The 46,564-nt window shown below is 46.0% G+C and carries 43 protein-coding genes, 1 other RNA gene and 3 other annotated features (1 of these 47 cut by a window edge); of the genes, 6 read left to right on the top strand and 38 right to left on the bottom strand.

Annotated elements, in window-relative coordinates; translation table 11 throughout:
• Positions 1-194: 194 nt before the first annotated feature.
• The 3 genes from pepF to cls all read right to left on the bottom strand — a co-directional run bounded on the left by pepF (position 195) and on the right by cls (position 4,542).
• Positions 195-1,997 (bottom strand): oligoendopeptidase F, encoded by a 1,803-nt coding sequence (gene pepF / locus Q9R23_RS06690; protein WP_035406619.1) that lies wholly within the window; start codon positions 1,995-1,997, stop codon positions 195-197.
• Positions 1,998-2,061: 64 nt separating this feature from the next.
• Positions 2,062-3,012 (bottom strand): competence protein CoiA family protein, encoded by a 951-nt coding sequence (locus Q9R23_RS06685; RefSeq protein WP_290754914.1) that lies wholly within the window; start codon positions 3,010-3,012, stop codon positions 2,062-2,064.
• Positions 3,013-3,030: 18 nt separating this feature from the next.
• Positions 3,031-4,542 carry a cardiolipin synthase gene (gene cls, locus Q9R23_RS06680; protein WP_214853158.1) on the bottom strand — a complete coding sequence of 504 codons (1,512 nt, stop codon included), beginning with the start codon at positions 4,540-4,542 and terminating at the stop codon, positions 3,031-3,033.
• Between the two features lie 70 nt (positions 4,543-4,612).
• On the opposite strand from cls, the gene Q9R23_RS06675 reads away from it, so the two are divergent.
• Positions 4,613-5,335 carry an SDR family NAD(P)-dependent oxidoreductase gene (locus Q9R23_RS06675; protein WP_290754915.1) on the top strand — a complete coding sequence of 241 codons (723 nt, stop codon included), beginning with the start codon at positions 4,613-4,615 and terminating at the stop codon, positions 5,333-5,335.
• A 62-nt stretch (positions 5,336-5,397) separates the two neighbouring features.
• On the opposite strand, the gene mecA is transcribed toward Q9R23_RS06675, so the two are convergent.
• The 3 genes from mecA to Q9R23_RS06660 all read right to left on the bottom strand — a co-directional run bounded on the left by mecA (position 5,398) and on the right by Q9R23_RS06660 (position 6,904).
• Positions 5,398-6,024: an adaptor protein MecA gene (mecA, locus tag Q9R23_RS06670; protein ID WP_214853154.1), complete on the bottom strand. Its 627-nt coding sequence runs from the start codon at positions 6,022-6,024 to the stop codon at positions 5,398-5,400.
• 171 nt (positions 6,025-6,195) lie between these two features.
• The gene (gene spxA, locus Q9R23_RS06665; RefSeq protein WP_012370920.1) at positions 6,196-6,594 is read right to left on the bottom strand and encodes a transcriptional regulator SpxA; all 399 of its coding nucleotides are present in this window, start codon (positions 6,592-6,594) and stop codon (positions 6,196-6,198) included.
• A gap of 172 nt (positions 6,595-6,766) precedes the next feature.
• Entirely contained in the window at positions 6,767-6,904 is a 138-nt protein-coding gene (locus tag Q9R23_RS06660; RefSeq protein ID WP_023468890.1) for a hypothetical protein, read from the bottom strand.
• A gap of 222 nt (positions 6,905-7,126) precedes the next feature.
• Between Q9R23_RS06660 and Q9R23_RS06655 the strand changes: the two genes are divergently transcribed.
• Positions 7,127-7,660: an HD domain-containing protein gene (locus Q9R23_RS06655; protein WP_035406605.1), complete on the top strand. Its 534-nt coding sequence runs from the start codon at positions 7,127-7,129 to the stop codon at positions 7,658-7,660.
• A 46-nt stretch (positions 7,661-7,706) separates the two neighbouring features.
• On the opposite strand, the gene Q9R23_RS06650 is transcribed toward Q9R23_RS06655, so the two are convergent.
• The 5 genes from Q9R23_RS06650 to Q9R23_RS06630 all read right to left on the bottom strand — a co-directional run bounded on the left by Q9R23_RS06650 (position 7,707) and on the right by Q9R23_RS06630 (position 13,668).
• Positions 7,707-8,660 carry an ABC transporter ATP-binding protein gene (locus Q9R23_RS06650; protein ID WP_035406602.1) on the bottom strand — a complete coding sequence of 318 codons (954 nt, stop codon included), beginning with the start codon at positions 8,658-8,660 and terminating at the stop codon, positions 7,707-7,709.
• The gene (locus tag Q9R23_RS06645) at positions 8,660-9,733 is read right to left on the bottom strand and encodes an ABC transporter ATP-binding protein (protein WP_035406599.1); all 1,074 of its coding nucleotides are present in this window, start codon (positions 9,731-9,733) and stop codon (positions 8,660-8,662) included. The genes Q9R23_RS06650 and Q9R23_RS06645 overlap by 1 nt, the downstream gene beginning before the upstream one ends.
• Positions 9,734-9,765: 32 nt before the next feature.
• Complete coding sequence (opp3C, locus tag Q9R23_RS06640; protein WP_035406596.1) at positions 9,766-10,797, bottom strand: oligopeptide ABC transporter permease; 1,032 nt, start codon at positions 10,795-10,797, stop codon at positions 9,766-9,768.
• Positions 10,797-11,723 carry an oligopeptide ABC transporter permease gene (gene opp3b / locus Q9R23_RS06635; protein ID WP_035406592.1) on the bottom strand — a complete coding sequence of 309 codons (927 nt, stop codon included), beginning with the start codon at positions 11,721-11,723 and terminating at the stop codon, positions 10,797-10,799. Before opp3b ends, opp3C begins: the two co-directional genes overlap by 1 nt.
• Before the next feature lie 331 nt (positions 11,724-12,054).
• A complete protein-coding gene (locus Q9R23_RS06630) occupies positions 12,055-13,668 on the bottom strand; it encodes a peptide ABC transporter substrate-binding protein (protein ID WP_214853139.1) in 1,614 nt (537 codons plus the stop codon).
• Positions 13,669-13,940: 272 nt separating this feature from the next.
• On the opposite strand from Q9R23_RS06630, the gene Q9R23_RS06625 reads away from it, so the two are divergent.
• Both Q9R23_RS06625 and trpS read left to right on the top strand, forming a co-directional pair.
• Positions 13,941-14,321 carry a DUF3899 domain-containing protein gene (locus Q9R23_RS06625; RefSeq protein ID WP_311246641.1) on the top strand — a complete coding sequence of 127 codons (381 nt, stop codon included), beginning with the start codon at positions 13,941-13,943 and terminating at the stop codon, positions 14,319-14,321.
• 56 nt (positions 14,322-14,377) lie between these two features.
• Positions 14,378-14,583, top strand: a binding site (T-box leader).
• A 51-nt stretch (positions 14,584-14,634) separates the two neighbouring features.
• On the top strand, positions 14,635-15,636 hold the full coding sequence (gene trpS / locus Q9R23_RS06620) for a tryptophan--tRNA ligase (RefSeq protein ID WP_056062436.1): 1,002 nt from the start codon (positions 14,635-14,637) through the stop codon (positions 15,634-15,636).
• 97 nt (positions 15,637-15,733) lie between these two features.
• Here trpS and Q9R23_RS06615 read toward each other — a convergent pair whose 3' ends face one another.
• The 15 genes from Q9R23_RS06615 to recD2 all read right to left on the bottom strand — a co-directional run bounded on the left by Q9R23_RS06615 (position 15,734) and on the right by recD2 (position 31,895).
• The gene (locus Q9R23_RS06615) at positions 15,734-17,377 is read right to left on the bottom strand and encodes a peptide ABC transporter substrate-binding protein (protein WP_214746461.1); all 1,644 of its coding nucleotides are present in this window, start codon (positions 17,375-17,377) and stop codon (positions 15,734-15,736) included.
• 206 nt (positions 17,378-17,583) lie between these two features.
• A complete protein-coding gene (locus Q9R23_RS06610; protein ID WP_214853130.1) occupies positions 17,584-19,011 on the bottom strand; it encodes a peptide ABC transporter substrate-binding protein in 1,428 nt (475 codons plus the stop codon).
• 226 nt (positions 19,012-19,237) lie between these two features.
• Complete coding sequence (gene fabF, locus Q9R23_RS06605; RefSeq protein ID WP_214853128.1) at positions 19,238-20,476, bottom strand: beta-ketoacyl-ACP synthase II; 1,239 nt, start codon at positions 20,474-20,476, stop codon at positions 19,238-19,240.
• Between the two features lies 1 nt (position 20,477).
• Complete coding sequence (locus tag Q9R23_RS06600) at positions 20,478-21,422, bottom strand: beta-ketoacyl-ACP synthase III (RefSeq protein ID WP_214853126.1); 945 nt, start codon at positions 21,420-21,422, stop codon at positions 20,478-20,480.
• A gap of 107 nt (positions 21,423-21,529) precedes the next feature.
• Positions 21,530-22,228 carry a 5'-methylthioadenosine/S-adenosylhomocysteine nucleosidase gene (gene mtnN, locus Q9R23_RS06595; RefSeq protein ID WP_035406568.1) on the bottom strand — a complete coding sequence of 233 codons (699 nt, stop codon included), beginning with the start codon at positions 22,226-22,228 and terminating at the stop codon, positions 21,530-21,532.
• 52 nt (positions 22,229-22,280) lie between these two features.
• Entirely contained in the window at positions 22,281-22,754 is a 474-nt protein-coding gene (gene greA / locus Q9R23_RS06590) for a transcription elongation factor GreA (protein ID WP_029342224.1), read from the bottom strand.
• Between the two features lie 56 nt (positions 22,755-22,810).
• Positions 22,811-23,458, bottom strand: coding sequence for a uridine kinase (udk, locus tag Q9R23_RS06585; protein ID WP_214853116.1), 648 nt, complete (start codon positions 23,456-23,458; stop codon positions 22,811-22,813).
• A 16-nt stretch (positions 23,459-23,474) separates the two neighbouring features.
• Entirely contained in the window at positions 23,475-24,113 is a 639-nt protein-coding gene (locus tag Q9R23_RS06580; RefSeq protein WP_081780346.1) for an O-methyltransferase, read from the bottom strand.
• Positions 24,114-24,184: 71 nt separating this feature from the next.
• Positions 24,185-25,333 carry an endolytic transglycosylase MltG gene (mltG, locus tag Q9R23_RS06575; protein WP_311246640.1) on the bottom strand — a complete coding sequence of 383 codons (1,149 nt, stop codon included), beginning with the start codon at positions 25,331-25,333 and terminating at the stop codon, positions 24,185-24,187.
• A 78-nt stretch (positions 25,334-25,411) separates the two neighbouring features.
• Positions 25,412-25,705 (bottom strand): DUF1292 domain-containing protein, encoded by a 294-nt coding sequence (locus Q9R23_RS06570; RefSeq protein ID WP_023468908.1) that lies wholly within the window; start codon positions 25,703-25,705, stop codon positions 25,412-25,414.
• The gene (locus Q9R23_RS06565) at positions 25,692-25,979 is read right to left on the bottom strand and encodes a DUF1292 domain-containing protein (RefSeq protein WP_023468909.1); all 288 of its coding nucleotides are present in this window, start codon (positions 25,977-25,979) and stop codon (positions 25,692-25,694) included. Before Q9R23_RS06565 ends, Q9R23_RS06570 begins: the two co-directional genes overlap by 14 nt.
• A 14-nt stretch (positions 25,980-25,993) precedes the next feature.
• On the bottom strand, positions 25,994-26,416 hold the full coding sequence (gene ruvX / locus Q9R23_RS06560) for a Holliday junction resolvase RuvX (protein ID WP_056062458.1): 423 nt from the start codon (positions 26,414-26,416) through the stop codon (positions 25,994-25,996).
• A complete protein-coding gene (locus tag Q9R23_RS06555) occupies positions 26,413-26,682 on the bottom strand; it encodes an IreB family regulatory phosphoprotein (RefSeq protein ID WP_029342229.1) in 270 nt (89 codons plus the stop codon). The genes ruvX and Q9R23_RS06555 overlap by 4 nt, the downstream gene beginning before the upstream one ends.
• Before the next feature lie 34 nt (positions 26,683-26,716).
• Complete coding sequence (alaS, locus tag Q9R23_RS06550) at positions 26,717-29,359, bottom strand: alanine--tRNA ligase (protein WP_311246639.1); 2,643 nt, start codon at positions 29,357-29,359, stop codon at positions 26,717-26,719.
• A 57-nt stretch (positions 29,360-29,416) separates the two neighbouring features.
• Positions 29,417-29,627 (bottom strand) — a binding site (T-box leader).
• Positions 29,628-29,669: 42 nt separating this feature from the next.
• The gene (gene recD2 / locus Q9R23_RS06545; protein ID WP_311246638.1) at positions 29,670-31,895 is read right to left on the bottom strand and encodes an SF1B family DNA helicase RecD2; all 2,226 of its coding nucleotides are present in this window, start codon (positions 31,893-31,895) and stop codon (positions 29,670-29,672) included.
• 116 nt (positions 31,896-32,011) lie between these two features.
• On the opposite strand from recD2, the gene Q9R23_RS06540 reads away from it, so the two are divergent.
• A complete protein-coding gene (locus tag Q9R23_RS06540) occupies positions 32,012-32,560 on the top strand; it encodes a VOC family protein (RefSeq protein WP_214859649.1) in 549 nt (182 codons plus the stop codon).
• 44 nt (positions 32,561-32,604) lie between these two features.
• Here the strand turns inward: Q9R23_RS06540 and Q9R23_RS06535 are convergent, their stop codons facing one another.
• From Q9R23_RS06535 to cymR, 4 genes are read right to left on the bottom strand one after another with little or no spacing between them, the layout of a single operon-like run.
• Complete coding sequence (locus Q9R23_RS06535) at positions 32,605-33,270, bottom strand: tetratricopeptide repeat protein (protein ID WP_058703823.1); 666 nt, start codon at positions 33,268-33,270, stop codon at positions 32,605-32,607.
• Between the two features lie 13 nt (positions 33,271-33,283).
• On the bottom strand, positions 33,284-34,405 hold the full coding sequence (gene mnmA, locus Q9R23_RS06530; RefSeq protein ID WP_029342234.1) for a tRNA 2-thiouridine(34) synthase MnmA: 1,122 nt from the start codon (positions 34,403-34,405) through the stop codon (positions 33,284-33,286).
• Between the two features lie 16 nt (positions 34,406-34,421).
• Entirely contained in the window at positions 34,422-35,549 is a 1,128-nt protein-coding gene (locus Q9R23_RS06525) for a cysteine desulfurase family protein (RefSeq protein ID WP_396136358.1), read from the bottom strand.
• 13 nt (positions 35,550-35,562) lie between these two features.
• On the bottom strand, positions 35,563-35,970 hold the full coding sequence (gene cymR, locus Q9R23_RS06520; protein WP_290783413.1) for a cysteine metabolism transcriptional regulator CymR: 408 nt from the start codon (positions 35,968-35,970) through the stop codon (positions 35,563-35,565).
• A 60-nt stretch (positions 35,971-36,030) separates the two neighbouring features.
• Here cymR and Q9R23_RS06515 point away from each other — a divergent pair, with 60 nt between their 5' ends.
• On the top strand, positions 36,031-37,368 hold the full coding sequence (locus tag Q9R23_RS06515; RefSeq protein ID WP_290754944.1) for a replication-associated recombination protein A: 1,338 nt from the start codon (positions 36,031-36,033) through the stop codon (positions 37,366-37,368).
• A gap of 10 nt (positions 37,369-37,378) precedes the next feature.
• Here the strand turns inward: Q9R23_RS06515 and Q9R23_RS06510 are convergent, their stop codons facing one another.
• The 8 genes from Q9R23_RS06510 to Q9R23_RS06475 all read right to left on the bottom strand — a co-directional run.
• Entirely contained in the window at positions 37,379-38,143 is a 765-nt protein-coding gene (locus Q9R23_RS06510; RefSeq protein ID WP_290783110.1) for a tRNA threonylcarbamoyladenosine dehydratase, read from the bottom strand.
• A gap of 93 nt (positions 38,144-38,236) precedes the next feature.
• Positions 38,237-38,426, bottom strand: a non-coding RNA gene (ssrS, locus tag Q9R23_RS06505) — 6S RNA.
• A 73-nt stretch (positions 38,427-38,499) separates the two neighbouring features.
• Entirely contained in the window at positions 38,500-39,684 is a 1,185-nt protein-coding gene (locus Q9R23_RS06500; protein ID WP_290783112.1) for a DASH family cryptochrome, read from the bottom strand.
• Positions 39,685-39,973: 289 nt separating this feature from the next.
• On the bottom strand, positions 39,974-40,558 hold the full coding sequence (locus Q9R23_RS06495) for a DNA-3-methyladenine glycosylase (RefSeq protein ID WP_290783114.1): 585 nt from the start codon (positions 40,556-40,558) through the stop codon (positions 39,974-39,976).
• A 62-nt stretch (positions 40,559-40,620) separates the two neighbouring features.
• Positions 40,621-42,387, bottom strand: a complete 1,767-nt coding sequence (aspS, locus tag Q9R23_RS06490; RefSeq protein WP_290783116.1) for an aspartate--tRNA ligase — start codon at positions 42,385-42,387, stop codon at positions 40,621-40,623.
• Positions 42,384-43,664, bottom strand: coding sequence for a histidine--tRNA ligase (gene hisS / locus Q9R23_RS06485; RefSeq protein WP_311246637.1), 1,281 nt, complete (start codon positions 43,662-43,664; stop codon positions 42,384-42,386). Before hisS ends, aspS begins: the two co-directional genes overlap by 4 nt.
• Before the next feature lie 42 nt (positions 43,665-43,706).
• Positions 43,707-43,928, bottom strand: a binding site (T-box leader).
• A 45-nt stretch (positions 43,929-43,973) separates the two neighbouring features.
• On the bottom strand, positions 43,974-44,423 hold the full coding sequence (gene dtd, locus Q9R23_RS06480) for a D-aminoacyl-tRNA deacylase (protein WP_214853089.1): 450 nt from the start codon (positions 44,421-44,423) through the stop codon (positions 43,974-43,976).
• Positions 44,424-44,437: 14 nt separating this feature from the next.
• A protein-coding gene (locus Q9R23_RS06475; RefSeq protein ID WP_311246636.1) for a RelA/SpoT family protein crosses the window boundary here: on the bottom strand, positions 44,438-46,564 show its 3' portion. The gene runs 72 nt beyond the window's last position; 2,127 of the gene's 2,199 nt are visible here — the last part of the coding sequence; its start codon lies off the right edge, out of view; its stop codon occupies positions 44,438-44,440.

Genomic DNA, 46,564 nt, shown 5'->3' with positions numbered 1-46,564 from the left:
GAAGCTGAACTGTCCTTTTTTTGGTGTTCACTCATAGAAAAAGAAGAAGTCCTTCATGACGAGAAGGACTTCTTCTTTTGACCATTGGATGGGGGAAAAAGAGAATCGACTGGGGAATGTGACCCTCTTCACAATATAAGTATACCGTGAGTCTTTTTTCTTTTCCACACTTTGTTCATTTTGTCACAAAGATGTCACTCTGCTAATAACGCTTCGAATTCATCTAAGACACGTTCAAATTGACGAAGTGCGGCTTCAACTGGTGCTTTTGTTGTCATATCAACACCAGCAGCTTTTAGTACTTCGATTGGATAATCGCTTGATCCCGCTTTTAAGAAATTATTGATGTAACGTTCTACAGCCGGTTGTCCTTCTTCTAGGATCTGATCCGTCAAGGCAGCCGCCGCCGAAATGCCTGTTGCATACTGATAGACATAGTAATTGTAATAGAAGTGTGGAATCCGAGCCCACTCCAAACCAATCTCTTCATCTAATACAATCTCTTCTCCGAAGTATTTTTGATTCAAGGCATAATACGTTGACGTCAAGAATTCTGGTGTCAACGATTGTCCAAGACGCGCCGCATCATGAATTGCATGTTCAAACTCAGCGAACATCGTTTGTCGGAACAATGTTCCACGGAATGTTTCAAGTTGATTGTTCAACAGATAGAGTTTTTCTTTACGATCCGTCACTTTTTTCAATAAATAATCATTCAATAGCGCTTCATTCGTTGTTGAAGCGACTTCTGCGACGAAGATCGAATAATCGCCATATGGATATGGTTGAGATTTCCGCGTGTAGTAGCTATGAACCGAATGTCCGAATTCATGTGCGAGCGTAAAGAGATTATTGATGTTATCTTGCCAGTTCATCAAAATGAATGGTTGTGTATCGTAAGCACCAGAAGAGTATGCCCCACTCCGTTTACCACGTGTTTCCCGGACATCAACCCAGCGCTCAGACAACCCTTCTTCGAGAATATGTTTATATTCTGCTCCAAGCGGCGCGAGCCCTTCGACCATCAATTGTTTCGCTTCTTCATAAGATACCTTCATCTCGACCTCAGAAACGAGGGGGGTATACATATCGTACATGTGTAACTCATCAAGACCGAGGACCCGTTTACGTAAGGCAACATAGCGATGAAGCAATGGTAAGTGCTCATGCACCGCTTCAACCAACCCATCATAAACGGATTCAGGGATTGCATTACCATGTAAGGCTGCCGCGCGTGCAGAAGGAAACTTCCGAACATCTGCATAGAAGTTGTCTTTCTTAACTGACCCAGCAAGAGTTGAAGCGAGTGTATTCGTGTATTTCGCATACGTTCCGTACATCGCTTTAAATGCGGCTTCCCGAACAGAACGATCAGATGATTCAAGGAATGTGATGAAACGACCATGTGTCAATTCTGTCTCTTCCCCGTCTTCTCCCTTGATTTTTGGGAATGTCAAATCTGCATTATTCAGCATACCGAATGTCGTACCGGATTGACCGAGAACTTCTCCCGCCTTCGCAAGAATCGCTTCTTCCGCTTCCGTCAACACATGCTCGCGTTCTTGGTTCAACTCATCAAATGCATGACGGTACATCGCAAGGTCTGCATTTTCATTTAGATATGCTTCTATTGTTGTTTCAGGTACAGCTAACAGTTCTGGTGTCATGAAAGCAAGTGTGGCTCCAATTTGTGACGCAAGCGTCCGAGCACGGTCGTTCATAGCTTGATAGAAACTATCCGCTGTATTTTCGTCGTAACGCATGTGCGCGTATGTATAGAGCTTATAAAGACGTCTTGAGACTTCGTCTCGTAACTGTAACCCTTCATAGAGTGTATCCGCACTCTGTCCAAGACGACCCTTATACTCGACGAGTAATGGAAGCATCGCTTTTACCGATTCAAATTCTTCTTCCCACGCTTCGTTTGATGCATAAATCGATTCTAGATTCCAAGTTTCTGAAACGTCAACATCTTGACGTGTTAATACTTCTGCCATTTCCCTCACTCCTTTAATTCAGTTATACCTGTTTTCTTTTCGACAAACAATCGAAGTGCTCCTGCTAAAACAGCCGATTCGCCTCCTCGATCCGCTCTAACCATTCCGTGATAAGTAAATCGATCATCGGTCGTTCAAACGGGATATCCAATCGATGAAGTAAATGAAAGACGGCTTGTTCTAAAGCAGTAGAGGAATAAACCCCTTTTAACCGCAAAAAGACTGCCATTTGAAACTCAAAAGGATGAACGGGATACGATAATAAGTGACCGATCGGAAGAAAGACCGATGACGGCAGATTCAGAAGATGAAAGCCTGCCTCATATAATGGAAGTTTAAGCATTCGTGGAGGTAACGAAGGATAAAAAGGACGCTGTCGATAGCGCAAGACGATTCCTTGCCATCGAGCCATTGAAAATTTCCGAGGAAATGATGGAAGTTCCGTCGAAAGGAAGTCGGATAATGAAAGGGATTGAACGGTACAATAGACATAATGTTTCGCAAAAGGAACCGGATGTCGAAACCGTCGGATTTGATTGTCAACGATCAAGTCCAAATACTCATTTTCTAAGAAGGCTTGACGCATCCATCCTTGTAAACGAAATGTGACACCATGTGACGGATGAAACCCAATCCAACGAACCGTTTGTCCTTGTTTCGCATCAAGTCTTGCTCGTCTAATCCATTCATCTGCCGACATCGGAGAACGCTGAATTTCAATCCCAATCTCTTTTTCCGGAATCCACAGGTCGAAGCGTCGCTGTCCAATCGTCCATTCGGTCTCGACGCGAACGCCTGCATTCCTCAACGAATCTGCAATTCGTCGTTTCCAAGATACATGTAAGCTACTTTCTCCTGAACATGCTGAGATATGTGCAAAATGTGGTCGTCGTCCCTGCCTGACGCGCAATGGCTTCAGACAATACGGACAACGTAAGGACATCGCTTTTAATTCATGGACAGAAAACCTATGAATCAGAATGCGTTTACCTGACCCATCAATAGCTTCAAACATCAGCATCGTCCCCTTTTGCTAGAGTAGCGGTGAGAATAAGCGTGAAATTGATTCAACTAAACGGCGGCGTAATGGACGACGATGAAACAAATCAGCATCAACTTGTGTAGACTGGCTAAAATCCTCATAAAAATCACGTGTTAATTGATGAACCGAATTTGTTCCGTATAAAAAAGCGTTTACCTCGAAATTCAAATGAAAACTCCGTAAATCCATATTTGCTGTTCCAATCGTTGCGATGGCGTCATCCACGACGATGACTTTCGAATGCATGAATCCTTTGTTATACTCATAGATTTTCACACCAGCCTGGAGTAAATCATCAAAGTAAGAGCGACTCGCATAAAATACGATTTTATGATCCGGAAAGCTTGGCAGAAGAATACGAACATCAATTCCAGACATAGCGGCTGTCTTTAGTGCTGTCATCAAATCTTCATCTGGTATTAAATATGGAGATGCAATGTAAACAGATTCACGCGCTTCTGTGATGAGTCCGAAGTAAAGTGACTTCATTGCCTCATGTGGCTCATCAGGTCCACTGGCAATGATTTGAACGCCTCCCGTTGCTTCATCGACATATTCCAGTGGTTCCATATAAAACGGTGTAAACAGGCGTTCCCCCGTCATATAGTACCAGTCTTGGAGAAAAATTAATTGAAGTTCAGAAACAGCTTCTCCGCGTACAAGAAGATGCGTATCACGCCAAAATCCAAAATGCTGATCGCGACCGATATACTCGTCCCCAACGTTAATTCCACCCGTAAAAGCAACTGTTCCATCAATGACAACGATCTTCCGATGATTTCGGTAGTTGGACTTACTCGAAATGAACGGTAATACGACAGGGAAGAATGCCCGAACTTCAACACCTGCCTCCTGCATCTTCTTGAAATAATGCTTATCTGTCGAAAAACACCCGACGGCATCATAAAGAAAACGGACTTCAATTCCTTGTTGTGCCTTTTCAATCAATACTTCCTGTAACTGCAATGCGAGCTCGTCATCCCGTACGATATAGTACTCCAAATGGATATGATGTTGTGCTTGACGAATTTCTTCTAAAAGAATCGGAAATTTCTCCTGACCATTCGTCAAAATTCTTGTATGTGTATTATACGAAATCGGAAGTCGACTGATCGAATCGATAAGTGTGACAACTTTTCCATAATGTCCTTCTTGGAACACTGATTGGTGTACTGCTGTTTTAAACTGGGTACGGTATTTAATATAAGACTCTTCATCAAGCATTGCTTTCAATCGAAACATTCGTTTCCGGCGGTAGTTCTGACCAAACGTAAAATAAACAAACACGCCGACAACAGGTAGTGCCATCATGACAAGTGCCCAGACGAGTGTGCGTTCTGGGTTACGATTTTCAAGCAAAATGATGATGAACACGCTCATGACGACCAAAATGATGACGATGGACAGCCAGCCTACCATATAGACGCTCCAATAGTAGGATAAAAAGGCGATTAAACCGATGGTCAAGATGAGGGTCATGAGAAGTTGTACACGTCGTAGCATGAATCCCCCTCCTTTTATGTATGTTGTAAAAATTGTAGTTAAGAACTCATGACAGAAAGGAAGCGTTTAAATGGGTACGTATATCATTACTGGTGCAACAAGTGGAATCGGAGAAGCAACTGCCCTCCAACTGATTCGAGAAGGTCATACCGTTCTTGCCATTGGTCGTAATCAAGACAAAGGAGCTTCTCTTGAATCTAGCGGAGAAGGACGTTTATATTTCTTCCCTGTCGACTTGACTGATTCCTCTGCCATCGACAGGTTCTTTGAAGAAACACTCGAAGATTTTCCAGAAATCGACGGGATTTTTAATAATGCAGGGACATTTGGAAAACCCGTCGCACCCGAGAGAATCACCGATCAACAAAAAGAAGTGTTCCAAGTGAATTATCATGCCCCTGAACGAATCATCCAGCTCGCGACGAAACGTTTCTCAAAAGGTGCCTCTATCGTCAATAATAGCGCCATTGTCGGTCACGTCAAGTTTCCCGCCATGCTCTTACCCTATGCATCGTCTAAGAGCGCTTTATTGACACTGACAAAGACATACGCTGCCCGCTTCCATGGCAAGTATCGTTTTAATGCCATTTGTCCGGGACCGGTCGACACATCACTGAGCCACGCATTATATGGCGGGAAAGATAAGTTTGATCTTGCGATGAAGCATCATCTTCGTGGCGAACCTGCACAACCTTCTGAAATCGCAGAAGTCGTTTGTTTCTTACTCTCGAATAAAGCGAGTTACATCAATGGGCAAGCCCTTATCGTAGACGGTGGATATACCCTCACTTAATGTCAGAATAAAAGGAGGTATCACGATTCGTGATCCTCCTTTTACTCGCGCTTTTAGTTCCTTTAGTTCGGAAAGTGTTTCCGAATAAAGGCAAAGACATCTGAAGCAATGATTTGTTTTCCATATTCAGCGACAGGATGAATCGTTTGTTCGCTGAAGTGAAGATATTCAGCAATTAAACTCATGACATTTTCTTGTGCTTCTACATCCACATCATCTTCGAAATGAACATGTAGTAGATAAAGTCCATCCTTTTGGTAAAGCGCTGTTTCAAGTTCTGCGAAGACAGGAGCATTCGCATATTGACTAAGCGCAATGATATGCTCGAAATCATGCGTTTCGAATAAGACATCCTGGCTTAATTCTGTATCTTTATCTTCTGTCTCAGACATCGCTGATCGTAAAAGTGAATCGAGTTCGTCTTCATCGACTTGTTCACCATCGACTGCATTTTTTGCGATCGTTACAGTGACTTCAAGACCTTTTTCAAAAGCTTGCACTTGTATCCATAGTGGACCTTCGAAGGAGATGGACTCTTTTTCATTCGCTTCGTCCATCATCTGCCAGAATAACTGTTCTCCCCGTTCCCGATTATACCAAATCTCATCTCGGGCAAAACCACGGCGTTCGATGTCAGTATAAGTGATGAAGAACTTGACCGTATTGTCATTGACGCGTTCGATTTTCAATCTGTCCACTCCTTTCTTCTCGTTCCTTATTTAGAATACGAACGAGGACATGACTTGGATTCACACTTTCGAATCCGAAGGATATATTTCTATTCCTTTGTTATCTTTATTTTAACCTTTTTTATCGGTAACAAAAAGCACACTGCTCACGAGGCAGCGTGCTTTTTAAAATTACTCGTTTACAAGACGCTGTGCTTCCAAAAGTTGGAATGTACGCACCTTGCGTGGTAAGAATCGACGGATTTCATCCTCGTTATATCCTACTTGAAGACGTTTTTCGTCAATCAAAATCGGACGACGCAATAATCCAGGATATTCTTGAATTAAATCGTATAGGTGCTGCAACGATAAGTTTTCAACGGAAACATCGAGTTTCGAGAAGACTTTTGAACGCGTTGAGATAATCTCGTCCGTTCCATCTTCCGTCATTCGAAGAATCTGTTTGATTTCATCGAGCGATAATGGTTCTGAAAAAATATTACGTTCTACGAACGGGATTTCATGTTCTTCAAGCCACGCGCGTGCTTTCCGACAAGAAGTACAACTTGGTGAAGTATAGAGTGTTACCATTGAAAAACATCCTCCCCCTGATTTAACATCATTCAACACCTAAGTGAATACATAGATATCGATGATGGTTCTATTACTTGACAGTTTACATCTAATAAAGCAGAAAACCTAGCTTTTTTATAAAGATGAAAGAACTTTTCGTAAAAAAGCTTGTTAAAGCCACCACGTGGCTTTAACAAGCTGGCGTGTGATCAAATGGCTGAGAAATCGTCTCTTTTGCTTTAGGAAGTTTCATTTCTTTTAGTTTTTTCTCTAAAATATCCCGCAAAAGGCGCTTCTTCAGCTTTTTCTTTTTGTCACGTTCTTTCATATTCCGACACCCCAATCGGTCCGAAACAGAACTAACAACCTACGAAAGCAAAATAATCATCTTCTACATAGTAAGTATACCACGTATATCAATAATCTATTCCTACTTTAAGCAATTAAATATGTGAGATTGTCGATTGAGTAATGAAAAACAGTTGCAATTTCTTTCAATTTTCTGTAGAGTGTATAGAAATATCAACGCTCAGGAAGGAGTTTTTCATTCATGTCATTAACACTCGTCACTATTCTCGATCATCCGATCGCTCAAAAATATTTATCCCGTTCTGGCTTGAATCATGCGATTTCAGTAGCTGAACGCGCTCTGACGCTCGCTACGAAGCGAGGTTTAGATGCGGATACAGCTACGAAAGCTGCACTCCTCCATGACATCGGGCATTACGAATGGTATACCGATGGCACTTGGAACTATGATCTCTATCGTCAAAATGATATTCATGCCATTAAAGGGGCTGAACGCGCCCATAAACTTTTGATTCGCCTTGGTGAAGAACCAGCACGCGCCAAAGAAATCGCACTTGCCGTTCTCTTGCATACGGATTCGTATCTTCCACCTGGTGCAATCAATCGGACACCACTTCAACAACTTGTGCATGATGCGGATACGCTAGAAGAACAACCAGGCGGACTACATCACTATGAAAAAATCGATTTTGATGAAGCCATGCGCCGTCTTGATGCGATTGATTCTGTCGTTCATCGCTTCGCGCATCTTCCACGAATTGCATCAGAAAATTAAAAGGCGTTTCCACGATCAACGTGGAAATGCCTTTTGTTTTAAACAATTATACGAGTTGCGCTTGATATGCTTCCAGTTCTGCATCCGTCATCGAAACAAAATGACCTGGTTCGATTTCACGAAGTGGTGGAATGCTTGAATCTTCATCTGATTTACCAACAGGTCCACTCGTCGGACGATCATAAACGATCCGCTTACGCGTACGCTCGTGCTCTGGATCCGGAAGAGGAATCGCAGACAAGAGCGATTTCGTATAAGCATGGACCGGATTCTCATATAAGCGATCCGCACTACATAGTTCAACGAGGTGACCTTGGTACATAACGCCGATACGATCCGAGATATATTTTACCATCGATAAGTCGTGGGCGATGAACAAGTAAGTCAAACTACGGTCACGTTGCAGTTTTTTCATCAAGTTGACGACCTGCGCTTGAATCGATACGTCAAGTGCCGAGATTGGCTCATCCGCGATGATGAAGTCCGGTTCTACAGCAAGCGCACGCGCGATTCCAATCCGTTGACGCTGACCACCTGAGAACTCGTGTGGGTAACGGCTCGCATGTTCTTTCGTCAAACCAACTGTTTCGAGTAAATCGTACACACGGTTATTCCGCTCGTCTTTCGACTTTGCTAGACCATGAATATCAATTCCCTCAGCGATGATATCACCGACTGTCATCCGTGGGTTAAGTGACGCATAAGGGTCTTGGAAAATCATTTGCATAGCACGGTTGAACTTCAGTTTATCTTTACGCGACTTTTTACCATGAACGTTTTCACCTTTGAACATGACTTCGCCGTCTGTCGCCTCATACAATCCGATGATTGAGCGACCAGTCGTTGATTTACCACAACCTGATTCACCTACAAGACCAAGTACTTCGCCTTCATAGATATCGAATGATAAACCATCAACCGCTTTAACGACACGTCCGCGTCCAATGTTGAAGTGTTGCTTCAAGTTTTTTACTTCAAGTAATTTATTACGGTTTTCCATTATTTCAGACCGCCTTTCAGAAGCGATTTCGCGAATACGCTATCTGGGCGGTATTTCAACGCCAGATCCCGAATTGCAAGTGGTGGCTCAACATACGGTGCTTGTGGATGGAGCAACCATGTCGCCGCTTCGTGAGTATCTGTAATTTTGAAGAAAGGAGGTTCTTTTTCAAAATCAATCTTCATTGCATATTTATTTCGTGGTGCAAACGCGTCACCGACTGGTGGATGAAGTAAGTTAGGTGGTGTTCCTGGAATCGCCGGTAAATCTTGTGAACGGTCATCCGATGGACGTGGCATTGAACCAAGGAGTCCCCAAGTATATGGATGACGTGGCTCGTAGAAAATCTCATCGACTGTACCCTTCTCAATTAATTTACCTGCATACATGACCGCTACACGATCGGCCATGTTCGCTACGACGCCTAAATCGTGCGTGATGAAGATGATCGCTGTACCCGTTTTTTGTTGAATGTCTTTCAATAACTCAAGGATTTGCGCTTGAATCGTAACATCGAGTGCTGTCGTCGGCTCATCGGCAATCAAGACTTTCGGATTACAAGCAAGTGCGATTGCGATGACGATCCGTTGACGCATCCCACCAGACAATTGGTGTGGATATTGTTTCAGACGTGCTTCTGGGTTTGGAATCCCTACAAGCGTCAGTAATTCAAGCGTACGTTTTTTAGCAGCATCACCTGTCAATCCTTGGTGACGTTTTAAACCTTCGGCAATCTGTTTGTAGATCGTCATTGTCGGATTAAGTGATGTCATTGGATCTTGGAAGATCATTGCGATATCACGACCGCGTACTTTTTGCATTTCTTTATCAGAAAGCTTAACCAAATCGCGACCTTCGAATAAGATCTCACCTTTTGTGATTTCACCTGGCGGATTTGGAATCAGACGCATGATGGCTTTTGAAGTAACCGATTTACCAGAACCGGACTCACCAACGATTGCGAGTGTTTCACCTTTTTTTAAATCGAACGATACTCCGCGGACGGCTTGTACCGTCCCGGCGTACGTATGGAAAGCGACGTTCAGGTCGCGGACTGACAAGATTGTTTCCATTTTGGATGAGCTCCTCTCTAATCTAATATTTGTTAGCGACGTAGACGTGGATCGAACGCATCACGTAATCCATCTGCCAACATGTTGAAGCTGATCATGAGGAGTACGAGCACTGTCGATGGAACGACGAGCAAGAAAGGAAACGTCTTAAGTTCTTTGTACCCTTCATTGATCAGTGTACCAAGCGACGGTTGCGGTGGTGCAAGCCCAAGACCGATGAAGCTTAGGAAAGCTTCGAAGAAGATTGCCCCAGGAATCGTGAACATGAGCGAGATGATGATTGTACCCAAGGTATTTGGAATCAAATGTTTGAAGACTAAACGTGCGCTAGAAGCACCAAGTGTACGTGCTGCGAGAACGAATTCTTGGTTCTTTAGTTTCAGGATCTGACCACGAACGAGTCGACTCATCCCGATCCAACCAGTAATCGTCATCGCGAGGATGATCGTCGTGATTCCTGGTTCAAGAATCAAGATGAAGAGGATGATCAAGATTAAGTTCGGTACCCCTGTCAGGATTTCCGCGATCCGTTGCATGATATTATCGACACGACCGCCGTAATAAGCTGAAATACCACCGTATGTGACACCGACGAGAACGTCAATGAGCGCTGCCATCAAACCGATGAAGAGTGAAATTTTCGTCCCTTCCCAGACACGTGACCAAAGATCACGACCAAGGTGGTCCGTACCAAACCAATAATTTTCTTTTACTTGTTTTTGTTTATAAAAATCGATTGGTGTCTCACCAAGTGTTGCCATACCATCAAAGCCAGCCCACTCTAATCCTGTTACTTTAGGTGGAAGTTTAGCTTGAGTGATTGTTTGGGTATAAGCATCTTTACCAGAGATTGCAGGACCCGCTAATGACATGATGGCAATCACGATGATCAAGACAAGAGAAATGATCGCTGCTTTGTTTTTACGCAAGCGCATCCAAGCATCCTGCCAAAAGTTTAAGCTTTTACCGGCAATTCGTTCACCGGCTTGTTCATTGAACTCGACTTGTTGAAATAACGATGAATCGAACTGTTCCGCTTTTGCATTTGAATTTTGTTCAGCCATTATTTACTACCCCCCAAACGAATCCGTGGATCAACGACACCGTATAGCAAGTCGACGATCAAAATCATGAGAATGAAGATTGCCGAGAAGAACAGCGTCGTACCCATGATAACTGTATAGTCATTTTGTGTGATTGACGATACGAACAACTCACCAAGTCCAGGTACAGCAAAGATTTTTTCGATGACAAATGTACCTGTGATCAATGCAGCAGTCATAGGTCCAAGAATCGTAATAGCAGGAATCAATGCATTCCGAACCATGTGTTTCCAAGTGATTGATTGACCATCTAGGCCTTTTGCTTTAGCTAACGTGACGTAATCCTGACCTGTAACCTCAAGCATTTCCGTCCTTACGAATCGGGCAATCGAGGCGGTGACCCCAAGAGACAACGAAATCGTTGGTAGAATCGTATGCGCCGGACTTTCCCAGAACGCTACTGGCAAAGCGCCCCATTTCACGCCGACATAATACTGAAGGAGTGAGGCAAATACGAAAGATGGTACTGAAATCCCGAGAACCGAGATGAACATTGCTCCGTAGTCGACAACTGTGTTGTGACGAAGTGCAGCAACTACCCCAAGTACGAGACCTAAGAGTACACCAAGTACGAGTGCTTGAACTCCAAGTTGAGCCGATGGTCCAATTCGTTCAGAAATTAAATCCGTAACTGGACGGCTGTCATATTTGAACGATACACCAAGGTCTCCTTGGAATAAGTTAACCATGTACGCTGCATAGCGTTGTGGTAGTGGATCATTCAAATTGTACTTATCCCGAAGGATATTCAACTGTTCAGGAGAAAGTTTCTCCTGGTTCTGGAATGGTGAACCTGGTAGCAGATCCATCAGGAAGAAAGTGAACGAAGCGATGAGTAAAAACGTCAATACGCCGTAAACCAGGCGTTGAGCTAAATAACGGCCCATAAGATGGCACCCCCTATAAAGATTTTCTGTTTTTTCGAAACATCAATAAAATCAGTATGACCCACAATTGTCGGAACATTCAAGAATTTTGTTATAAAAATTTAAAATTCTTTTTAATTGTGCTTTGATTCGATGTTCGATCAGACGCTTTTTTAATGTCGTCCAATAGTCAGAATTTTTCGTTTGGTTCCATTATACTTTGCTAACAAAGTAATTAGAACCACTTTTTTACGAAAATTTCACATTTCCGCTAAAAATGAGTTTCCGTTCATTCAAAGTAGTATAAAACAGGAGCGCACCCGAACTGACTTAGGGACGCTCCCGTTCTCGATTACTTCACATCAACATATTTGTATTGGAAATCTGCTCCGAACAATTGACGGTTAAAATCTTTAACCGATGGACGGCTCAAGTATGCAGAACCAGCTTGATAGATTGGTGCGATGGCTTGATCTTTTTCAATCAATTGTGCCTCAGCTTGTTTGAACAAATCTAAACGCTTCGTCAAATCTGACTCGTCGTTTGCCGCGTTTAATAATTTATCATACGCAGCTGATTTGTACTTCACGTCATTTTGACTGTTCGTTGATTCGAAGATGGACAGGTTAGACATTGGATCTTGGTAATCCGGACCCCAAAGTGAGTAAGAGATTTGGTAATCTCCTTTTGCTTCAAGATCGAGTTTGTTCTTGAACGGCTGTTGCTTAATTGAGACAGTGACGTTCGGAAGATTCTTCTCGATTTGACCTTTCATGTACTCACCGATTTTCTTCGCATCTTCACTATCGAACGAAAGCAATTCAATCGTCGTTTTCTTATCGCCATTTGCTTTTTTCCAAAGATCTGCTGCTTCTTTCGCATCACGATCGAACCAGTTGATGTCGCTCGTGTAGTCTTTACCTGATGCATCCTTGACAAAGTCTTTTGGAATGAAGCTTGTTGTTGGAATTGAACCATTCGCAAGAAGCGTATCCGTGATACCTTTTGGATCGATCGCACGAGCGATTGCTTTACGTGCATTGACATCTTTCATCGTTGCATCTTCGTTATTGAACTTCAGATAAGCGATTGAAGAACGAAGCGCTGTCTTGAATTCAGGCTTCGATTTGTAAGCTTCAACTTGCTCTGAAGTCAGACCTGCGTAATCAATTTCATTTGAATCATACAAGTTTGCGACTGTTGACGTATCTTTAACGACACTGATCGTGACTTCGTCGAGTTTGACAGCATCTTTATCCCAGTAGTTGTCGTTTTTCTTCAGGACACGTTTTGAATCCGTTTTCCAAGATTCCCAAACGAAAGGCCCGTTATAAAGCAATTTATCTGGTTTGAGCGAGAAGTCTTTTTCGTTTTTCTTGTAGAAGTCTTCACTGATCGGTGTATACGTACCGAACGATGTCAGTGAGAGGAAATACGGAGCTGGACGCTCGAGTTTTACTTCTAACGTTTTATCATCGATTGCTTTAACACCTAGTTCATCAACAGGCTTTTTACCTTGTGTAACATCAGCGCCGTTTTTTAACGTGTCAAAGATGTATGAGTAACTAGAACCTGTTTTTGGATCAGCAGCACGTTTCCACGCGAATTCAAAATCTTGTGCTTTGACGGGTGAACCGTCTGACCATTTCGAATCACGAAGCGTGAACGTATACGTCAAATTGTCGCTTGAGATATCCGTTTTTTCTGCAAGTGCTGGAATCGCTTTTCCGTCCTTGTCTAAACGATAAAGACCTTCCATCGTGTTTCCGATCATGTTGAAAGCGACGGAATCCGTAGCTTTCGCTGGGTCCACTGTCGTAATATCCGAAGTGTCCGTTAAACGTAGATTTTTCTTGCCGTCTGTCGAACCTGAATCTTTGTCTCCGCCACCTGTCGAACATCCAGCAAGCACAGCGCTTCCTGCAAGCATGACTGATAAAGCGAGACCGACTGTTTTTTTCTTCATCGGTAAGTCATCTCCTTTTCAATTTCCAAGTTCCCATAATGCCTATGACATCAATAACGTCCCGTCGAAACTGCAATGTATTCCCCAAAATGCATTGACCTAGTTTCAAAAACTTAAACGAAGTGATAAATTGATTTTATGTGAGAATAGCATTAACGTCAAGTGAATAGTCACACTATTTGCTATTTTGCATCATTCGTTTGTTACCGATTCGTAACAGCGTTAAAAGTTTCGTATACTAAGAATATCTATGTACGTAAAGGGGGATTTTCATGCGATCGACGTATTTCCGACCGGTCATCGTTGCGGTCATTCTTGTTCTGCTTTATACGATTTGGGCAACCATGACGGATTCGACACACGGTATCCTGTATCATCTGTCTGGTGGTTTATTCATAGCAGGATTCTTGTTAATTGCAGTAGGATTCTTCTCGAACATGTCTGCTAACGGCTTCTTCCGCGGCATGACAGCTGGATTCAAAAAGCAGCGGGAAGCAAAGTTGCGAGAGATTGATGGCGATTATTACGAAGATGAAGACGAGGAGGAAGAAGTGCTTCGCAAAAAGCAACGCCGTGCTTCAGCACGGACGAAACCCTACGTCTCAAGCGGTGTCATCTTCATCGTCGTCTCGCTGATCATCTCCTATTTTTAAACGAAATCAACGTGACGCTCTATCTCAGGTATGGTAAACTCAAACTAATCAAACAAGAAAACACGACGACAAAGAGTAGTAACTTAGATCCATTCCTCTCAGAGAGTCCATGGTGCTGAAAATGGACAGGTGATGCCTAAGTGAATGGACTTTCGAGTGGCTGATTCGAATCAAGTAGAGTCAGATGGGTTTGCCCATTACAGCAAATTGAGCGGCTATGTAAATAGCAACTTGGGTGGCAACGCGATGACTCGTCCCTTGATTTTCAAGGGGCGTTTTTTATTTTGATCTTATTATTTGGAGGGATTTCATTATGAAAACGATTTTCTCAGGTATCAAACCAACCGGAACGGTCACACTCGGAAATTACTTAGGTGCCATGAAACACTTCGTGAACTTACAGGACGGTCATGATGCATATTACTGCGTCGTCGATCTGCACTCCATCACGGTCGATATCGATCGTGTCGAACTGATGAACAATACACGCGCCCTTGCTGCTCTTTATATCGCAAGTGGTCTGAACCCAGAAAAATCAACGATTTTCGTTCAATCAGAAGTCAAAGCGCACGCGCAACTCGGCTGGATGTTGACATGTCTTTCCGGTATGGGTGAACTAGAACGTATGACGCAATATAAAGATAAATCACAAGGAAAAGAGCGGATTGGTGCAGGGTTGTTCGTCTACCCGACGCTCATGGCAGCTGATATCCTTCTCTACGACGCGGAACTCGTTCCGGTCGGTGACGATCAAAAACAACACATTGAGTTAACGCGCGATTTAGCCCAACGATTTAATAGCCGCTATTATGAGACGTTCACATTACCAGAACCGATCATTGCTGAATCAGGTGCCCGGATCATGAGTTTGACGACGCCAGATAAAAAGATGTCAAAATCTGATCAAAATCCGAAAGGCTTCATCTCGATGCTTGACGCACCAGATGTCATTCGTAAAAAAGTGAAATCAGCTGTCACAGACTCAGAAGGCATCGTAAAATTCGATCGTGAAAACAAACCAGGTGTGTCGAATTTACTTGAGATCTATTCCCTACTCGCTGGTATCTCGATTCCAGCTCTTGAAGCAAAATACGAGGGCTCGAATTATGGAACATTCAAAGCAGATGTCGCAGAAGCGATCATTGCGGAACTCGAACCGATTCAACAGCGCTATTATGAATTGATTGACTCTGAAGAACTCGATCAAATTCTTGACGCTGGACGTGATCGCGCAGAAGCAGTCGCTGCCAAAAAACTCGCGAAAATCGAAAAGGCAATGGGCTTACAGCGGAAGCGTGCCAAAGTAAAAAAATAAGATTTTCTCCAAAAGAGATCGGAATGCTCCGGTCTTTTTTGATATTTCCAAACAAAAAACTACTTCCGAATCAAATCGGAAGTAGTTTTTATTTTGCTTATTTTCCTTCGATTGAAGCCCATTTGTAAGAGAAGTCTGCGCCGAAGTTATGCTCGACGACTCCTTTGACGTATGGTTTAACGAGGAATGCACGTCCACGCTGATAAACAGGTGAGATTGCTGCTGAATCAAGAAGGATTTTCTCAGCTTCTTGTAGTTCAGACCAACGTTTTGTTGCATCTGTTTGAGTTTGTGCATCTTTGATGAGTTTATCGTACTCTTTGTCCGACCATTTACCACGGTTGTATGGTCCGCCCGTGACGAAGAGATCGAGGAACGTCATTGGATCTTGGTAGTCAGGACCCCAGCCAGCGAATGAGAACTCGAAATCACCTTTGTTTTCAAGATCAAGTTTGTTTTTGAATGGTTGTTGTTTGATCGTAACCTTCATACCTGGAAGGTTTTTCTCAAGTTCCCCTTTCAAGAACTCACCGATTTTCTTAGCATCGTCGCTATCGTAGTTCAAGAGCTCAAGATCAACCGATTTTTGACCGATTTCTTTGAGACCCTCTTCCCAGAGTTTTTTCGCTTCATCGGCATTGTATTCGTTGAATGCCGGATACTTGTCGCGGAAATCTTTTCCGTCAGCATCTTTTGCGAAATCTTTTGGTACGAGGTAGTTTGCTGGAAGTGATCCGTTTGCAAGGATGACATCCGTGATTCCTTTTTTGTTGTAACCCATATCGATGGCGCGACGGATTTTTTCATTATCAAGCGCTTTTACCTTTGTGTTGAGGTTAAGGTAGAAGATCGTTGATTCACCTTTTGTTTTAAATTCTTTATTGTCTTTGTACTGAGCAACGAACTCAGAAGTTAGACCTGTACGGTCGATGTCACCTTTTTCGTAAAGGTTAACACCTGTCGCTGTCTCTTTAACGACCTTAACGTTGATCGTTTTAAGTTTGACGGCATCTTTATCCCAGTAGTTATCGTTTTTAACCATTTTCCAGCCTTGTTCACGTGTCCATTCTGTTAACTTGAATGGTCCGTTGTAGAGCGCCTTGTCTGCAGTCGAACCGAAGTCTTTCCCGATTTTCTTCGAGAGTTCTTCTGATTTCGGCATGAATGGTCCGAATCCAGTGAGTCCGAGGAAGTAATCTGCAGGTGCTTTTAACTTAACTTCGAGCGTTTTGTCATCGACTGCTTTAACACCGACAGCATCACGATCGCCTTTTTTCGTATTGTACTCTTCTGCACCTTCGATATTGTAAAAGACGTATGCATACTGTGAAGCGTTTTCAGGATTTAGAACTTCTTTCCATGCATATTCGAAATCTTTTGCCGTAAGTGGTGTACCATCAGACCATTTTGCATCACGTAATTTGAACGTGTATGTTAATTTGTCATCTGAGACTGTATGACTCTCAGCGATACCTGGAGTCGGCTGCTGCTTGTCATCAAGACGGTAAAGACCCTCCATCGTGTTGTTCAATACGTTAAATGAAACTGAGTCTGTTGAAGTCGTCGGGTTGAGTGTCGGAATATCCGAACCTTCGATCAAATTAAGTGTTTGATCATTGGATTTTTTGCTTGAACCTGTGTCGCCCGATTTGTCGCCTGAATCCGTTGTCGAACAAGCTGCGAGGAACGCACTTGATACGAGTGCTACCGATGTAGCTAAAGCAAAGCTTTTCTTCTTCATGTTACGATGACCCCCCTAGGTTTCTAAAAAAATGATACTGTCAGGTTTTTGACCGAAAAAAAAAGAATTACTATATTCGAATCAAACCCTTCGTTACAAATAGTTTACAATGTTCTGATAATTTTGCAAACCTTTTATCCGATTTTTCTAAATATTTTTTCAAAAAAAGACTGGGACCTTAAGAAATAATGGTCCCAGTTAAGTGATTATTTTAAAATTTTCATCGAGCGGAGTAGGTATTCCGGTCCATAAATCGGTACTTCAATTCCTTGAATCGTATCAGAAACATATAATTTCTCAGTCGTCTGATACAAAGGAACGACGACAGCATCCTGATGGATTAACCGTTTTTCGGCTTGATGATAGAGTGCTTGTTTTCGTTTTATCTCTTTTTCTTTTCGTGCTTTTTCAACTGTCTGGTCGTATACCTTGGATTGATAATTCACCGAATTTAAAGGATTGTCTGAGACGAATTGATTTAAATAGGCTAGCGGTCCTGGATAATCTGGCATCCATCCAGTCAAAGTCATCGCATATCGTGATGATTGTTCTTTGTCGATTTTCTCTTCAATCGCGACTGGCTTAAGAATGATATCAATCTCAGGTATTTGTTTCTCAAGATAGGTTTCGAGTTGTTCCCCAATCCGTTTTGCTTGTGGATCATCAAAATTAAGCATCTCAATTTGTTGTTTACTGTGTTCTTGTGATTTTTCAGGTTTCTCTTGAACGGATTCTGACATCAATACGTTCGTATCAGTGACGACGAATCGATTCGTCGGAATACCTGCATACCCTAAAGGAAGTTGAACCGATTCTTTTTCCATCAAGGCGTGAGCAATCCGCTTTCTGAGTGTCGTATCGCGGAACGTGTCATTTTTTTGATTAAAGGCGATATAAAAGACACCACTCCGCTTTTTTTGATAGGTCGGTCGTGAAACCTGATCACCTTGTGTTTCGACACTTTCTTGTAATGGAAGGATAGCCGCCTTGCTTTTCTCATACGAACTCCATTGCGTCTGATGATCGGGAATGATACGGCTTTCTATTTTCGCTACTGTAACAACGTTTTGCTGATGATACTGATCATTTTTCTTAAGCGTATATCCGCTTTTCGACATTTTTTCTAGTGTAAATGCACCATTTCCAACAAGTTCTTCCCACTTCTTTGATTCCGGTTGTGGATAGAAGACGGACATCGCAAGTAATTCCTTTAGATTCGAAACCGGCTGATTCAACGTGATGATAAGTTGATTGCGTCCTTTCGCCTTTACACCTAAACGCTCTGGCTTCATTTTTCCGTCATTGACGGCACGTCCATTTTCAAACACTTCAAATAAAAAACCATAAGGAGAATTCGTTTTATTAGCTGCGACACGTCGGAAACTATCGACAAAGTCTTGTGCCGTGATCGGCTGACCCTGCGCATTTTTCGTTTGTTTGAGTTGAATCGTATACGTCAGACGATCCTTTGAGACTGACATATCCTGTGCTAATCCTCGACGGACGGATGTCCCAGAAGTAAAGACATATAATCCTTCATACAGTTGTGCTAACAGTGTCTGAGAACGACTATCTGTCGCTAACGCAATATCGGATGTCTTCGGGAGTGATGATTCAATTAATTCAACCTTCACTGCTTGGGTCTCCTGATCTGTTTTGGTCTTTTGAGATGATGATAGACGATATATGAGCGTACCACTGAGACCAATCAATAAAAATAAGATCAATATCAGGATTGATGTTTTTCTTGTGATGTTAGTCATAAACGACTCCTTTCTGCGTCAAACACGCATTTCTCTATTGAATCAGAATTTCATCAAAAAAGCGACCCCCTTGATGTTTCAAGGGAGTCGCTTGAGCTTAAGCTTCATACCGTTTGAAGACGAGTGATGCGTTGTGTCCACCGAACCCAAGCGAGTTGCTGAGCGCATAAGTCATTTCGACGTGACGTGAACCTTCTGTCACATAATCGAGATCACAGCCTTCGCTCGGCTGTTTGAGATGAATCGTCGGGTGAACTGTTTGTTCTTGTAATGATTTAATCGTCGCAATTGCCTCGACGCCACCTGCTCCACCAAGTAAGTGACCGATCATCGATTTCGTCGAGTTGACGACGAGTTGTTTCGCTTGTTCACCGAAGACACTGTGGATCGCTTTTGTTTCAAGGATGTCGTTCATTGGTGTACTCGTTCCATGAGCATTGATGTATCCGACTGCCTCCGGAGTGATGCCCGCATCTTGAATCGCCATCGCCATCGCGCGTGCTCCACCGTCTCCGTCTGGATCCGGAGCTGTGATGTGGTACGCATCAGCTGTTAATCCATACCCACTGACCTCTGCATAGATTTTCGCACCACGAGCTACTGCATGCTCATATTCTTCAAGAATCAAGATTCCTGCCCCTTCTCCCATGACGAATCCGTCACGTCCTTCGTCAAATGGACGGCTTGCCGTCTCAGGATCGTGGTTCGTTGACATCGCTTTGTTGGCACAAAAACCAGCAAATGCTAAGTTCGTGATCGGCGCTTCCGCACCACCAGCAATCATGACATCCGCGTCACCACGTTCGATGACACGCAGTGCTTCTCCGATGGCATTCGTTCCTGAAGCACATGCTGTGACGGAACAGTTATTCGGTCCCTTTGCTCCGGTATAAATCGATACCTGACCGCTTGCCATATTCGGGATCATCATTGGAATGAAGAATGGGCTGACACGACGGTGTCCACGTTCAAAGTAGATTTTCGCTTGTTTCTCGATCGTTTCAACGCCACCGATTCCTGATCCAATCCAGACACCTGCACGTTCAGCAATCGACTTGATATCAATTCCAGCATCTTTTACAGCTTCCATGCTTGCGACAAGTGAGTAATGAACGAAGCGGTCCATTTTACGTGCTTCTTTCGCCTCAATGAATTCTGTGACATCGAAGTTCTGTAATTCGCCCGTGACCTTCGTTGGATACTCATCGATATCAAGACGCTCCATCGGACGAATTCCGTTCGTTCCTTCTTTTAATGCATCCCAGAATGTATTCGCATCATTCCCGATTGGTGTCAATGCCCCGATTCCTGTGACTACAACGCGTTTTCTCATCATCTTATGTGTTCTCTCCTTTAGTCCAAGTAATATATGCTGCTCCCCAAGTCAATCCGGCACCGAAGCCAGCAAGTACAAGTTTCGTACCTGGTGTCAGACGACCTTGCTTACGTGCTTCTTCGAGTGCGAGTGGGATCGAAGCAGCAGATGTATTCGCATGCTCATCGATCGTAACGATGACTTTTTCTTGCGGAATATGCAGTCGTTCGCACGCTGCATCGATGATGCGTAGGTTCGCCTGATGCGGAATCAAGATATCGACATCTTCAAGCGTGCTGTCTGCTTTTTGAATGACCTTCTCAACGATTTCCGGTAATTTACGAACGGCGAACTTAAAGACTTCGCGACCGTTCATCTCGATTGGTCCATCGACATCCTTAAACAACAGATGGGCTCCACGTCCGTCTGTTCCGAGTTCAAAAGCATTTAATCCCTCTTGCTCAGTTTGTCCGATGACGACCGCTCCTGCACCATCCCCGAATAAAATCGCTGTAGACCGGTCTGACCAGTCAACGATACTCGACATTTTTTCGGCACCGATGACCAGTGCATGTTTTCCTTCGACTGTTGATAACATGCTTGCAGCTGTTTGTAATGCGAAGATGAATCCACTACAGGCCGCACTGATATCAAAAGCGGTCGCCCCTCGTGCTCCCAAGCGCTCTTGAACGATACAGGCTGTAGAAGGGAACGCACGTCCTGTTGCCGTTCCGACAATGATCAAGCCGATGTCCTCTACTGTCAATCTAGCATCATCGAGTGCCTTCTGAGCCGCTTCTGTCGCTAAGTCTGTTACATCCACATCATCGGCTGCAATTCGTCGTGCCCCGATTCCTGTTCGTGTCCGAATCCATTCATCACTTGTGTCAAGCGTCGTTGCTAGCTCATCATTCGTTACGCGACGTGATGGCAAAGACGTTCCTAATCCTACAATCCCGATCTTCATAAGGCATCCCCTTTTGGTTATTAGTATCTGGTACTAATATAAAGCGTTAATTTGCTTTTGTCAAAGAAAAAAGGAAGAGCAAGGTCTCCCGTGCCCTTCCTTCTACATCATTCTGCTAACGTCCGAACGACTTCCATGACCATTTTAGCGGAATTGATTGACGCAATCTCGAGGAATTCATCAAACGAGAGTGACGCTTCTTCATTAGCGCTATCTGAAATCGAACGTGTCACGACGAACGGAACACCAAACTGATGACAGACTTGTGCGATTGGCGCAGCTTCCATCTCGACGGCTGCGACTTCTGGGAAGTGCGCCTTGATTTGAGCAGCACGCTCTGAATCATGGATGAAGGAGTCACCTGTCGCGATCAATCCATGAACGACACGAATTGCATCCATGCGCTCGATGACAGCTTCTGCTGTTGCTACGAGCTTTGGATCTGCTTGGTAGGCAGCTGGCATTCCAGGTACCTGACCATATTCGTAACCAAACGCTGTCACGTCTACGTCATGGTGACGTACTTCTGTTGAGACGACGACATCCCCGACCGTTAAGCCTTCTTTAAATCCGCCTGCTGAGCCGGTATTGATGACAGCAGTTGGTTTGTAGTGGTCAAGCAATAATGTCGTACCGATCGCAGCGTTCACTTTCCCGATTCCTGACTTCAAAATGACGACAGGAACGCTATTCAAGAGTCCTTCATAAAAATGATAGTTTGCGATGACTGTATCTTTACGTTCTGACAACTCGTTGCGCAATAAGTTGACTTCCTCTTCCATTGCGCCGATGATTGCGATTGGCATGGTCCATTCCTCCATCAAACAGAAAGCCGGATTGCTCCGGCTCCTGTGTTCTTTATTTGATCGATGTAATTTTTACTGCGTATTCGCCGCCTGGTGCTGGTACAGAGACTTGATCTCCGACTTGGTGCCCCATTAAACTTTTTGCGATTGGTGATTCGTTCGAGATTTTACCCGTGAACGGATCTGCTTCGGCACTACCAACGATCGTATACGTATCTTCTTCGTTGTCTTCGACACTCAAGAAAGTGACTGTCGTTCCGATACCGACGACTGAGATATCCTTCTCTTCTTCCGAGATGATGGCAACGTTGCGAAGCATCTCTTCCAGTTGAGCAATCCGGCCTTCGACCATTGCTTGCTCTTCTTTTGCTGAATCATATTCTGCGTTCTCTGAAAGGTCACCGAACGAACGGGCAATCTTGATGTTCTCGACGACTTCTTTCCGGCGGACTGACTTCAATTCATTCAATTCATTTTCAATGTTCGCTTTACCTTCAAGCGTCATGTAGTATTGCTTTTCTGCCATTTTTGTCACGCTCCTTTTTATTCCACTAGTATAGTATATTCACATCTTTTTTGGAATCAATATCCTCTTTGGTCGAGTGATGATCGATAATCAAGGATCGCTCGGATTTTCGTTACGAGTAAATCGATTGCCACGTGGTTTTCACCGCCCTCTGGTACGATGATATCCGCATAACGTTTTGTCGGTTCACAGAACTGTAGATGCATGGGACGGACGACATTCGTGTACTGCTCAACGACAGAATCAATTGAACGCCCACGTTCGTTGATATCACGTTGCATCCGACGAAGAATGCGAACGTCCGCATCCGTATCGACGAACACCTTAATATCCATTAGTTCCCGTAACCGTTCGTCTTCAAGCGCTAAAATTCCTTCTACGATGATGACATCACGTGGTTCGAGACGAATCGTTTCTTGAGCACGTGTATGTGCGACATAATCATATACCGGTTTTTCAACGGCAATGTTTTCGCGGAGCGCTTGAATGTGTTCGATCAAAAGACCATTATCGAAAGCAAATGGATGATCATAGTTTGTCTGATATCGCTCTTCCATTGATAATTCACTTTGGTCTTTATAGTATGCGTCCTGTTCAATCATGACGATTGATTCGCTTGGGAACGCATCGACAAGTGAACGTGCCACCGTCGTCTTCCCTGAACCCGTTCCGCCCGCTACGCCTATTACTACCGGTTTTTGCATGTCATTCGTTCCTCCATCATTTCGACTTTTTCCGACTGACGGATACACCGTCACCGAGTGGAAAAATCGTCGTATCATATTGTTCTTGTTCCATCATCCAGACCGTGAATTCTTTGACGAGACGCACGAGCCGACGTCTTCTTCGATCGAACGTCTTCGGGTCAGGCTCAAGGACATCTCCGTGTAAGAAGAGATTGTCCGTATAAAGCACGCCGCCCTCTGGAATGAGTCGCCCATATCCCGCAAAGAATTTTTTATACTGTCCTTTAGCTGCATCGATGAAGACTGCATCAAACTGGTCTTCAAGCGTTTCGGCTAATTCTACTGCATCACCAAAAATGATGTCAATCCGATCCGCCACATCTGACCGGGCGATGAAGGTTTTTGCTTCTTCATACCGCTTTGCATTCCGTTCGATTGTCGTAATACGCGCATCCGGTAACGCACGTGCCATCCGGATCGCACTATAACCAATTGCTGTTCCGACTTCTAGAATACGCTTCGGTTGCTGTAATCGCAGGAGCGACAATAAGACTTCGGAACCGGTCAACTCGATGATCGGTATATGATGTTCTTCCGCATAACGCTCCATTTCTTCTAGTAGGGCATCACGAGGATGAATCATCGATTCGACATAGGTCGTGAAATCCTTCACGCCATTCACTCCCTCTTCCGCATAAACAGGCTGACTTGAAGCGAACTTCCCGCTTCAACCCAACCCGTTGCTCATTGCTCTTTACTCGCTTCGTATTCCACCCATTCCGGTTTATACTTAACGACGTTTCGTTGATGTTCTTCATATGTCTCTTCGTAAAGAATCTGTCCTCGTGGATGTGTATCACTTGGTGGACGGGCGAAGAAATAGACATATTTTGTTTTATTCGGGTTCAAGACAGCTAATACTGAATCCTTACTGACCGTTGAAATCGGACCAATCGGAATTCCTTCGTACTTATACGTATTGTACTTCGAGTTATTCTCAAGATCCTTCAGCGTCGTCAATGCCGTATTCTCGCCTGTGCCATACCAAACCGTCGGGTCCGACTGAAGTTTCATGCCATCATCTAAACGGTTTTTGAAGACGCCTGCGATTTCACGACGATCCTTCGGTGTCGCGGCTTCACGCTCGACCATTGAACCGAGACTGAGCACTTCATGGAAGGTCATGCCTGACTTTCGAATGGCATCCTCATTTTCATCGTAGACTTTTTCTGTCTCGTCGAGCATCGTCTCGACGATTTGATCAATGCTTTTTCCTTTATCGAACTCATACGTTGCTGGGAAGAGATATCCTTCAAGTGCGTACAAGACGCCCTTCTTCTTCACTTCATCCGTCAACATCGGATATTTTTCAATCATGGCATCGATGAACATCGCATCCGTCAATTCTTTACGAATCGTCTTTTCTTTGAATTTCGTCGCTTTCGCGATTAAATCAATTTGACGATCCATCGTGATGCCTTCAGGTAACGTGATTTTCACATCCGCTGCCTTCATGACCGTTCCCGTTTTCAATTCATTGATGATTTCATCCGGGGACATGGCTTGTGACAGGGTATATGTACCCGCCTGGAATGACGATTCATTCTTATAACGGACGTAATAACGGAAAATCGTCTCGTTTGCAATCAAATCTTTTTCCTTTAGTAAGGAAGCGATCGTACTCGTTCCTGCGCCTAAAGGAATTTCGACTTTGACGGATTTCGTCGCTGCTTCATCGACCGGTTCAAGCGCATTTTTCAAAAAGACATAGATGACCGCACTGGTAACTAGAAAAATCGTCAACAATACAGAAAGGATGATCAGCGTGATCCGGCGTGATGTCCGGCGTCGCCTTTTTTCGATTTCAGCATTTTGCTTCCATTCGTTCTCCATCGGTTCCTCCTTCTTCTCTTAAAACAAGGTGACACCGTAAGAGAAAGTCTCTTACGACGTCACCTGTCATGAGTCGGGTTAGTCTAACTGATCTTCGAGCGTGTTAAAGACTTCTTCGATTTCATCCCAAGTCGCTGTATCGTCTTCGTCGATTGGTACGAGGTTGAAGTCGTTGTCTCCATCACCGTATTCGTCGAGTTCGTAAACGAAGATATCGACTTCTTCTGCTTCGTCATAATCTGCTCCGATTGGCTCGAGGAAGATGTATGTCTTGCTCGAACGTGGGCTTTCATAACGCAGACGTTCTACGAATTCGAAATCATTTCCTTCGCCGTCCGGAATTACGTAACGTGTTGGCTCATTCTGTTGCATCAGTGATCCGCTCCTTTAATGCAAGCTCGAGTTCATCCCAAGTTTGCTCATCATTTTCATCGATCAGGCTCAATTCAAAATCATCTTCGCCTTCTCCATATTCATCGATCTCACAGATGATTAGATCATCCGCTCCTTCGTCAGGGTTACCGATCATTTCAAGAAATAGATAGGTTTTTCCTGTACGTTCACTTGAGTAACGGTACCATTCTTCGAAAAGATGTTCGCCGCCCTCTTCATCTGGAAAGAGATACTGACGTTTTTCTTCAGCCATCGGTTTCTCCCCCTTCATCGATTCGCCCGATCCAAATACGATTGCAGGATCATGACGGCAGCCATCTTATCGATGACTTGTTTTCGTTTCTTGCGGCTGACATCGGCATCGATCAGCATCCGTTCTGCTTGCATCGTCGTCAACCGTTCATCCATGAAGACGACTTCAAGCCCAGTATGCTGTTCAATTTCCTTCGCAAAGGCTTCACTCGCCTCCGCACGGGGACCGATGGAACCGTTCATGTTTTTCGGAAGACCAATGACTAGGATTTCGACATTGTATGTCTCCATGATGACATCGAGCCGTTTGAAGGCTTCTGGGTAATCCGGTTCCGTCCACTTGACCGTCTCGACACCTTGCGCCGTCCAGCCCATCAAGTCACTGACCGCTACCCCGATCGTCTTCGAACCGACGTCTAGTCCCATTGCACGTTTCATTTTGAATTTCCACTCTCCGCCAAATAAGATTTCACGAGTTCTTCGAGCAATTCGTCACGTTCAATCTTACGAATTAAGTTACGTGCGTCATTATGACGAGGAATGTAAGCAGGATCTCCAGATAGGAGATAGCCGACGATTTGGTTGATCGGATGATATCCTTTTTCTTCTAAAGCATGATAGACCGTCAACAACACATCCCGTGTCGCTGCTTTGTTATCGTCTTCTGGAAAGTTGAATTTCATCGTTTGATCCATCTGACTCACGTTCATCACCTCTTTCATATACACTACGTTTCTATTATGCCAGTGATTGCACGTATTGTGAAGCGTACGCGAGTGCTTCTTCTAATTTCGACGCATCTTTCCCGCCAGCTTGAGCCATGTCAGGGCGACCGCCACCGCCACCACCGCAGCGTGTTGCGACTTCCTTGATCAATTTACCAGCATGATAGCCTTGGTCGATTAAATCTTTTGAAACGCTTGCGACGAGATTGACTTTTTCACCTTGCGCACTACCGAGAACAATGATTGCTGATCCAAGTGAGCTCTTCAACTCATCCATCATACCGCGAAGGGCATCCATATCTGAGACGTCGACACGTTTCGCAAGCACACGTACGCCGTTGATTTCCTCAACATCGTCCTTTAGTGAAGCAGCTTCGATGTTCGCAAGTTTTGCTTGCAACGATTCGTTCGCCCGTTCCGTCTCACGAAGTTGTTGTTGCAATGCTTCGATACGGACCGGAACTTCCGTCGTTTTCGTTTTCAAGACAGCTGCTGCTTGTTCGAGTGTTTCTAAGTGTTGATTCATCACACGATACGCGTCTGCACCTGTCACGGCTTCGATCCGGCGTGTACCTGCACCGATCCCAGACTCTGAGACGATCTTGAACAGACCGATCTCTGCAGTGTTTCCGACGTGGATTCCGCCACACAATTCAATCGAGTATGTGCCTGCTGAGACGACACGGACCGTTTCCCCGTACTTCTCACCGAACAATGCCATCGCGCCTTTTGCTTTTGCATCAGCGATGTTCATCTCTTCGATATCAACCGGTAATGATGCCCAGATCGCTTGGTTGACGTCTTGTTCGATTTTTGTCAACTCTTCTTGTGTCACGGCACCGAAATGTGAGAAGTCGAAGCGGAGACGTTCTGGAGAAACAAGTGATCCCGCTTGGTTGACGTGTGTTCCGAGCGTGTCTTTCAATGCTTTATGAAGCAAGTGTGTTGCCGTATGGTTTTTCGTGACGGCTTTACGTTCTGCTGCTTCGACGTTTGCAACGACATCCGCCGCTTCCGTTGCGATTCCTGTACGGACGATGACCGTATGCAAGTTTTGACCGTTTGGTGCCTTTTGAACATCTTTGACATCAAGAACGAAGTCTTTGCCTTCGATTGTTCCTGTATCCGCGACTTCACCACCACTTTCAGCGTAGAACGGCGTGATATCGAGAATGACTTGCGCTTCTTCACCAGCAGCCACTTCTGTGACTCGTTCTCCATCATGCAACAATGCGATGATTTTTGCATCCGCCTTAAGGTCGGTATAGCCGACGAACGTACTTTTATCTTTTAGTGTCGAGAGGACTTCCGATTGTTGTTGCATCGAACCGCTCTCTTCACGTGCTGCCCGCGCACGTTGACGTTGCGCGTCCATCGCTTGTTTGAAGCCTTCTTCATCAACAGACATCTGATGATCTTCCGCATACTCAACTGTCAATTCGAGTGGGAAACCATACGTGTCATACAGACGGAACGCATCTTCGCCACTGATGACATGCTCACCGTTTGCCTTAGACGTCTGAGCGACCGTGTTCAAGATTGCAAGACCGTCATGAAGCGTCTCATGGAAACGTTCTTCTTCGTTTTTAATGACGCGTTTGATGAAGTCCGCTTTTTCCGGAACTTGTGGGTAGAAGTCAACCATGACGTTCCCGACCGTATCAACGAGTTCATACATGAACGGACGTTCGATCCCAAGCATCTTCGCATAACGAACCGCACGGCGTAGTAAACGACGAAGAACATATCCACGTCCTTCATTCGAAGGAAGAGCCCCATCACCGATTGCAAATGATACAGTACGGATGTGGTCTGCGATGACTTTGAATGCTACATCAAGTTTCGAATCATCACGGTATATCTTGCCGCTGATTTCTTCTGTCTTATGAATGATCGGCATGAACAGATCCGTATCGAAGTTCGTCGGCACGTCCTGCATGACACACGCCATCCGTTCGAGTCCCATCCCAGTATCAATGTTTTTACGCGGAAGTTCCGTGTAGTTGCCGTGTCCGTCGTGGTTGTACTGACTGAAGACGATATTCCAGATCTCGAGATAGCGTTCGTTTTCGCCACCTGGATAAAGTTCTGAATCGTTCGGATCGTCTCCGAAAGCTGGACCACGATCGAAGAAGATTTCCGTATTCGGACCAGATGGACCTTCACCGATTTCCCAGAAGTTATCTTCAAGCGGAATGATCCGCTCAGCCGGTACGCCGAGTTCAAGCCAGATTTGACGCGCTGCATCATCTTCCGGATGAATCGTGACCGAAAGACGTTCTGGGTCAAGACCGTACCAGTCATCACTCGTCAAGAGTTCCCAACCCCATTTGATTGCATCTTCACGGAAGTAATCACCGACAGAGAAGTTTCCGAGCATCTCGAAGAACGTATGGTGACGCGCTGTTTTCCCGACGTTTTCGATATCGTTCGTCCGGATTGATTTTTGTGCGTTGACGATACGTGGATTATCAGGAATGACACGACCATCAAAATATTTCTTGAGTGTTGCAACACCCGAGTTGATCCACAAGAGCGATGGATCCTCGACCGGCACGAGTGAAGCACTCGGTTCGATCGCATGCCCTTTGCTTTGGAAGAAATCAAGATACATCTGACGGATTTGTGCACCCGTTAATGGTTTTAGAGCTTTCATGAACAGTTACCTCCATTGGTTTTATTTGGACGCAAAAAAGCGATGCTTTCATCCCTGAAAAGGGACGAAAGCATCGCTTCCGTGGTACCACCCTCGTTCGTAAGCAACCTATTGCCTACCTCGAACATCTGATAACGGGGATGACCCGCAGGTGTTTACACCCGACTCCGGAAGGAGCTTCAAAGGGACTCGAGAAAGTGATTGCAGCAGACTCACTTCTCTCTGGACTCGAGTTTTCCTTTTACTTATCTTCCATCAACGTGTTACGTCCATTCATCTATCGTGATTATTACCTATCGAACAGCATCCGTCAAGTCTTTGTCACCCCACCGAGTCGTTCGATCAATCGTGTTCGGCGCCGGGGTTCCTCTTCTTGCGACGCTTTATGGAACGCACGCGGATCACCGAATAATAACAAACTCGATTTTGCCCGAGTAACTGCCGTATAAATTAAATTTCGGGAATGTTTGAACGCCCCCGTGAAATAGACCGGCATCAAGACGATCGGAAATTCGGATCCTTGCGCTTTATGGATCGTAATCGCATAGGCGTGCGTGAATTGATCCCAGTCACTCCGGTTGTACTCGACTTCCGTCTGATCGAACCGGGCGATGATTTTATCGACTTTATCGACATTCTCTTTAGCGAAGAAGATATTGACGATTTCGCCGATATCTCCGTTATAGACGTTTTCTTCCGCATTGTTGACGAGCTGGAGAATCTTGTCCCCGGTCCGGTAAATCCGCGTCCCTTGTTTGACTTCCCGTTTCTTCGGTTCCTCCGGGTTATAGACGCGTTGCAAGGCGACATTCAATTCGTCGATCCCGACCTGACCTCGGTAGGTCGGCGCGAGGACCTGGACATCGAATTTCGAGTAGCCTTTTGCGAGTGCTTTTTCCGCGAAGGCCGAGATGCCCCGTAACGTCTCTTGCGGAGACGCAGTGTAGAAGCGGCGATCCGCAAGTGGTGATAACAAATCAGCAGACGTCGTCCGGTTCTTCAAATCGTGCGCAAGACGCAATATCGAAGAATCTTCTGCTTGACGATGGACGACGTTCAAACGGACGACGGGAATTCCTTCCGTATCCATCAAGTCTGCCAGCACCTGTCCTGGACCGACGGATGGCAATTGATCGCGGTCACCGACGAACAAGATTTTCATGCCGTTCGGGACGGCGCGAAGCAAACTCGATAACAAGTAGATATCAATCATCGACGATTCATCGATGATCAGTACTTTTCCCGTGATCGGCTGATCCTCATTCAGTTGAAAGTTCGTTCCATCATACTTCAATAGACGGTGAATCGTCATCGCCGGCACGTCCGTTGCTTCCGACAGACGTTTAGCGGCACGTCCCGTCGGTGCAACAAGGACGTATGGATAGACCTCTCCTGTCTTGACGCGACTCTTCTCAAGCGGCCAGTCATGAATTTCTTGCAACGCATGCAAAATTCCCTTGATGACAGTCGTCTTACCGGTACCCGGTCCACCAGTCAAGACCATCAGCGGCGCTTTGACCGCTAACTCGATCGCTTCTCGCTGTTGCGCGGCATATTCCATGCCAAACTGTTCTTCGAGGTGCCCGATTGCTTCAAGAATCGTCGCGACATCGACTTCCTGTTCAGCACCGTTTGCCATGACGCGTGCTAGCTCCTTCGCCGCTCGGACTTCCGCATAAAAGATCGTCGGTAAATACAAGCAACCTTCTTCAAGCTTGACCTTATCTTCAGCGAGCAACAGTTCGATCGCTTGTTCCAGCCGCTCTCCCGGATCTTCCCCTAGCAGACGGGGTGCCCGTTGCAACAGAGAGTCGACCGTCGCGAAGGCATGTCCCTCGCCCGCTTCTTGTTCTAATATATGCATGATCGAAGCAGCGACACGCTCCGGGTGTAGCCCGACAAGTCCGAGATGTGAGGCAATATGATCGGCTGTCTTAAAGCCGATCCCGTTTACTTCATACATCAAGGAATACGGATTCTCCCGAATCCGTGCCATGGCGTCGCCCTCGTACGCGGCATAGATCTTTGCCGCTAGCTTCGGTGTGACATCAAACGGTGCTAAGAACAGCATCAACTGATCGACACCGTATAACGTGGCGAGTCGATTCAATATGATGTCGGCTTGTTTTTGTTTTAACCCAGGCACCTGATTCAGTACCCGTTCATCCTTTAAGATGAGATCCACTGCCTCTTCTCCAAGAGCATCGACGATATTTTTCGCTGTCTTCGGACCAATGCCGGTGAACGAACCATTCGTCAAGAAGCGGATCGTCGCATGTTTGGTCATCGGAACCGATCGGCGAATCAGCTCCGCCTTCAGTTGTTTTCCGAAGCGAGGATGATCAATGAGACGGCCGAATGCTTGATACGTTCCTCCGAGTTCGATTCCGACTCCTGTACCCGTAATGACGAGCTCGGTTTCTTTTAAATCAAAGTTCTTTTCTTTGACGGCGACCAATACAATGGAGTGTGCTTCTTCTTCAGAAGAAAAGAGCACACGTTTGACGCGCCCGACGACTTGATGGGGGTGCTCCATCACTCCACCTTCTTTCTCTCTTTTTCATTCGCTGCTTTCATCATAGCATTCGTTTACCGGATTTTAAATCAGGGAAAGATACCGTGAACCATTTCGTTAAGAGGAGGAGTTTAAGGATGGCACGTTTACCGATTGCAGGATTGTGTGAATTAGTACTTGAAGTCGAGGATATGGACCGTGCGGTCGGTTTTTGGAATGGGACACTTGGCATTCCGATCGTCGAGCAATGGGCTCCTGAGGATGCGGAACCAAGTAAAGAACAATCTAAACAAGACGGGGTTTGGGCAACGTGGCTTTACATCGGCGGTAACACTCGACTCGGTCTGTGGCTGAAACGGGACTTCACGATGGAAGAACGGACCGTCAAACACTTACCAGTGTCCGAATGGGACACGTTGTACGATGAAGGTGGTGTCCATGTTCATTGTGCCTTTTACGTTGAGAAGGACGAGTTCCAACAAGCCTTGAATCAATTGCGGGAAGCATCGATTACCGTGAAGCTCAGAGAATGGGACGAACAGGAGACATCGAATCAAAAAGAGCATTCTGCTTATTTCAAGGATACAGAAAATAACGTCATCGAACTGTATACGAAAAACATGGATGAAGCCTATGAAGACTTTTCCGGACCTCCACTTCGCGTCATTCGTGAAGTCGGGAATTAAATAGCGTAAAAAAGACGACTCCATTTGGAATCGTCTTTTTTGAATCAGTCTGCTTGTTTTAATAACGCATCCATCTTCGCTTTCGCATCTCGTGCAAGGGCGTGTTCCGGCTGATAGGCAAGAACGGCTTCAAGTTCTGCGTAACACGCTTCCTGTTGACCGAGGAAGGCAAGGGCGATCGCATAGTTATAGCGTGCATCTGTATGCGTTTCGTCCAGCATCAAGACATGCTCGAACATCTCGACCGCTTCTTCCAACTTCTCGTTTTGCGCTAAGGCAAGTCCGTATTGGAATGCGATCTCGATATCGACACCGTTTAGTTCTGACGCGCGTTGTAAACGAGGTAAGCCGCGTACTGGATCACCGAGTTTTTGATACGTCATCCCTAGCATGAAATGGAGATCAGCGTCATCAAGTCCATATAATAAGGCTGCGCGCAATGATTCCTCTGCTTCGACGAGTTGATCGGCAGCAAAGAACAGAGCACCTTTCGCATAATAGGCACTCGCGAACGTATTATCGATCATCAGTGCCCGGTCATAAAAACGAAGGGCACGATCAGCGTCGTTCATCGATTGCAGTAATGTTCCAAGATTGACGTATGCTGTCGGATCTTTTGGGTTTTGTTCGATCGCATCATTAAAAGCTTGCGCTGCTAATTCATAATTTCCAGCTTCTAGATGCCGGAACCCTACTTCATTATAGTTCATCTTCTTTTGCTCCTTACGCTAGATAAGCGAGGCGTTCGCCTGCTTTATAGGCTGCATCGATCGTCGCACCACCGAGGCAGATGTCTCCATCATAGAACACGACCGCTTGTCCTGGTGTGATCGCCCGTTGACGTTCGTCAAACGAAACATCGAGTCCATCTTCAAGGACACGAACCGTGACGGCTGTGTCTTGTTGACGGTAACGGAATTTTGCTGTGCAACGGAATGTCTCACCGACTGGACGTTCTGATGTCCAACTGACATCTGAAGCAAGTAATCCTTCCGAATACAATAATTCGTTATGGAATCCTTGATCGACATAGAGAATGTTCTCTTTTAGGTTTTTTCCGACGACGAACCAAGGTTCTCCGTCTCCACCGATACCAAGCCCGTGGCGTTGCCCCATCGTATAGTACATCAATCCATCGTGACGACCCATGACGTTGCCGTCAAGCGTCCGCATCTCACCGGGTTGTGCCGGTAGGTATTGACCGAGGAACTGTTTAAAGTTCCGCTCGCCAATGAAGCAAATACCGGTCGAGTCTTTTTTCTTAGCTGTTGCAAGGTTCGCTTCTTCTGCAATCCGGCGCACTTCTGATTTTTCCATGTGACCGATTGGGAACATCGCCTTCGCGATTTGCTCTTGCGACAATTGATTCAAGAAATACGTTTGATCTTTATTTGCATCCACGCCTCGAAGCAATTTATGTTCTCCATCTTCATAGACAGCACGTGCATAATGACCTGTTGCGACGAAATCGGCACCAAGGCGCATCGCGTGATCGAGGAACGCTTTGAACTTGATTTCCTTGTTACACATGACGTCTGGATTCGGTGTCCGACCGAGTTTATATTCATCGAGGAAGTACGTGAAGACCTTATCCCAGTACTCTTTTTCAAAATTGACCGCATAATACGGAATGCCGATTTGATTGGCTACGGCGATGACGTCTTCATAATCTTCCGTCGCCGTACAAAAGCCGTTCTCATCCGTGTCATCCCAGTTTTTCATGAAGATCCCGATGACGTTATAGCCTTGCTCTTTTAATAAATGAGCCGTCACAGACGAATCGACACCGCCCGACATCCCAACGACGACTGTCGTTTCACTCGGGGCTTTCGCTCGTGTATTCATTCATTTCACCTCTTAGTTAATTCTGAAACGATTTTACGACATCTTGCAAGGCTTGTGCGAGTAGTTCGACTTGCGGAACATCATTTCCGTGCCCAAAGCTGATCCGAACAGATGCGCGCGTTCGTTCATCTTCGCCATACATCGCCGACAGGACATGCGAAGGTTCGACAGACCCTGCCGTACATGCACTCCCACTCGATACCGCCATCTGCCGCATATCGAGCATGATCAAGAACGGTTCGATCTCGATTTGCGGGAAATAAAGATTGAGGACATTCGGTAATCCCTCGATACCGTTGACTTCATACTTGATACCACTTTCATCTAATCGAGTCAGCAAGACGGTACGCAACTGTGTGATCTGATCCTGTTGTTGATCACGCTCCGCTACCATCAGTTCGAGCGCCTTCGCTAAACCGACGATTCCCGGTACGTTCTCTGTACCAGCACGACGCTTGCGTTCTTGTTCTCCGCCGAACGTGTGAGGTGCTAACTTCACACCAGTCCGCACGTACAATAGTCCGATTCCCTTTGGACCGTTAATTTTATGAGCAGACGCGGATAAGAGATCGACCTGTAACGCTTCAACATCGATTGCTTGTTTGCCGAACACTTGCACCGCATCCGTATGAAACAAAATACCGCGTTCCCGTAAAAATTGACCGAATGTCGCAATTGGCTGGATCGTTCCGACTTCATTGTTACCAAACATGATCGAGACGAGTATCGTATCTTCCCGAACTGCTTCTTGTAAGGCAGTCAACGACACAACGCCAGACGACGGTACATCGAGATATGTGACATCATAGCCTTGCTTTTCAAGCTCTTCGAACGCACGGAGTACGGCATGATGCTCAAACCGTGTCGTAATGAGATGACGCCCTTTTTCAAGCGCTGCCTCAGCCGCACCGAAGATGGCGTAGTTATCCGACTCCGTTCCACCACTCGTGAAAATCAGTTCGGTTGGTTTCGCATTTAATTCTTGTGCGATCTGTCGGCGTGCATTGTCGATCGCCGCCCGAGCAGAACGACCAGCCGCATGGACACTTGATGGATTCCCGTACTGTTCGAGCAAATAAGGCGTCATCGCCTCAAGGACTTCTGGACGCATCGGCGTCGTCGCCGAATGGTCAAAGTAATTCATTCGTATTCACCTCTCAAATATAGAACATGTATCCTGTATCGTCTTCTTCTGCTAAGTCTTGTAGTGTCGTTGAATCGAGTACTTGATCGACCGCTTGTTGGATTTTATCCCAAAGTTTGCGTTTCGTGACCTCGTCACAAGCATCGACTTCGACGACGACGAGTGGTCCTTCAAGCAGGCGGATGATTTCACCCGCCGTAATGTTTTGTGCTTCACGACCGAGCTTATACCCGCCATAAGCGCCGCGGACACTTTTGACGAGACCCCCATTTCGAAGTGGTGCGATCAATTGCTCGAGGTAGTGCTCTGATAAATCATACATCTGGGCGATTTTTTTTAAGGACAATGGTTTTGATTCAGCTTCTTTTGCGAGTGCGATCATGATCGTCAGACCATATCGCCCTTTCGTCGAGATTTTCATCATGCGAAGGATCATCCTTTCTAGTATAGTAGTAGCTAAAAGTGGAAGGAGCGTATGTGTATGGCACATTTATTTGAATCCCAGTCTCCTGCCGGACCGCTCGCAAATCGGATGCGTCCGCAGAATCTGGATGAAATCGTCGGACAACGCCATCTAATCGGAGAGACGACGCTTTTGCGGCGCGCCATCTTAGCCGACCGTCTCGGGACCGTCATTTTTTACGGTCCACCGGGCACCGGTAAGACGACGCTCGCACGTGTCATTTCCAGTTATACGAAATCAGCATTCGAGCAATTGAATGCGGTCACGGCAAAACTGGAACAATTACGGGAGATTTTAAAAGCAGCCGAGGCTCGTCTTCAGTTCGAGGATCAAAAAACGATCCTCTTTCTCGATGAGATCCATCGGTTCAATAAGATGCAGCAAGACGCCTTACTGCCGGCACTTGAGGCGGGTACGATCACGTTGATCGGTGCGACGACTGAAAATCCGAGTTTTGAAGTCAATGCTGCTCTCTTATCACGAGCAACGGTATTTCGTTTCGAGCCCCCGACGGCAGACGATTTACGAATCGTCCTCGACCGAACCCTGAAGGACGAAGAGCGTGGTCTTGGCAAATATCCGATCACGATCACGGAGGACGCGATCGATCATTACGTCAAGTTGTCAGATGGCGATTACAGGGCATTATTGAATGCGCTCGAACTCGCCGTCTTGACGACTCCGGAAATCGATGGTCAAATCACGATCGATCTCGCTGTCGCGGAGGAATCGATTCAGCAAAAGGCATTGAAGTATGATAAGGACGGCGATCGTCATTATGATGTCATCTCCGCTTTCATTAAATCGATTCGTGGTTCCGATCCGGACGCCGCGCTCTACTGGCTCGCCGTCATGATTGAAGCCGGTGAAAGTCCCCGTTTCATCGTTCGTCGTCTCTATGTCCATGCGGCAGAAGACATCGGTCTATCTGATCCGCAAGCGTTATTGATGGTCGATGCCTGTGCGCGCGCGTGCGAATACGTTGGTTTCCCGGAAGCTCGGATTCCGCTTGCTGAAACGGTCCTATATCTCGCGACAGCACCGAAATCGAATGCCGTCATCTCAGCCATTGACCAAGCATTGACGCTCGTCCGTCGTTCAGATGGTGGACCTGTTCCCCCACACCTGCGCGATGCCCATCATCCGGGTGCAGCGGCACTTGGGAATGGCGTCACCTACCAATATCCGCACGACTTCGAACATGCCTATGTGCCACAGAATTATTGGCCAGAAAACCTTGCCCGGACCAAACCCATCTTTTATCGTCCAAGCCCACGCGGTTTTGAAAAACAACTGCAGGCTCGACTCGATTTTTGGAACAAACAAACAGCCACACATCAGAAAAAGCGACCATAAGGTCGCTTTTTTAACGAACGCGTTCGATCGTCACGCCAGCTTCACGGACGATCTCATTGATGACGTAGCTCGCTGCAATCAATCCACCAACTGAAGGCACGAATGCGTTCGAACTCGGCGGCATCTTCGCTTTACGAATCGCAGCTGCATCGTTTCCGACAACTTGACGGACTTCTTCAATGATCTTAACGGGCGGTTCATCGGAAAAGACAACAGGAACGCCTTTATGAATACCGGCTTTTCGAAGTTTCGTCCGGATGACCTTCGCCAGAGGATCATAACTTGTATCTTTGATGTCAACGATCTTAATGCGTGTCGGATCCATCTTGTTTGCCATCCCCATGCTCGAAATGATCGGAATGTTACGTTTCTTACATTCTTGAATCAAGTGAATTTTGAACGAGACCGTGTCCGATGCATCGATGACATAATCCGGCTGCTGTTCAAAGAACGACTCGAATGTTTCTTCATTGTAGAACATCTTTAAACGAACGATTTCAAGGTCTGGATTGATTAACGCAAGACGTTCTGCCATCGCATCGACCTTCGGCTGACCGACCGTCGGAAGCAAGGCATGAATTTGTCGGTTAACGTTTGTAATATCGATATCATCCTTATCGACGAGAATCAAACGACCTATACCACTACGGGCAAGTGCTTCTGCTGAGAACGAACCAACACCGCCGATTCCCAGAATAGCGACAGACTTGGATGCCAATGCGTCAAGTCCAGTTTTACCGATTGCTAGTTCATTACGCGAAAATTGATGTAACATCTCATAACCTCACAATACTCATACTGTTTTACTCGGAATTATATCATAAAAAAAAACGTCATGCGACGTGTCGAACAATAAAATAATAAGACGATGGGACCCGAAGTGCCGTGTCGATACCTTATTTTTGAACCTGCTGTGCAGGTGGGTGTCTTATCCGATTCCTATTCGTACGTCCTCCTGCTGTGTTACGAGGCATGTACTACTAGTTGGAACGTCAAACTCCCTATCAAAAAAGAGTGGCTCAAAGATAAAAGGCGGCTCTCGTACAATTCAGGAACCCCATCTGATGCATTTAATATAGCATCCTCCCCTCTGAAATGCAACTACTTCCCACTCCAGAAAAAGATGCTTTTTTAGGTCCAACGTTTCGTGAACTGTTGATTCGGATCATATCGTTGTTGTTGGAATGCGGGATCAAATCGTGGTGTGCGTGTTGCATTCCCAACACCCGCGATGAACGCCCAGTTGCCATAGTTCGAAGCGACATCATAGTCGATCAACTGTTGTTCGAAATATCGTGCTCCGATGCGCCAGTCCTGCTTTAATTCATGAATCAGATAACTGGCAACGATTTGTCTGCCGCGGTTCGACATCCATCCCGTCTCGCGAATCTCGTTCATGAAGGCATCGACGAACGGAACACCGGTCTTTCCTTCTATCCAACGTTCGACAGCTAGCTGGTCCGTCTTCCACGTGTATTGACCGTCTTGTAATCCACTCGACCGGAACAGACGGCTTCCTGTCTCACGCATCGTTAAATGGAAAAAGTCACGCCATAACAGTTCGAAATACAACCAATACGTTGATTCATTTGCTCCCTTTTTTCGCTCGGCTTCCTGCAATTCAGCCATGACGCGACGCGGTGACAGCGATCCGTTCGCTAGCCAGGCAGATAACTTCGAAGAATCATCTCGCAAAAAACCATTACGTGTTTCTTTATAGATGAATACAGGATCAACAAAGTATTCTTGAAGACGTGCTCTCCCCGCTGATTCTCCACCACGGAACGGGAACGCGATCTCTGGATCCGCTTTGACTGATTCCTCCCTTATTAATCGAATACCGGTTGGTGGATCAAGTGGATCGTAGAAGGTTCCTTTCGCCTCGACACGTTTTCGAAACGCTGTAAAGACGCGCTTCAGTTCGTCACTTCCGATATCTTCCCGGCGATGTAGTGTCTGTGTCTCAAAAGAACGGACGGCATATCTGTCTTCGATATACTGTTCACTTGCCACTTCTTCTGTTCCAGTCATCTTATGGAAATAGACGGTATCATCCGCTTGGAGATAAGAATCAAGTGCCTCATTCACCTTCCCCTCTAAAATATCTAATGCAATTCCGATTTGAGACAAATGATCGGCTAAATTCGCTAATGACTCTTCTTCGAATTTCGCTTGTTGTGCGCCTCTTTCAAACAGCTGTCCCTTATGATTTTTAACGTATACTGCCCGAATCGTATCTTGTTCTTCGCATGCGCTTCGAAGTGCTTCATGATCATCGACACGCAAATCATTGCGGTACCAGACGACTGCTCCCATATTGATCGGCTCCCTTCTCTTATACTATGACCCGACCAAGGGACTTAGAAAACCAATCGATGTGCCGACGAGGTTTTAAGACGTTGTTTTCGTGGAATATGATTACTACAACAAATCAGAGGAGTGAATGGATCAATGGCTGCAAAACGCGGTAAACTCAGAACATTAGTGACGCTTGTAACGACGGTTGGGCCAATCGTTTATAAATTCTATAAAAAACAACAAGCTAAAAAATCAATCAACAATCCTAAATAAAAAATGGACGCTTCCTGATCGGAGCGTCCATTTTTTAACGTTTACTGACACCTTCACTCGCGTCGACATAAAAACGCCATGGATAGGCCGTCGCTTCTCCAGCATTTGGAATACCAATGCGTGTCGTCTGGACGATTGCATCGACCGGGTCGGCAACGAGTCGAAACCGGTCTTGATAAAGATCCTGACCTGAATCAGCAGTCGTTAGACCGAATCCTTGGCACAATTTTGCCGGTCCATTGACGAGATTTCGTCTTTGAATCGCAGTCAATTCCGCGTAGGAACAACCAAAACGGCGTTTAGCGACCTGATCGTGCCCTCTGATGATTTCGGCACCTCGTAACAGCAGTCCGTATCCTTCCCCTTCATGTCCACAAACGATATTCATACAGTGATGCATACCATACGTGAAATAAACATATAAATGTCCGGGTGGACCGAACATCGGTGCCGTTCGTTTCGTTGGTTTACCGGAAAACGAGTGTGCCGCTTGATCGTGAGGACCGAGATAGGCTTCGACCTCGACGATTCGCATCGTTACCTCATCGACCGTGATGTGTGTTCCTAAGAAATCTGGTCCGACTTCAACTGGAGACCGTTCAAAAAAGTGTCGTTCCATCCGTTCGCCCTCCTTCATGAAACAAGCGAACCTCCCATACCGGAAGATTCGCTTGTCGTGACTTACGATTGTTTGACTGCTGTACGAATTGAGAGGTCATTTAATTGCGCATCCGAGACTGGGCTTGGTGCTGCCGTCAACAGATCACTTGCTGATGCTGTTTTCGGGAAGGCAATCGTATCACGCAAGTTCGAACGCCCTGCGAGTAACATGACGAGACGGTCTAGACCAAGTGCGATCCCCGCATGTGGTGGTGTTCCGTATTCGAATGCTTCCATCAAGAAGCCGAATTGCTCGTTTGCTTCTTCTTCTGAGAAGCCAAGCAACTTGAACATCCGCTCCTGGATATCCCGTTCATAAATCCGTTGTGATCCACCGCCGAGCTCATATCCGTTTAAGACGAGGTCATACGCGACGGCGAGGACTTTGCCAGGATCCGTCTCGAGCAATTCGAGATCCTCACGACGCGGCATCGTGAACGGGTGGTGGTTCGCATAGAAACGACCATCTTCTTCTTCGTACGTGACAAGTGGGAAGTCTGTCACCCAAAGGAAGTTGAAGACCGACTCATCAATTAAGTCGAGTTCCTTCGCCAACTTCTGACGGAGCGCACCTAAGCTGTCTGCTACGATCGATGCTTTTGCTGCGACGAACAACAACAAGTCGCCTGCTTCCGCATCTGTCGCCGCTGTCAAGCGAGCGGTTGCTTCTTCGTCGAAGAACTTCGCGATTGGACCATTCAATCCGTCCACTGTCACTTTGACCCATGCGAGACCTTTTGCACCATAAATCGCCGTAAATTCTTGTAACTTATCGATGTCTTTTCGTGAGAAGCGTTCAGCTGCACCTTTGACGTTCAATGCTTTGACTTCTCCACCTGCTTCAAGTGCCATATCGAATACTTTGAATCCTGCTCCTTTGACGGCATCCGCGACATCGATCAATTCGAGACCGAAGCGTGTATCCGGTTTATCCGAACCATACCGGCTCATTGCTTCTGCATACGGCATCCGTGGGAATGGTGTCACGATATCTTTTCCGAGCGTTTCTTTCATGACGCGTGTCATCATCGACTCCATCATGGCATACAAGTCTTCGATGTCCATGAAGCTTGTCTCGATGTCGACTTGCGTGAATTCAGGTTGACGGTCTGCCCGTAAGTCTTCATCACGGAAACAACGTGCGATTTGGAAGTACCGCTCAAAACCAGACACCATCAGCAATTGTTTGAACAATTGTGGAGATTGTGGCAAGGCGTAGAACTCGCCCGGGTGAACCCGGCTTGGGACGAGATAGTCACGTGCGCCTTCTGGCGTTGATTTCGTTAAGATCGGTGTCTCGACTTCAAGGAAGTCTTGCTCATCGAGGAAGTTCCGCATGATGTTCGATGCTTTCGAACGGAGACGGAATGTCTCTTGGAGCGATGGGCGACGCAAGTCGAGGTAACGGTATTTAAGACGTAAATCTTCTGACGTCTGCTCCGCTTCTTCACTGATCGGGAACGGTGTCATCTTCGCTGCGTTTAAGATGACGACTTCATCCGCGACGACCTCGACTTGTCCAGTCGGGATGTTCGGGTTCGGATTCTCACGTGCGATGACATGTCCTTTAATATCGAGGACATATTCCGAACGAATCGATTCGGCAAGACGGTGTGCCTGCTCGTTTTCCGGTTGGAAGACGATTTGGACGATGCCACTACGGTCACGGAGATCAAGGAAGATCAATCCTCCTAAGTCACGTCGTTTTTGAACCCATCCTTTAAGTTGAACGTGTTGTCCGATGACTTCTTCTGTCACCTGTCCGTTCATATGCGTGCGTCCGATCATTGTGCTTCCTCCTTTAATTTCGCGACGATCGTATCAGCGACTGCTGATAACGGAACGTCCGTCTGTTCCCCTGTAGCCATGTTTTTGAGGGCAGCTGCACCACGCTCGACTTCTTCATCCCCGAGGATGACCGTGTAACGTGCTTTCAAGCGATCTGCTGCCTTAAATTGTCCTTTGAACTTCCGACCGAGATAATCGCGATCCGCGACAAGTCCTTCAAGACGCATCAATTGTAAGAGACGTGTTGCTGTCTTTTCGACTTCGTCACTGCCTTGCGCGACGATGAAGACATCGATTTGATCATCGACTGCCGGTAAGACGTTCTCATTCTCAAGCGCCATCAATAAACGCTCGATACCGATTCCGAATCCGATTCCCGGTGTTGCTGGTCCACCGATCTGTTCGACGAGACCGTTGTAACGACCACCACCACACAGTGTCGTGATTGCTCCGAAGCCTTCTGCTTCTGACATGATTTCGAACGCCGTGTGATTGTAATAATCGATTCCGCGAACGAGCGTCGGGTCAACGACATACTCGATGCCGAGTGCATCTAAGTGAAGCAACACTTCGTCGAAGTACGCTTTTGATGCCGGGTTTAAGTATTCAAGAATCGATGGTGCTGTTGCCATGCTCGGGTGATCGCGGTCGACCTTACAATCAAGGACACGAAGTGGATTCGTTTCGAGACGGTTCTGACAGTCCTGACATAATTCGTGAACGACTGGTTTAAAGTGAGCGACAAGTGCTGCCCGGTGTGCGGCGCGACTTTCGTTATCCCCGAGCGTGTTGATGACCAGTTTAAGATGCTTCAATCCGAATGAACGGTAGATGCTCATCGCGAGACTGATGACTTCCGCATCGATGGCCGGTTGTTCACTTCCGAGTGCTTCAACTCCGTATTGGTGGAGCTGACGGAAACGTCCTGCTTGCGGACGTTCATAACGGAACATCGGGCCGATATAGAACAATTTCGTTGGTTGGTTCGGTGAACCGAAAAGTTTGTTCGTCACGAATGAACGAACGACGGCAGCCGTTCCTTCCGGGCGTAACGTCAACTGGTCTTTTCCGCGTTTCTCAAGCATGAACATCTCTTTTTGAACGATATCCGTCGTCTCACCAACGCCACGTTTGAAAAGTTCTGTCTCCTCAAAAATCGGCGTCCGGATTTCCTTATAGTTGTAACGCTTACTAATTTCACGTAATTGTTGTTCGATGTACTGCCAACGTTCGACTGTTCCTGGAAGGACATCAAACGTACCGCGTGGTAATTTCATCTCAAATTCCTCCTTTTTTGAATACAAAAAAGTTCTCGTCCGCAAAGGGACGAGAACTTGAAGATCCCGTGGTACCACCCTGGTTGTCAAATCACATTTGACCACTCGGTGCAGTTAACGCCTGCGTACGACCTTCCCTACTATCGGTTCAGGAAGATACCTCGGAAGGGTCTTTCATCGAGTTCGTCTGTTCGCCCTTTCAGCCAAGGGGCGACTCTCTAAGCAGACGAGGTCTTGATTACTCCTCTTCGTCTTCGGTCGTATGAATCATTTGGTTACGTCTAATATTGCCTCGTCTCTCGGTTCCTGTCAAGCGTTTGCTTCTTTTTCAAGAATCAACGTTACAGGTCCATCATTAATGAGCGCGATATCCATCATGGCACCGAACTGACCTGTCTCGACCGTCAGTCCTTGCGCACGAAGACGTTCATTGAACGCTTCATACAACTCATTGGCAACATCCGGTTTCGCCGCTTCCGTGAAGGCTGGACGACGTCCTTTTTTGACATCACCATACAGCGTGAACTGCGAGACGGATAGAATCTGACCGTCGACATCCTGTAACGAGCGATTCATCCGTTCTTCCTCATCTTCAAACACACGGAGTCCTGCGATTTTATCAGCTAACCAGTTCACCTGATCGATCGTGTCTTCGTGTGTGACACCGACGAGCAAGAGAAATCCTTGTTTGATTTGACCGATGACCTCCTGATTGACTGTGACACTTGCTTCTTTGACTCGTTGTAATACAACTCGCACGACGGATCCGCTCCTTACGTCATCATGACGCGATGTACAGCATACACGTCAGAGATTTGTTTAATTCGATCGACGACTTTTTGTAGATGATTGACATTATTGATCGCAATCGTCATCGTGATTTTGGCTTGTTTACTGTCGTCGCCCTTCCCACTGACAGCGACGATGTTCGTATTCGTTGCAGATACCGACTGCAAGACATCATTCAACAATCCTGCCCGGTCAAATCCAGAAATTTCGATTTCGACGTTATAACTCTTGACGGCTTTACCTTCATGTTCCCACTCGACTTCGAGCAGACGTTCTGGATTTTGTTCGTGAATGACGTTCAAACAGTCCGTCCGGTGAATTGAGACGCCACGCCCACGCGTGATATATCCGACGATATCGTCCCCTGGAACCGGATTACAACAACGACTCATGCGAACGAGCATGTTATCGATGCCTTTGACCCGAACCCCCTCCGGATTTTCCTTTTTCGGACGATCGAACGTCTTCATCTCACTGATTGCTTCGTTCAGTTCTAGATTTTTGGTTTCTTTGTCTTTGCGTAATTTTTCCGTTAATTTATGCGCGACTTGGGCAGCGGTCAGACCATGATAGCCAACAGCAGCGTACATGTCTTCTTCTTGCGAGAAGTTGAACTTTCGCGTCACGTCTTCGAGCGTCTTCTCATTGATGACTTCTTTCGGCTCAAAGCCAAGCTTCTTCACTTCTGCTTCGATCAGTTCCCGTCCTTTTGAGACGTTCTCTTCGCGTTGCTGACGTTTGAACCATTGACGGATTTTATTTTTCGCCTGACTCGACACACAAATCTTGAGCCAATCCTTACTTGGACCATAACTATGCTTCGACGTGACGATTTCGATGATGTCACCTGTCTTTAGCTTATAGTCGATCGGTACCATCCGTCCGTTGACTTTCGCTCCGATCGTCCGGTGACCAATTTCCGTATGAATTCGGTAGGCATAATCAATCGGAACAGAACCTTTCGGCAACTCGATGACGTCACCTTTTGGTGTGAAGACGTACAGCATGTCACTGAAGAAGTCGACTTTGACCGATTCCATGAATTCCTCGGCATCTGCCGTGTCCTTCTGTAACTCCAAAATCTCGCGGAAGTGAGCAATCTTATCCTCAAACCCAGATTTTGCTTCCTGTTCCTTACCTTCTTTATACGCCCAGTGAGCGGCAATCCCGTACTCGGCAATGAAATGCATGTCTCGCGTCCGAATTTGGACCTCGAGCGGCTCGCCTTTCGGTCCGATGACCGTCGTATGCAGCGACTGATACATGTTCGGCTTCGGCATCGCGATATAATCCTTGAAACGTCCCGGCATCGGTTTATACTGCGTATGAATGATTCCGAGTACGGCGTAACAATCTTTGATTGAATCAACAATGATGCGAACAGCCATCAAATCATAGATTTCACTGAACTCTTTTTTCGAGTTTTGCATCTTATTATAAATGGAATAGATATGTTTCGGACGTCCATCGACTTCCGCTGCAATCTGTACATCATCGAGTACTTCATTGACCTCTTCAATAACCGAACTAACGAGCGCTTCTCGTTCCGTCCGTTTTTGTTTCATCATCGAAACGATCCGGTAGTATTGTTGCGGATTGATGTAGCGCAAACTGATGTCCTCGAGTTCCCATTTGATCGTCGAAATCCCGAGACGATGCGCAAGTGGCGCGAAGATTTCAAGCGTCTCTTCTGCCTTTTGCACTTGCTTTTCCTTGACCATATGTTGCAACGTCCGCATATTGTGCAAACGGTCAGCCAGTTTGATCAAGATGACACGAATGTCTTCCGCCATCGCGATGAACATCTTCCGATGGTTCTCAGCTAACTCTTCGCGCTTCGATTTATATTTGATTTTCCCGAGTTTCGTGACGCCATCGACGAGCATCGCAACGTCAGATCCGAATCGTTCGGATAATTCTTCGAGTGTAATGTCCGTATCTTCGACGACATCATGAAGAAGCGCAGCGACGATCGTCGTTGCATCCAAACCAATATCGACTAAGATACCGGCAACTTGTACCGGATGAATGATGTACGGTTCCCCTGAACGGCGGAATTGCCCATCATGTTCGTCTTTCGCGAATTGGTAAGCACGTTCGATGTCTTTGAC

The sequence above is a fragment of the Exiguobacterium sp. BRG2 genome (assembly GCF_031844245.1).
GTDB lineage: Bacteria > Bacillota > Bacilli > Exiguobacteriales > Exiguobacteriaceae > Exiguobacterium_A.
The sequence above is the reverse complement of the archived record's forward strand: the minus strand, read 5'-3'. Positions and strand labels throughout refer to the sequence as shown.

Bases quoted from the DNA above. Each gene is read 5' to 3' on its own strand.
- pepF (WP_035406619.1), bottom strand. From the start codon at position 1,997: ATGGCAGAAGTATTAACACGTCAAGATGTTGACGTTTCAGAAACTTGG.
- Q9R23_RS06685 (WP_290754914.1), bottom strand. From the start codon at position 3,012: ATGTTTGAAGCTATTGATGGGTCAGGTAAACGCATTCTGATTCATAGG.
- cls (WP_214853158.1), bottom strand. From the start codon at position 4,542: ATGCTACGACGTGTACAACTTCTCATGACCCTCATCTTGACCATCGGT.
- Q9R23_RS06675 (WP_290754915.1), top strand. From the start codon at position 4,613: ATGGGTACGTATATCATTACTGGTGCAACAAGTGGAATCGGAGAAGCA.
- spxA (WP_012370920.1), bottom strand. From the start codon at position 6,594: ATGGTAACACTCTATACTTCACCAAGTTGTACTTCTTGTCGGAAAGCA.
- Q9R23_RS06660 (WP_023468890.1), bottom strand. From the start codon at position 6,904: ATGAAAGAACGTGACAAAAAGAAAAAGCTGAAGAAGCGCCTTTTGCGG.
- Q9R23_RS06655 (WP_035406605.1), top strand. From the start codon at position 7,127: ATGTCATTAACACTCGTCACTATTCTCGATCATCCGATCGCTCAAAAA.
- Q9R23_RS06650 (WP_035406602.1), bottom strand. From the start codon at position 8,660: ATGGAAAACCGTAATAAATTACTTGAAGTAAAAAACTTGAAGCAACAC.
- Q9R23_RS06645 (WP_035406599.1), bottom strand. From the start codon at position 9,733: ATGGAAACAATCTTGTCAGTCCGCGACCTGAACGTCGCTTTCCATACG.
- opp3C (WP_035406596.1), bottom strand. From the start codon at position 10,797: ATGGCTGAACAAAATTCAAATGCAAAAGCGGAACAGTTCGATTCATCG.
- opp3b (WP_035406592.1), bottom strand. From the start codon at position 11,723: ATGGGCCGTTATTTAGCTCAACGCCTGGTTTACGGCGTATTGACGTTT.
- Q9R23_RS06630 (WP_214853139.1), bottom strand. From the start codon at position 13,668: ATGAAGAAAAAAACAGTCGGTCTCGCTTTATCAGTCATGCTTGCAGGA.
- Q9R23_RS06625 (WP_311246641.1), top strand. From the start codon at position 13,941: ATGCGATCGACGTATTTCCGACCGGTCATCGTTGCGGTCATTCTTGTT.
- trpS (WP_056062436.1), top strand. From the start codon at position 14,635: ATGAAAACGATTTTCTCAGGTATCAAACCAACCGGAACGGTCACACTC.
- Q9R23_RS06615 (WP_214746461.1), bottom strand. From the start codon at position 17,377: ATGAAGAAGAAAAGCTTTGCTTTAGCTACATCGGTAGCACTCGTATCA.
- fabF (WP_214853128.1), bottom strand. From the start codon at position 20,476: ATGATGAGAAAACGCGTTGTAGTCACAGGAATCGGGGCATTGACACCA.
- Q9R23_RS06600 (WP_214853126.1), bottom strand. From the start codon at position 21,422: ATGAAGATCGGGATTGTAGGATTAGGAACGTCTTTGCCATCACGTCGC.
- mtnN (WP_035406568.1), bottom strand. From the start codon at position 22,228: ATGCCAATCGCAATCATCGGCGCAATGGAAGAGGAAGTCAACTTATTG.
- greA (WP_029342224.1), bottom strand. From the start codon at position 22,754: ATGGCAGAAAAGCAATACTACATGACGCTTGAAGGTAAAGCGAACATT.
- udk (WP_214853116.1), bottom strand. From the start codon at position 23,458: ATGCAAAAACCGGTAGTAATAGGCGTAGCGGGCGGAACGGGTTCAGGG.
- mltG (WP_311246640.1), bottom strand. From the start codon at position 25,333: ATGGAGAACGAATGGAAGCAAAATGCTGAAATCGAAAAAAGGCGACGC.
- Q9R23_RS06570 (WP_023468908.1), bottom strand. From the start codon at position 25,705: ATGCAACAGAATGAGCCAACACGTTACGTAATTCCGGACGGCGAAGGA.
- Q9R23_RS06565 (WP_023468909.1), bottom strand. From the start codon at position 25,979: ATGGCTGAAGAAAAACGTCAGTATCTCTTTCCAGATGAAGAGGGCGGC.
- ruvX (WP_056062458.1), bottom strand. From the start codon at position 26,416: ATGAAACGTGCAATGGGACTAGACGTCGGTTCGAAGACGATCGGGGTA.
- alaS (WP_311246639.1), bottom strand. From the start codon at position 29,359: ATGAAAGCTCTAAAACCATTAACGGGTGCACAAATCCGTCAGATGTAT.
- recD2 (WP_311246638.1), bottom strand. From the start codon at position 31,895: ATGGAGCACCCCCATCAAGTCGTCGGGCGCGTCAAACGTGTGCTCTTT.
- Q9R23_RS06540 (WP_214859649.1), top strand. From the start codon at position 32,012: ATGGCACGTTTACCGATTGCAGGATTGTGTGAATTAGTACTTGAAGTC.
- Q9R23_RS06535 (WP_058703823.1), bottom strand. From the start codon at position 33,270: ATGAACTATAATGAAGTAGGGTTCCGGCATCTAGAAGCTGGAAATTAT.
- mnmA (WP_029342234.1), bottom strand. From the start codon at position 34,405: ATGAATACACGAGCGAAAGCCCCGAGTGAAACGACAGTCGTCGTTGGG.
- Q9R23_RS06525 (WP_396136358.1), bottom strand. From the start codon at position 35,549: ATGAATTACTTTGACCATTCGGCGACGACGCCGATGCGTCCAGAAGTC.
- cymR (WP_290783413.1), bottom strand. From the start codon at position 35,970: ATGAAAATCTCGACGAAAGGGCGATATGGTCTGACGATCATGATCGCA.
- Q9R23_RS06515 (WP_290754944.1), top strand. From the start codon at position 36,031: ATGGCACATTTATTTGAATCCCAGTCTCCTGCCGGACCGCTCGCAAAT.
- Q9R23_RS06510 (WP_290783110.1), bottom strand. From the start codon at position 38,143: ATGTTACATCAATTTTCGCGTAATGAACTAGCAATCGGTAAAACTGGA.
- Q9R23_RS06500 (WP_290783112.1), bottom strand. From the start codon at position 39,684: ATGGGAGCAGTCGTCTGGTACCGCAATGATTTGCGTGTCGATGATCAT.
- Q9R23_RS06495 (WP_290783114.1), bottom strand. From the start codon at position 40,558: ATGGAACGACACTTTTTTGAACGGTCTCCAGTTGAAGTCGGACCAGAT.
- aspS (WP_290783116.1), bottom strand. From the start codon at position 42,387: ATGATCGGACGCACGCATATGAACGGACAGGTGACAGAAGAAGTCATC.
- hisS (WP_311246637.1), bottom strand. From the start codon at position 43,664: ATGAAATTACCACGCGGTACGTTTGATGTCCTTCCAGGAACAGTCGAA.